51 protein-coding genes and 1 riboswitch (2 of these 52 running past the window's edge) are annotated in these 57,671 nt (G+C 38.8%); of the genes, 22 read left to right on the top strand and 29 right to left on the bottom strand.

Annotated elements, in window-relative coordinates; genetic code table 11:
* The 8 genes from AC3B5B_RS03705 to AC3B5B_RS03670 form a co-directional block, all read right to left on the bottom strand.
* On the bottom strand, positions 1-742 hold the 5' portion of the coding sequence (locus tag AC3B5B_RS03705) for a sugar-binding transcriptional regulator (RefSeq protein ID WP_489769340.1). Its footprint begins 206 nt before the window's first position; 742 of the gene's 948 nt are visible here — the first part of the coding sequence; the start codon lies at positions 740-742; its stop codon lies off the left edge, out of view.
* Positions 743-751: 9 nt separating this feature from the next.
* Positions 752-1,939 carry a phosphopentomutase gene (locus tag AC3B5B_RS03700; protein ID WP_489769339.1) on the bottom strand — a complete coding sequence of 396 codons (1,188 nt, stop codon included), beginning with the start codon at positions 1,937-1,939 and terminating at the stop codon, positions 752-754.
* 11 nt (positions 1,940-1,950) lie between these two features.
* Entirely contained in the window at positions 1,951-2,625 is a 675-nt protein-coding gene (deoC, locus tag AC3B5B_RS03695; protein WP_489756924.1) for a deoxyribose-phosphate aldolase, read from the bottom strand.
* Positions 2,626-2,805: 180 nt separating this feature from the next.
* Positions 2,806-4,530 (bottom strand): thiol reductant ABC exporter subunit CydC, encoded by a 1,725-nt coding sequence (gene cydC, locus AC3B5B_RS03690; protein ID WP_489769338.1) that lies wholly within the window; start codon positions 4,528-4,530, stop codon positions 2,806-2,808.
* The gene (cydD, locus tag AC3B5B_RS03685; RefSeq protein ID WP_489769337.1) at positions 4,530-6,260 is read right to left on the bottom strand and encodes a thiol reductant ABC exporter subunit CydD; all 1,731 of its coding nucleotides are present in this window, start codon (positions 6,258-6,260) and stop codon (positions 4,530-4,532) included. The genes cydC and cydD overlap by 1 nt, the downstream gene beginning before the upstream one ends.
* Before the next feature lie 3 nt (positions 6,261-6,263).
* Positions 6,264-7,274 (bottom strand): cytochrome d ubiquinol oxidase subunit II, encoded by a 1,011-nt coding sequence (cydB, locus tag AC3B5B_RS03680; protein ID WP_489769336.1) that lies wholly within the window; start codon positions 7,272-7,274, stop codon positions 6,264-6,266.
* Complete coding sequence (locus AC3B5B_RS03675; RefSeq protein WP_489756928.1) at positions 7,274-8,737, bottom strand: cytochrome ubiquinol oxidase subunit I; 1,464 nt, start codon at positions 8,735-8,737, stop codon at positions 7,274-7,276. Before AC3B5B_RS03675 ends, cydB begins: the two co-directional genes overlap by 1 nt.
* A 327-nt stretch (positions 8,738-9,064) precedes the next feature.
* Positions 9,065-9,907, bottom strand: coding sequence for a hypothetical protein (locus AC3B5B_RS03670; protein ID WP_489769335.1), 843 nt, complete (start codon positions 9,905-9,907; stop codon positions 9,065-9,067).
* 275 nt (positions 9,908-10,182) lie between these two features.
* Between AC3B5B_RS03670 and AC3B5B_RS03665 the strand changes: the two genes are divergently transcribed.
* Positions 10,183-10,950: a pyrroline-5-carboxylate reductase family protein gene (locus AC3B5B_RS03665; RefSeq protein WP_489769334.1), complete on the top strand. Its 768-nt coding sequence runs from the start codon at positions 10,183-10,185 to the stop codon at positions 10,948-10,950.
* Between the two features lie 82 nt (positions 10,951-11,032).
* Here AC3B5B_RS03665 and AC3B5B_RS03660 read toward each other — a convergent pair whose 3' ends face one another.
* The 4 genes from AC3B5B_RS03660 to AC3B5B_RS03645 all read right to left on the bottom strand — a co-directional run bounded on the left by AC3B5B_RS03660 (position 11,033) and on the right by AC3B5B_RS03645 (position 16,535).
* Entirely contained in the window at positions 11,033-13,381 is a 2,349-nt protein-coding gene (locus AC3B5B_RS03660) for an ABC transporter ATP-binding protein/permease (RefSeq protein WP_489756931.1), read from the bottom strand.
* 196 nt (positions 13,382-13,577) lie between these two features.
* Positions 13,578-14,441 (bottom strand): NAD(P)-dependent oxidoreductase, encoded by an 864-nt coding sequence (locus AC3B5B_RS03655; protein ID WP_489756932.1) that lies wholly within the window; start codon positions 14,439-14,441, stop codon positions 13,578-13,580.
* 23 nt (positions 14,442-14,464) lie between these two features.
* Entirely contained in the window at positions 14,465-15,649 is a 1,185-nt protein-coding gene (locus AC3B5B_RS03650; protein ID WP_489769333.1) for an MFS transporter, read from the bottom strand.
* Positions 15,650-15,836: 187 nt separating this feature from the next.
* Complete coding sequence (locus tag AC3B5B_RS03645) at positions 15,837-16,535, bottom strand: Bax inhibitor-1/YccA family protein (protein ID WP_489756934.1); 699 nt, start codon at positions 16,533-16,535, stop codon at positions 15,837-15,839.
* A gap of 161 nt (positions 16,536-16,696) precedes the next feature.
* Here AC3B5B_RS03645 and AC3B5B_RS03640 point away from each other — a divergent pair, with 161 nt between their 5' ends.
* Complete coding sequence (locus AC3B5B_RS03640; protein WP_489769332.1) at positions 16,697-17,233, top strand: biotin transporter BioY; 537 nt, start codon at positions 16,697-16,699, stop codon at positions 17,231-17,233.
* Between the two features lie 129 nt (positions 17,234-17,362).
* Here the strand turns inward: AC3B5B_RS03640 and AC3B5B_RS03635 are convergent, their stop codons facing one another.
* Positions 17,363-18,805, bottom strand: a complete 1,443-nt coding sequence (locus tag AC3B5B_RS03635; protein WP_489756936.1) for an amino acid permease — start codon at positions 18,803-18,805, stop codon at positions 17,363-17,365.
* Positions 18,806-18,887: 82 nt separating this feature from the next.
* Positions 18,888-19,069, bottom strand: a riboswitch (Lysine riboswitch).
* A 280-nt stretch (positions 19,070-19,349) separates the two neighbouring features.
* Here AC3B5B_RS03635 and AC3B5B_RS03630 point away from each other — a divergent pair.
* On the top strand, positions 19,350-19,943 hold the full coding sequence (locus AC3B5B_RS03630; RefSeq protein ID WP_489756937.1) for an ECF transporter S component: 594 nt from the start codon (positions 19,350-19,352) through the stop codon (positions 19,941-19,943).
* 123 nt (positions 19,944-20,066) lie between these two features.
* Complete coding sequence (locus tag AC3B5B_RS03625) at positions 20,067-22,037, top strand: cation:proton antiporter (RefSeq protein WP_489769331.1); 1,971 nt, start codon at positions 20,067-20,069, stop codon at positions 22,035-22,037.
* A 110-nt stretch (positions 22,038-22,147) separates the two neighbouring features.
* Here AC3B5B_RS03625 and AC3B5B_RS03620 read toward each other — a convergent pair whose 3' ends face one another.
* On the bottom strand, positions 22,148-22,801 hold the full coding sequence (locus AC3B5B_RS03620; RefSeq protein ID WP_489769330.1) for an NAD(P)H-binding protein: 654 nt from the start codon (positions 22,799-22,801) through the stop codon (positions 22,148-22,150).
* Between the two features lie 137 nt (positions 22,802-22,938).
* Here AC3B5B_RS03620 and AC3B5B_RS03615 point away from each other — a divergent pair, with 137 nt between their 5' ends.
* Positions 22,939-23,319, top strand: a complete 381-nt coding sequence (locus tag AC3B5B_RS03615) for a VOC family protein (RefSeq protein ID WP_489769329.1) — start codon at positions 22,939-22,941, stop codon at positions 23,317-23,319.
* 52 nt (positions 23,320-23,371) lie between these two features.
* Here the strand turns inward: AC3B5B_RS03615 and AC3B5B_RS03610 are convergent, their stop codons facing one another.
* Entirely contained in the window at positions 23,372-25,135 is a 1,764-nt protein-coding gene (locus AC3B5B_RS03610) for a thiamine pyrophosphate-dependent enzyme (protein WP_489769328.1), read from the bottom strand.
* Positions 25,136-25,235: 100 nt separating this feature from the next.
* Complete coding sequence (locus AC3B5B_RS03605; RefSeq protein ID WP_489769327.1) at positions 25,236-25,913, bottom strand: type 1 glutamine amidotransferase; 678 nt, start codon at positions 25,911-25,913, stop codon at positions 25,236-25,238.
* Between the two features lie 75 nt (positions 25,914-25,988).
* Between AC3B5B_RS03605 and AC3B5B_RS03600 the strand changes: the two genes are divergently transcribed.
* On the top strand, positions 25,989-27,320 hold the full coding sequence (locus tag AC3B5B_RS03600) for a C1 family peptidase (RefSeq protein WP_489769326.1): 1,332 nt from the start codon (positions 25,989-25,991) through the stop codon (positions 27,318-27,320).
* Positions 27,321-27,437: 117 nt separating this feature from the next.
* Positions 27,438-28,412 (top strand): S66 family peptidase, encoded by a 975-nt coding sequence (locus AC3B5B_RS03595; RefSeq protein ID WP_489769325.1) that lies wholly within the window; start codon positions 27,438-27,440, stop codon positions 28,410-28,412.
* Here the strand turns inward: AC3B5B_RS03595 and AC3B5B_RS03590 are convergent.
* Positions 28,394-28,909, bottom strand: coding sequence for a GNAT family N-acetyltransferase (locus AC3B5B_RS03590; protein ID WP_489756945.1), 516 nt, complete (start codon positions 28,907-28,909; stop codon positions 28,394-28,396). The two genes, AC3B5B_RS03595 and AC3B5B_RS03590, sit on opposite strands and share 19 nt — an antisense overlap.
* Before the next feature lie 186 nt (positions 28,910-29,095).
* Between AC3B5B_RS03590 and rsmG the strand changes: the two genes are divergently transcribed.
* From rsmG to AC3B5B_RS03555, 7 genes are read left to right on the top strand one after another with little or no spacing between them, the layout of a single operon-like run.
* The gene (gene rsmG / locus AC3B5B_RS03585) at positions 29,096-29,812 is read left to right on the top strand and encodes a 16S rRNA (guanine(527)-N(7))-methyltransferase RsmG (RefSeq protein ID WP_489756946.1); all 717 of its coding nucleotides are present in this window, start codon (positions 29,096-29,098) and stop codon (positions 29,810-29,812) included.
* A 30-nt stretch (positions 29,813-29,842) separates the two neighbouring features.
* Complete coding sequence (gene noc / locus AC3B5B_RS03580; protein ID WP_489769324.1) at positions 29,843-30,673, top strand: nucleoid occlusion protein; 831 nt, start codon at positions 29,843-29,845, stop codon at positions 30,671-30,673.
* Positions 30,666-31,433, top strand: coding sequence for a ParA family protein (locus AC3B5B_RS03575; protein WP_489756948.1), 768 nt, complete (start codon positions 30,666-30,668; stop codon positions 31,431-31,433). Before noc ends, AC3B5B_RS03575 begins: the two co-directional genes overlap by 8 nt.
* Complete coding sequence (locus AC3B5B_RS03570; protein ID WP_489756949.1) at positions 31,423-32,277, top strand: ParB/RepB/Spo0J family partition protein; 855 nt, start codon at positions 31,423-31,425, stop codon at positions 32,275-32,277. Before AC3B5B_RS03575 ends, AC3B5B_RS03570 begins: the two co-directional genes overlap by 11 nt.
* Positions 32,278-32,287: 10 nt before the next feature.
* Positions 32,288-32,539 (top strand): DUF951 domain-containing protein, encoded by a 252-nt coding sequence (locus tag AC3B5B_RS03565; protein WP_489756950.1) that lies wholly within the window; start codon positions 32,288-32,290, stop codon positions 32,537-32,539.
* A 15-nt stretch (positions 32,540-32,554) separates the two neighbouring features.
* Positions 32,555-33,655 carry a redox-regulated ATPase YchF gene (gene ychF / locus AC3B5B_RS03560; protein ID WP_489756951.1) on the top strand — a complete coding sequence of 367 codons (1,101 nt, stop codon included), beginning with the start codon at positions 32,555-32,557 and terminating at the stop codon, positions 33,653-33,655.
* Between the two features lie 8 nt (positions 33,656-33,663).
* On the top strand, positions 33,664-34,431 hold the full coding sequence (locus AC3B5B_RS03555; protein WP_489769323.1) for a DUF1129 family protein: 768 nt from the start codon (positions 33,664-33,666) through the stop codon (positions 34,429-34,431).
* Between the two features lie 387 nt (positions 34,432-34,818).
* On the opposite strand, the gene AC3B5B_RS03550 is transcribed toward AC3B5B_RS03555, so the two are convergent.
* Positions 34,819-36,015 (bottom strand): YhgE/Pip domain-containing protein, encoded by a 1,197-nt coding sequence (locus AC3B5B_RS03550; RefSeq protein WP_489769322.1) that lies wholly within the window; start codon positions 36,013-36,015, stop codon positions 34,819-34,821.
* A gap of 135 nt (positions 36,016-36,150) precedes the next feature.
* On the opposite strand from AC3B5B_RS03550, the gene AC3B5B_RS03545 reads away from it, so the two are divergent.
* Positions 36,151-36,678, top strand: coding sequence for a TetR/AcrR family transcriptional regulator (locus AC3B5B_RS03545; protein WP_489769321.1), 528 nt, complete (start codon positions 36,151-36,153; stop codon positions 36,676-36,678).
* 219 nt (positions 36,679-36,897) lie between these two features.
* Here AC3B5B_RS03545 and AC3B5B_RS03540 read toward each other — a convergent pair whose 3' ends face one another.
* On the bottom strand, positions 36,898-37,587 hold the full coding sequence (locus tag AC3B5B_RS03540; protein WP_489756955.1) for a GTP pyrophosphokinase: 690 nt from the start codon (positions 37,585-37,587) through the stop codon (positions 36,898-36,900).
* Positions 37,588-37,735: 148 nt separating this feature from the next.
* On the opposite strand from AC3B5B_RS03540, the gene AC3B5B_RS03535 reads away from it, so the two are divergent.
* From AC3B5B_RS03535 to AC3B5B_RS03525, 3 genes are all read left to right on the top strand, one after another.
* Positions 37,736-38,299: a TetR/AcrR family transcriptional regulator gene (locus AC3B5B_RS03535; protein WP_489756956.1), complete on the top strand. Its 564-nt coding sequence runs from the start codon at positions 37,736-37,738 to the stop codon at positions 38,297-38,299.
* A gap of 34 nt (positions 38,300-38,333) precedes the next feature.
* Complete coding sequence (locus AC3B5B_RS03530) at positions 38,334-40,733, top strand: YhgE/Pip family protein (RefSeq protein WP_489769320.1); 2,400 nt, start codon at positions 38,334-38,336, stop codon at positions 40,731-40,733.
* 285 nt (positions 40,734-41,018) lie between these two features.
* Positions 41,019-41,963: a 3-hydroxyacyl-CoA dehydrogenase family protein gene (locus AC3B5B_RS03525; protein ID WP_489756958.1), complete on the top strand. Its 945-nt coding sequence runs from the start codon at positions 41,019-41,021 to the stop codon at positions 41,961-41,963.
* Positions 41,964-42,095: 132 nt separating this feature from the next.
* On the opposite strand, the gene AC3B5B_RS03520 is transcribed toward AC3B5B_RS03525, so the two are convergent.
* Entirely contained in the window at positions 42,096-42,416 is a 321-nt protein-coding gene (locus AC3B5B_RS03520) for a DMT family transporter (protein ID WP_489756959.1), read from the bottom strand.
* 339 nt (positions 42,417-42,755) lie between these two features.
* Here AC3B5B_RS03520 and AC3B5B_RS03515 point away from each other — a divergent pair, with 339 nt between their 5' ends.
* The 3 genes from AC3B5B_RS03515 (at position 42,756) to AC3B5B_RS03505 (ending at position 48,173) form a co-directional block, all read left to right on the top strand.
* On the top strand, positions 42,756-43,787 hold the full coding sequence (locus AC3B5B_RS03515; protein ID WP_489769319.1) for a PTS sugar transporter subunit IIC: 1,032 nt from the start codon (positions 42,756-42,758) through the stop codon (positions 43,785-43,787).
* A gap of 123 nt (positions 43,788-43,910) precedes the next feature.
* Positions 43,911-45,032 carry an exonuclease SbcCD subunit D gene (locus tag AC3B5B_RS03510; protein ID WP_489769318.1) on the top strand — a complete coding sequence of 374 codons (1,122 nt, stop codon included), beginning with the start codon at positions 43,911-43,913 and terminating at the stop codon, positions 45,030-45,032.
* Between the two features lie 3 nt (positions 45,033-45,035).
* Positions 45,036-48,173 (top strand): AAA family ATPase, encoded by a 3,138-nt coding sequence (locus tag AC3B5B_RS03505; protein ID WP_489769317.1) that lies wholly within the window; start codon positions 45,036-45,038, stop codon positions 48,171-48,173.
* Positions 48,174-48,337: 164 nt separating this feature from the next.
* Here the strand turns inward: AC3B5B_RS03505 and AC3B5B_RS03500 are convergent, their stop codons facing one another.
* From AC3B5B_RS03500 to AC3B5B_RS03460, 9 genes are all read right to left on the bottom strand, one after another.
* Complete coding sequence (locus tag AC3B5B_RS03500) at positions 48,338-49,207, bottom strand: aldo/keto reductase (RefSeq protein ID WP_489756963.1); 870 nt, start codon at positions 49,205-49,207, stop codon at positions 48,338-48,340.
* A 58-nt stretch (positions 49,208-49,265) separates the two neighbouring features.
* Positions 49,266-50,816, bottom strand: coding sequence for an APC family permease (locus AC3B5B_RS03495; RefSeq protein ID WP_489757699.1), 1,551 nt, complete (start codon positions 50,814-50,816; stop codon positions 49,266-49,268).
* A gap of 203 nt (positions 50,817-51,019) precedes the next feature.
* Entirely contained in the window at positions 51,020-51,445 is a 426-nt protein-coding gene (locus AC3B5B_RS03490; RefSeq protein ID WP_489756964.1) for an Hsp20/alpha crystallin family protein, read from the bottom strand.
* Between the two features lie 91 nt (positions 51,446-51,536).
* Positions 51,537-52,196, bottom strand: coding sequence for an ABC transporter permease (locus tag AC3B5B_RS03485; RefSeq protein WP_489756965.1), 660 nt, complete (start codon positions 52,194-52,196; stop codon positions 51,537-51,539).
* Complete coding sequence (locus tag AC3B5B_RS03480; RefSeq protein ID WP_489769316.1) at positions 52,197-53,132, bottom strand: osmoprotectant ABC transporter substrate-binding protein; 936 nt, start codon at positions 53,130-53,132, stop codon at positions 52,197-52,199.
* A gap of 12 nt (positions 53,133-53,144) precedes the next feature.
* Positions 53,145-53,777 carry an ABC transporter permease gene (locus AC3B5B_RS03475; protein ID WP_489756967.1) on the bottom strand — a complete coding sequence of 211 codons (633 nt, stop codon included), beginning with the start codon at positions 53,775-53,777 and terminating at the stop codon, positions 53,145-53,147.
* Positions 53,770-54,975 carry a betaine/proline/choline family ABC transporter ATP-binding protein gene (locus tag AC3B5B_RS03470; protein WP_489756968.1) on the bottom strand — a complete coding sequence of 402 codons (1,206 nt, stop codon included), beginning with the start codon at positions 54,973-54,975 and terminating at the stop codon, positions 53,770-53,772. The genes AC3B5B_RS03475 and AC3B5B_RS03470 overlap by 8 nt, the downstream gene beginning before the upstream one ends.
* A 238-nt stretch (positions 54,976-55,213) precedes the next feature.
* Positions 55,214-55,951, bottom strand: coding sequence for a DUF475 domain-containing protein (locus AC3B5B_RS03465; protein ID WP_489756969.1), 738 nt, complete (start codon positions 55,949-55,951; stop codon positions 55,214-55,216).
* A 175-nt stretch (positions 55,952-56,126) separates the two neighbouring features.
* Positions 56,127-56,588, bottom strand: a complete 462-nt coding sequence (locus tag AC3B5B_RS03460) for a MerR family transcriptional regulator (RefSeq protein WP_489756970.1) — start codon at positions 56,586-56,588, stop codon at positions 56,127-56,129.
* A 265-nt stretch (positions 56,589-56,853) separates the two neighbouring features.
* Here AC3B5B_RS03460 and AC3B5B_RS03455 point away from each other — a divergent pair, with 265 nt between their 5' ends.
* A protein-coding gene (locus tag AC3B5B_RS03455) for an MDR family MFS transporter (RefSeq protein ID WP_489757700.1) crosses the window boundary here: on the top strand, positions 56,854-57,671 show its 5' portion. 640 nt of this gene lie beyond the right edge of the window; 818 of the gene's 1,458 nt are visible here — the first part of the coding sequence; it begins with the start codon at positions 56,854-56,856; its stop codon lies beyond the right edge, outside the window.

Here is a 57,671-nt window from a genome sequence, read left to right as displayed (position 1 = left end):
CAATAAAACGGGAAACAATATCACCCACAGCTTTAGTTTGAATTTCTGTCTTTTGGGCTTGAGTTAAATAGCCTAAATTAAAGAGCAATGAATTACTGCTTGCGGTCCCAACACTAAACAGCGCAATATTAGCTTGTTGCCCTAGATCGAGGATTTGTTTAATAAAGCGATCTTGTTCCACTAATTCTTTGGTTGTTTTGCTATCAAAAATAGTGGGTAGGGGCAGGTATTGAGCCCGGGTTTGAAACGCTTGCGCTAGCTCATTAATACTCTCATAGGCATAAGTTTTCTCATGGCTAAAACTAAAGCCACCTTTTAATTGCACCGTTTTGACACCGGGAGTCGTTTGTTCGGCTAAATTGGTGGTGACGGCGTGCACCGTTTTGCCCCAACCAATGCCGATGATGTCATTGGGTTTGACTAAATTGGTTAAAAAGTTAGCTGCATAAGCACCAACGCTATCAAGGTTCGATGCTTGCCCGGCATAATGTGACGGGACAATTTCAATTTGAGCACGATATTTTTGCGATAAAATATCGCCTAAATCCGAATAATTAATAAAGGGATTTTCAATTTGAATTTTTACTAAACCAGATTCGCGCGCTAATTGCAATAAACGCGAAATTGTTGGACGTGACAGCTGCATTTTATTGGCAATGGTTGTTTGACTGAGATTCTCTTCGTAATAAAGCTGTGCCACAATTAAAGCTTGTTTTAACTTAGTTTCACCGTTATTTGTCATAGTTAGCCTTTATTGAAGTTGGTTTAAGAAGCTCGTACCTTTATCGTTGGTGGTAATGTTGAAGTTTTCAGCAACCGTCGCACCAAAATCGCTAAAGGTTGTCCGAGTACCTAAACTAGCTGGATTTTTCATACTTGGTGAGTAAACGAGTAGGGGTACTAATTCACGTGTATGATCGGTACCTTTATAAGTTGGGTCATTGCCGTGATCAGCAGTAATGATTAAAAGATCATCATCATGCATTTGCTCTAAAACATGACCTAATCTGTGGTCAAAGTCCATCAAAGCATCACCATCACCTTGCGCGTTACGCCGGTGGCCATACATCGCATCAAAGTCAACGAGGTTGGTAAAGCAGAAGCCGGTAAAGTCTTGTTGCATAACCTTGTCTAAATGATCCATACCGTCCATGTTACTTTCGTTATGATAACCTTCACCAATCCCGTCGCCACTGAAAATATCGTTAATTTTGCCAATGCCGATAGTTGTTACATTATTATCTTGCAAATAATTTAAGGTGGTTTTAGCTGATGGCTTCAAGGTAAAGTCATGCCGATTAGCAGTCCGTGTAAAGTGATCTTTGTCAGGTCCAACGTAAGGCCGCGCAATGATTCGACCAACAGTATATTCAGGACCGTTAACTAAACTACGTGCATATTCACAAATCCGATATAATTCATCAACAGGAATTACATCTTCATGAGCGGCAATTTGTAAAACGGAATCACCAGAAGTATAGATGATTAAATCACCAGTCTTCATTTGTTGTTCGCCTAATTCAGCAATAATTTTGGTACCAGATTCTGGTCGGTTACCAATAATTTTCCGACCGGAAAATTCAGCAATTTTATTCAATAAGTCATCTGGAAAACCATTCGGGAAGAAAGATAATTCTGTCATAACTGGTAATTGCATCATTTCCCAATGACCATCCATACTGTCTTTACCCACAGAAACTTCTTGCATATTACCGTAGTAACCAATTGGTTGCTCAGCTTTAGGTACACCCAAGATTGCTTCTTGACGTTGGTTAGAAAGGCCAAGCTTTTGTAAGTTAGGTAATTTCAATTCACCTTTGAAGTATTCACCGATGTGACCTAAGGTGTCTGAGCCAACGTCATCGAAGTTGGCGGCATCATGCGCTTCACCAGTACCAATGGAATCTAAAACAATACCAAAAATTCTCTTATAAGCCATTTTGTTCTCCTTTACTTTTTAGCGCCTTCTAAAATCTTAACAGTTGCACTAACACCTAAGCGACTAGCACCGGCTTCGATCATGCCCATAGCTTCTTCATAACTGTGGATGCCACCAGAAGCCTTCACGCCTAAACGATCGCCCACAGTTTCGCGCATTAATTTCACATCTGCTTCTTTAGCACCAGCAGAACTAAAACCAGTTGAAGTCTTAACAAAATCAGCTTGCGCTTGTTCTGATAATTGTGAAGCTTTGACGACTTGTTCGTCATTTAAGAATGATGTTTCGATGATGACTTTCAATAATTTGTTTTCAGCATGAACTGCTTCTGCAACGCTTTGAATATCCGTTTTGACAGCGTCGTAATTGCCGCCCACCAATTCACCAACATTGATGACCATGTCTAATTCATCAGCGCCATCTGCCATGGCTTGCTTTGCTTCAAAAACTTTAGTAGCTGTGCTGGTAGCGCCCAATGGGAAACCAACAACCACGCAAGTATTAATATCAGTATCAGCTAATTGTTCATGTACTAGTTTGGCCCAGTAAGCATTCACACAAACAGAAGCTGTTTGGTAATGTTTAGCTTCCTCGCAAGTCTTTAAAATGTCTTCTTTAGTAGCGTTTGGATTCAACAGTGTGTGATCCAAGTATTTAGCTAACTCCGCTTGATTAAGTTCTTTCATTGATTGAAACCCCTTTCTCTAATTCCAATTTAAATTATATAGTGTATTTGACAAATGTAAAGCTGTTTTTTGAAATTATGTTCAAATGACCATGTGTTTTAAGCAAAAAAAAGACTAATTCTGGTTACATATCAGAATTAGTCCTGCGTATAAAATTTTAGCTTGCTGTAATTTTTAAAGTTAGAAGCCACGATCCATGCGATAAAGTTCTTGGAAATGGTGGTTATTAGCGGCTAAATCTTTGGGATTACCTTGCATTTTAATTTGACCTTGGTCTAAAAAGACCACTTGGTCAACGTGATTAATGCCTTGTAAATGGTGGGTAACCCAAATGATGGTTTTGTCTTTTAAAACTTCAAAAATAGTCTTTAATAAATCATTTTCGGTAATGGGATCTAAACCAACCGTTGGTTCATCAAGTAGCACAATTGGCGCATCTTGCAATAAAATGCGGGCTAGCGTGATGCGTTGTTGTTCACCACCGGAAAAGCGTGCGCCCGCTTCGCGTACGGATGTTTCGTAGCCTTGGGGTAATTGCTCAATTAAATTAGTTAATTGAACAGCATCTAAGGCGGCTTTCACCTCAGCATCCGATTTTGTTTCGTTACCAAGGCGCACATTATTTAAAATAGACGTATTAAATAAAAATGGTTGTTGGTTGAGAAAAGAGAACAATTGTTTTTGTTCGTCTTGAAGGGCTCGCACATTGATTCCGTTTAAAGTAACTTGACCCTTTTGGGGAGTTAAGTCCCCGTTGATTAATTGTAGTAGGGTCGTTTTACCGGTACCACTAGGCCCAATTAAAGCCACCTTTTGTCCCCGCTGAATGGTTTGATTGAAGTCTGTCAAAAGGATCGGAGAATCTGCATCATATTCAAATTGCAAATTTTCTAATTTTAAAGTTTGAAAATCTGTCGCAGCTAATTTTTGTTGCGGTGGTAATTGTTGCAGGATGGGATGAAGATTATTGAGACGTTTAATCGAATCTTTATAAACCGGATATTCTTCAAATCCCTGACTAATTGGCACAATGGCCTCACCAATTGGAGCAACTGCCAAGACAAAGGCTGCCGTGTAGTTAGCTCGCATTTGCGTATTAGTGAAGTGCAAATTGGTGAAAATAATCATGGCTAGAAAAATTAGTACTAGAATGACTTGCAGATAGAAATCCCGTTGCCAACGAAAATGTTTACTCTTTAATTTGGAACTGTTTAATTGCGCAATAGTCTGGGTAGTTGTTTGTTGAAAGTCTTGTTTGCGTCCAGATAAAATCCAATCATTAGCCCCCAAAATATTATCGGTTAACTGAGTATATAACTGATCAGTTAACGCTTTTTGGTGACTACGACGTGCGGCTTCAATTGCGGTTGAAGCTAAAGGTACAACCAAAATTTCGAGTAACAATAAAATGGCGGTGATAATGGCAAACCATAAGTCAAAATAGCCAATACCAATGGTGACAAAAATAGCTAAAAGGATCCCCACAACAGTGGGAAAAACCGTTCGCAGATACAGGTTTTGTAAATGATCAATATCTTCGGATAATAAGCCCAGCAGATTACCACTGCGATATTTTTCATTAAAGAAAGCCGCATCTTTTTCCACTGTTTTATACAGGCGAGTTCGCAAATCGGAGGTGACTTTTAAAACCCAATTATGACTTTTTAAACGTTCGAGATATTTAAAAGTCGGGCGGCCGATTCCAAAAGCACGTGTTAACAAAATGGCCGGATAGATCATTAAAATATTGTACGGATGAGTGGCCGAGCGATCAATGGTATAACCAGAGGCAAACATTAAGGCGCCACCACAGAAAATTGTCAGAAAGCCTAAGAATAAGGCTGTAGCTAAAAGAAATTTATATTGTTTCAGGTAAGGTTTAACCCAAGTATCGTGCTTCCACATTATAGATCACCTCGCATTTGGAAAGTTAGATCAGCAAAGGGGCCACTCGTTTCTTGTTGTAGTTGTTCAATTGGTCCTTGTTCCACAATTTGGCCGTGATCTAAGACAATGACATAGTCCATTTGTTGGAGCCAATGCAAACGATGCGTAGCAAAAATAACTAAGTGTTGGTCAAATAAAGGCAACATGGTTTGCTTGAGACGATATTCCGTTTCAATATCTAAATGGGCCGTTGGTTCATCTAACAGAATAATGCGGCGCTGTTGGGCCAAAAAGGCCCGTGCTAACATGATTCTTTGGGCTTGACCGCCGGAAATGCCCCGGCCGCCTTCACCAACAGGAGTATTTAATCTCTGCGGTAAACTCGCAATAAAGTCGGTTAAACCGGCCTGCTGGGATGCTAGTTGAACCTGTTCATCAGTGGCCTCAGGTTGATAAAAGCGAATATTGTTGGCAATTGTGTCACTAAATAGGTACGGCTTTTGCGGTAAATAGGTGATTTGTTTTTGCCAATTAGTTTGGGACAAATGTGGTAAAGCTTGATCATTAAGCTGGATTTGTCCGTTATTCGGAGTGAGAAAACCACCTAAAGTATCTAAGAGGGTGGTTTTGCCAGCGCCAGATTTGCCGATAATGGCGATTTTTTGATAACCATGGAGGTTTAAATTAATGTCGTGGAGATTAACCAACTGGTTTTGGGTATCATATTGAAAGTTTAGATGGGACACTTTTAACGTGCTTTGTTCATTCCAAGTAAAGTTAGTTACGAGCTGTTGATCGCTGACCACGGGTTGATCTAATAATTCAGTGGCTGCAGTGAAGGCATTAGCCCCATCTAAGGTGGCATGATAATCATTGGAGAAATTTCGTAATGGTAAGAAGTACTCCGGTGCTAACACTAAGGTTACCAGGGCAGGGTATAACGGAATTGAGCCCTTGATTAAAGCTAAACCTAAAAAGACGGCTAATAAAGCAATGGAGAGCGTGGTAAACCAATCTAGAGCAAAAGTCGATAAAATAGCAATGCGCAAAGTGCTCATTGTTTTTTTACGATAATTTTCACTAACGGTTTGGATATTATGCGCATAATCTTTACTTAAACCGAGCATTTTCAGGGTAGTCAAGCCGCGTAAAGCATCCAAAAAATGATTCGACAGCACCACATATTCATTATATTGCGCGTCAGCCTTGTCTTGAGCCGCGTAGCCTAAAATAATCATAAATAAAATAATGACAGGAAAAACTAACAGCAAAATAATTCCGGATGTCCGGTTTTGGAAAAAGATATAAATTAAGATAATCCATGGAATAATCATCATGTCCATAAACTTGGTCAAAATCAAATTAAAATAATTATTAACTTTATCCATTCCGTCGAGTGTTTCGGTGACTAAGTTGCCCGAACCGGCTGTGGAAATAAAGTCGGGCCCCGTTTGATAAATTTTGTCTAAAATATCTTGGCGTAAGTTTTCGGTTGTCTGAGTGGCAAAGTGATCTAGCAGAATATTCTTCAGCCAGACCAGCAAGTGGCGAATTAAAAAGGCAATTACAAATCCGATTGTGGGCTTGAGTAATGCGTGTAAGTGCAATTGCCGCCAAGAAAAAACTAAGGCCTGCGTGAGAAAGCTAGCTTGTAATAAAATCATAAATGCTTGCAAGACGGTTAGTCCTGCAAGCATTACGAATAGTGATTTAACTTTGGGTAATTTGAATAAACGTTTATCAATCATAAATTAATTGGTCGCTTTCCCAGATGGTACCCGTTTTTTAAAGATATAGTAAGACCAAGTAAAGTAGATTAAAACAATCGGCAGTAAAATGCAGACTACAATAGTCATAATCGTTAAAGCTGCGGGTGAAGAGGAAGCATTTTTAATTAAAATGCTATTGGCAGGGTTAGTCGCAATCATGACCCGTGGGAATAAACCGTTAAAGATTAAGATCACTACAAAGGCTAAGGATAAGCCACTGCCAAGTAAACTCCAGACTTCATGATCTTTGTACGTTCCCCAAGTCCCGATGATAGACATCAAAACGATGAGTAAGGTAATTAAAGTACTAGAAACAGGTTTATTAGTGAAGAAGTCTGTTTGGAAAATTACTAGTAAGGCAAAGACAACTTCACCAACGAACAAAATAGGATAGAGATAGCGATTAAGATTACGTGCCCGTTCTCTTAAAATGCCCGTTGTGGTTAGTCGTGTATAGTTTAAGCCGTGAATTAAAGACATCAAGACGCCTGCAATTCCACCAACTAATGATAACCAGTTAATAATATCAAAGAAACCAGCGTGCATATCGCCTTGCGCATTGATTGGCACACCTTGAATCATGCTGAAGAAAATAATACATAACATTAAAGGTGCGACTAAGCTACCAAAGACAAAGACGTTATACCAAAGGTGCCGCCCACGCTTGGTTTCGGCATGTTCCGCAAATTCAAAGGAAACACCCCGTAGAATTAATCCGACTAAGACTAATAAGAACATGATGTAATAGCCAGAGAACAAACTCGCATACCACATTGGAAATGAAGCAAACATGGCGCCACCGGCTGTAACCAGCCAAGTTTCATTGACTACCCAGTGGGGGCCAATAATGCGCAACACAGTTTGTTTTTCCTCATCAGTGCGCGCGATAATACCAGAAGCCATGCCCACACCAAAATCAAAACCTTCTAAAAAGAAAAAGCCAACAAAGAGCACACAGATTAAAATAAACCAAATAAATTGTAAGGCAGTCATTAGTCAAAGGCCTCCTTTGCAAAAGGATCCGCAGTTACAGTGTCTTGTTGTGTAGCACTAGGTCCATCAATTGCACTTAAACCATGATGCAATGTTTGCCGTGAGTAATAAATCATAACTCCACCCAAGACGGTAAACAAAACAAGATAAATAATATTACTAAATAATAACTCACCAGCTGTTGTTGATGGTGAAACAGCATCTGCAATAGTGTACAATCCATAAACAATCCATGGATAGCGACCTAATTCAGTAATTAACCAACCACAAGTATTGGCGATGAATGGACACCACATTACGAAACCTAAGATATATAAGAACCAACGTTGATTTTCAATCATGTCATGCTTTTTACGCATCAAGAACAAGCCAACGATGGAAACTAAAGCAAACAAAGCGCCAAAGCCAGCCATGACCCGGAAACTCCAGAAAATAGCGGTCGTTGGAATATAGAAGTTTTTAATATTGCGAATACTCTTACTCTTATTATGAGCAAATTTTTGTTTTAATTCTTTGTTAATCGTGTTCATACCTTTAACTGAGCCTTCAGGCTTATGATAAGCTAATAAACTCAACATATAAGGTACGGAGATTTCGTGATTAACTTTATGATCTTTAGTATCAAAAGTAGCGACGATCTTCCAAGAAGCTGGGGAACTAGTATCTTTATATTCGCCTTCTGTAGCAGCAAATTTCATTGGTTGGTCTTGAATAATTTGTTGGGTTTGATAATCACCAGCAACCATGACGCCAATAGAAGCCACTAAACTGAACCATAAACCGAAATGTAAGGACTTTTTGAAGAAAGCACGATCCTTTTGCTTCCGAATTAAGCCCCAAGCACTCATTCCCACGATAACTAAAGCGGCAGTAGCAAAAGCACCTAAAATAACGTGGGGGAACACCCGCCACAATTGAGGATTACCAACAATACTACCAAAATCGGTCATTTGGGCATGATGCGTTTTACCGTTGATAGTAAAACCGGTAGGATGTTGCATAAAACTGTTAGCAGTTAAAATCCAAATAGCTGATAACATGGTACCAATGGAAGTCAACCAAATAAATAAGGCGTGAATTCCGGGTTTGAAACGATCCCAAGTAAACATCCAAACGCCAAGAAAAGTCGATTCCAAGAAAAAGGCCAATAAAGCTTCAATCGCCAGAGGAGCACCGAAAATATCGCCCATGAAGCGAGAATAGTTGGACCAATTCATTCCAAACTGGAATTCTTGGATTAACCCAGTCACAATGCCGACCGCAAAACTTAGCAAAAATATTTTGCCCCAGAATTGGGCCATTTTTTTATAAATTTCCTGCTTCTTAATTGCATAAATGGTTTCCATAATTGAAACTAAAAAGCCCATTCCAATTGAAAACGGTACAAAAAAGAAGTGGAAAATCGTTGTTATCGCAAATTGTAATCTTGCTAATGATAACAATGACAAACTCAAAGTTAACATGAATTTCACACTCCTTAAATTATGTAAAATTAATTACATTAATCCATAACTTACCAACTATTACTTTACCACAAAACGAACAAGAAAAACGCTTTTTTGGCTAAAAATGCTTTTTAAAATATCGTTTAAATAAAAATTAAAGCAGTCTTTTTTTAATTTTTTAAAACAAAAAAGAAACGACAACTTAGTTGTCGTTTCTTGGAGGAGTAAGGATGTGAATACAATTTATATGTTGTAGCAACCTATCGGTTATCTACACTAATAATATTATTCATTAATTATGATGAAAATGTGAAGAAAAAGTGGTAAAAGTTAGTTTTTTGAAAATTAGGGTTTGTTTTTGGTTTTAAAGCGACGATGTTTATTAGTTGGAGCTGGTGGAACGGAGTTTTGAGCCGGTTGATAATAGTTATTAGCATAATTATTATCAAATGACGGATTAGGTTGTTGTGGTGCTGGATTGGGGTTTTGTGCCATAGGATTAGCTTGATTGGGTGCAAAATTTTGCTGTGGTTGATTGAATTGATTATTATTCATTTCAGGATTATTCATCGGTTGCGGTTGGTTAGGATTTTGATAGTTGTTCGGTGCCATTGGTGGCTGTTGAAAGTTAGGATTAGAATTTGGTTGATAATTATTGGGAGCTTGATAGTTATTATTGACCGGTTGTTGGTAATTATTCGGCATTTGCTGCTGATTGTTGACAAAATTAGTTTGGTCCGTGTAACCGTTATTTGTAGGATTTTGATAATTGTTATTATTGTTATCGTAAGAACTATTGCTATAAGCATTACCGTATTCATCAACGGCTGGCGTAAAGAAGAAGCGAACGATCAGATTGGCAATGACCATGACCGTCCCAATGCCAATACCGACCCAAGACCAAATCATAATCCCAGGAAAACTTAAAGCATTAAAAATGCCCATCACGCCACCTAAAATGAGAATAATAAAGCTGGTAATGGCTGGTACAATGCTGGTACTAGCATTGCAAACAATGTAAATAATTCCAGCAATTAAATATGATAAGGCTACTAGGACACTAGCGGTACTACCTAAGTCAGCGTAACCCATCAATGCTTGAATAAAACTATCAAATTTAAATTGAATCACAATTACAATGGCTAAGATAATGGTAATAATCCCGGTAATTAGCCTTGCTATTTTCATAAGAAAAAAACCTCCAGCATAATTTAAACATTGAATAAGAGTTAGAACTAATAAGAATTTTATCTAAATTAGAACAAAGTCAATATAGAATAGTTCAAAATTTTATTGCCTTTTTTAAAACTAATACAAATACTCTAAGTTTTTTGTTTGAATTAGATCAACTTATTGTACCTGTTTAGTTTAGCTAATTGCATTTTACCGCAAACTGTGGTTTGAAACCAATAATTTATTAATAAACTGTTCTGTTGTACAATGAAAAAAATTGAGGTGATTAAATGAAAATTGGACTTGTAGGTGCTGGCCGAATTGGCAGTGCGATGATTAAAGGATTATTGAAAGCGGGCATTAGTCCCCAACAGATTGTCGTTAAGGGTGGACGGCACCAAACGGCAGCCAAGTTAATTGCGCAGTATCAGTTGGGAGCGGCGCAAAGTGTATCGGAATTGTTGGATTGTGAAGTTATTTTATTAGCGATTCCAGCACCAGCGGTGCCAGCAGTGATTCAAGAGTTAAGTCAAGATTATGAGGGAATGATTGTTTCAGTTTCTGGTGGTGATTTAACACAAATTAATCAATCATTAACTGGGGCAGCTGGTTTTGCCAAGGCAGTACCTAATACGGCAGTGGAAATTGCCCAGGGAATAATTGCTGTGAGCTTTCAAAAACAAGAAACGGCGGCTCATCAAGAACTGGTGACCAATTTATTTAACAAACTAGGTCAAGTGTACGTAGTTCCTGAACAGCAGTTGAGTATTTATGGTACGATTGCCGGTTGTACACCAGCGTTAATGGCGGTAATGATGGATGCTTTAAGTGATGCTGGAGTGTATTACGGCATGAAACGTGAAGATAGTCATCAAATTATCTTACAGATGTTGCAAGGCACAGTCCAATTAGTGCAAAATCAGCAACTAGACTTTGAAGCTTTAAAGGATTACTCAGCTACTCCTGGTGGTTCCACGATTCGCGGAGTGGCCGCTTTAGAAGAAAACGGCTTTCGCGGAGCTTTGATTAAAGCGATTAAGGCTTGCGAAGAAGGTTAGTGTTTGAACAAATCTTATATTTATAAAAAAAGAGGTTGGATTTTAAATTTCCAACCTCTTTTTTACATACAATTAATAACTATTATTCTGATCTTAAGGCCGTGGCCGCATCTTTTTTGGAAGCCATGCGGGCCGGAATATGACCACCTAAGACAGTTAAGATGGTGCTGACAATAATTAAGACAATCGCATGGAGCGGATTTAATTTAGCAACGTGACTTAAACCAGTCATATTTTCTAAAATAACGTTGGCAGGGAAAGTTAAGAGCCAAGCAATGATGACGCCTAAAATTCCGGAACCAATGCCTAAAATAGTAGTTTCAGCATCAAAAACGCGCGTAATATCTTTCTTGCGAGCTCCTAAAGCTCTTAAAACTCCAATTTCTTTGGTTCGTTCAATAACGGAAGTATAAGTGATAATGGCAATCATAATCATGGAAGTAACTAAGGAAATGGCTGCAAATCCGATTAACACGTAAGTGATAGCGTCCATTAAACCACCGGTAATGCTGGTGATGTTGCCCGCTAAGTCTACATACATAACTTGATTAGCTTTACTCTTATGCTTATTATATTTGTCTAAATAAGCGGTGATTTTGTTTTTCTCTTTAAAGTTATTGGGATAAATTTGAATCGAATTAGGCGTATCGGTAGCTCCCAGGGCAGTCAGAGTTAAAGCACCTTCCATACCTTTTAATGGTGTACCGGTGATCACATTATTCTTACTCTGCTTTTGAGCTAGCGCAATGTGCGAATTCTTATTGATGTTAATGACTTCTTTAGTCAAACGGTCAGAATAGGCAATCCCACTCGATAATAAACCGTCAGAATTTTTAGAAGTAGTTCGTAAAATACCGACAATCTTCAAGTTAATAGTGTCATGAGCCGTGGCCATTTGGCTGTAATCTTTACTAGGGACAAAATTGCCAGTTGGTAATTGCTGGTAAAAATTGTTATTCGCAATGACTTGAATGTTAGTATTCAATAATTGTTGTGGTTGAATGTGCTGTTGATCTTTGAATGAAAAACCAAGATTTTTCAACGCATCTAAGTTCAGATTATTTTTCTTATCAGTAATCAGAACAATTTCGTGATTATTGGTAGGGTATTTACCAGCTAAAACACGATAATTTTTCTTGAGGAAACTTTGCTGATTATTGCGGTCAACGGGGTAAACACTGCCACCAATACCTAAGTTAGAAGTAACCATGCTTTGCGCATTGCTAGATTCGGAACTGCTGATATTAGTTGTGGCAAAAGATACCGGCCGGTATTGGCCGTGCACTTTGCGGATTAAATTTAAGCCGGTCGTATAGGTATAAGCAATATTTTTACTGTCAGACTTTTTGATCTTGCGAATATAATTTAAATATTTGGGCGTGATTTTATTCAAATGTTGGGCAGAAGTTAACTGATTAGCTTGTGCTTTCAGCTGTTTGCCTGAAGCAAACTTTTGACTACCAGTGCTACCAGAACTGTCACTTTTTTGCATTTGCTTTTGATCCGCTGTAACTTGAGAAATGGTAATTGGAAATTGCGATAAAGTTTCCGATTGGGTGGCGTCGATTTGTTTTTGAAAACCATTCGATAAAGCTAACACGACACCAATACTAATAATACCGATACTGGATGCCAAAATAGTAAGGAAAGTGCGACCTTTTTTAGTTTTGATATTGGTAAATGATAGTTTTAACGCCGTCCAAAAACTCATCTTAGTACGTACGGGATTAAAGTGTGGTTGTTCATCCGGTTCTTGATAAGGATTAGAATCGTTTTGAATTTGACCATCGGAAAATTCAATAATGCGATCAGAATATTGGTGTGCCAAATCGGGATTATGCGTCACCATAATGACTAATCGTTCTTTGGATAAGTCTTGAATTAACTGCATAATTTCGTTACTGGTCTTAGTATCTAAGGCCCCCGTTGGTTCATCAGCTAATAAAATCTGGGGATCATTCGCCAGGGCCCGCGCAATGGCAACACGTTGTAATTGTCCACCAGATAATTGACTGGGCTTTTTAGATAGATGTTCTTTTAAGCCGACACGTTCCAATGCTTGTTGGGCTTTTTGTTTCTTTTCAGCGTTCGAAACGCCACTCAAAGTCATTCCTAAACTGACGTTATCTAAAATACTTAAATGACTGATGATGTTGTAATTCTGAAAAATAAAACCGACGGTATTATTACGATAAGCATCCCAATCATCTTCTTTAAAAGTTTTGGTTGACTTACCGTCAATAATTAAGTCACCAGAATCGTAATGATCAAGGCCACCGATAATGTTTAGCATCGTGGTTTTACCGGAACCGGAAGGTCCGAGGATTGAAACAAATTCTTTAGAACGAAAGGCAACAGAGACATCATCTAATGCTTTGGTGGTCGTATCGCCGACTGTGAAGTACTTTTTAATATGTTGCAGTTTCAGCATGGTTCTCTCCTAATTTAAAAGATTCATTAATTATGAGCTCATTTTAACGCTTTTTGAAAATGAAAACTATCATGTTTTTAATTAAAAAGAAATAATCAAAAAAACTTTCAATTCACCAGCAAGTAAATTACTCGTGAATTGAAAGTTAATCTAGATTTTTAGTTGAAAGTAATTATTCAGTTATTGGATGAAGTGTTTAATCCCACCAAAGCTTGATTAAGCCTTGAGTACCTAAATCACCATCGTGCTTTTGGTCAACTAGTTGTTCGTATAGTTCTTTGGCTTGTTTAGTGGCAGGCAAGTTCAAGTGCATTTCGTCAGCAGTGTCTAACGCAATCCGCAAATCTTTTAAGAAATGTTTACTGAAAAAGCCTGGAGTATAATCGCCTTTTAATACCCGAGGACCATAGTTTTCTAGACTCCAATTAGCTGCACTACCACCACTGACTGTTTTGAGCACGTCTTGTAAATCCAAGCCCGCGGCTTTAGCGTAAACAAACATTTCAGTCATACCAGTCATGGTACCGGCAATCATAATTTGGTTAGCCATCTTGGTATTTTGCCCGGCTCCTGCCGGACCAAACAGGTTAACTTGACCGCTAAAATCAGGGAATAAAGCCTTAATTTGGTCATAGACTTCGCGGCGGCCACCAACCATCACGGTTAAAGTCCCGTTCTTGGCACCAATATCGCCACCAGAAACGGGGGCGTCTAAAACTTTGGCGCCCAATTTTTCGCCGCTGGCTGCCAGTTTTTGTGCTAACTGCGGTTTTGAAGTTGTTAAATCAATTAAGAATTTATCATGGACATCAGCACTAAAAATGCCGTTATCGCCGTAATAAACCTGCTCAACATCTTGAGGAAAACCGACCATAGTCAAAATAACGTCGCTTTGTTCAACGACTTTTTGGGGATTATCTTCCCAAGTAGCGCCCTGTTGTACGAGATTGTCAGTTTTAGATTTTGTACGATTGTACACCCAAAGTTGATGTCCCGCTTTTAAAAGATTCACAGCAACTGCATTTCCCATTACGCCTGTACCGATCAAACCAATTTTCATTTCTATGACCTCCAAACGAAAAACTACGAATTAGTAACTTGTGTGGTGCGTTTCTGCAAGTTAGTACCAACTAGTACTATGATAATTATAACGCTTAGAGCGATCATGGATTCAAAAGTTCCAATTAAATGATTAGGATTGAATAGTGGTGCCGTGTATTTGAAGAACCAGACAGAAAACGAAAAGCCTAAACTAGTTAAAGCAGAGAACGAACCCATGACAATGGGATAAACTTTAGCTGTGGCTAAATTAGATAACAAAAAAGGCACAGTAATCAAAGTAACTGAAGCACAAGTTCCAATTAGAAAAGCGCCTAATGCACTACTCCAAAACGCATGGGAGAAAATAAATAATGCTGCCCCAATGGCTGCAGAACCAAAGCCGGCTGCCAATAAATAATTACCAAAAACCTTGCGGTAAAGACTAATAAATAACCCCGCCACAATAGAAGCTGCGCGGACAAACAAGAGGGCTTGACCGGAAGTGCTAGGACCACCAATGTGATAAGTGTGTAGGTAAATGGCCATTTTATTGGACATTACAGCGGCTAAGACTTCCACAAACGTAGAAATGACTACTAAACCAATAATTAAGCCCCAATGATTTTTCGCAGCATAAGTTTCATTAACAGCTTGATCTTCACTAGGCTTAACGTTCGGAATAAAGATTAAAGCTAAAATCAATGCGATAACCGTGATGAAGTAAATGTAATAGTTATGAACCCAGCTAATGTTGGCTAAATAGCCGCCAATCACGATCCAGACCATAGCAAAACCATCTTCTAACGCGACATTGAAGCCAAATTGAGTTGACCGTCGTTCACCTTGGTAATTGGCTGCAGATAAACTAGGCAAAACAGTTGTAATCGCGCCACTACCTAAGCCGACAATCAAAGCAAAAAAGATTAGTTGGTTGACACTTTGGTGAATGAAGATAGGTAGTAAGCCACCAGCGGCTAATAAAGCTAGGCCAATAGCGGCTGCATATTTGTAAGTGATTTTGGTTAAAATAAAACCAAAAATAAAAGAGGCCAGCATGGATGCTACATCACCGATAGACGCAATGGATTCAACTTGAGTCGCATCAGCGTTGGGAAAAGCTTGTTGAATTTTGACGATGGACGGGGCCATGATGGAATCCAAGCGCGTCACCGTGGTGAGAGCAATAATACCGACTAAAGTAGAAATTTGTACTTTACGAGTATTCAAAAAATGTTCCTCCTGAAAATAATTTGTTGCTGTTCAATTATGATCTAGTTAAATCTCAAAGCTGTTGGAGCTGGGTAGTTAAGTATTAAGTAGGTACTGGGCGAGATTTTGGATTGAATTTTCACCGCAACATAAAAAAAGCTACTCTCTTTTAATGAGAGTAGCCAGAAATTTGCTCATGAAGTTCTTAATTATTGTCATTACCAAAAATAGCTAACAGATTCATTAGTAAATTGATAAAATCTAAGACTAAATTCACGGAAGCGACTAAAGCTAAGGCGCCTAAGTTTTGGCCTTGACTATTGGCATAAATCCGTTTGAGGTCTTGGGAATCAAAGGCAATATAGCCCATGAAAATAACAATCGTTAAGATATTAATGACTAAAGCAATCATTGGACTCTTAAAAAGAAAGACATCTAATAAGGAAACCACTAAGATAGCAACTAAGCCAATTAATAAAGTCCGACTCCAAGACGATAAATCGGTTTTGGTGAAATAACCATAACCGGCCATTACGAAAAAGACAACGGAAGTCAAAATTAAAGCTTGGGCAATACTTTTAGCGGAATAACTAAAAAATAATGGTACTCCTAAAAATGAAAAAACAAATAAAAAGGCGAGGTAACAGACAAACGTCATTAAATAAGAACTTTGCGCAAAACGTTGACACATGGTTAATAAAATCATGGACAAACCCACAATGATAATGGTTGATAATAACCAATGTTGTGCGCCCCACATGATGATGGGCATGGTGAAAGCTTGATTTTTAGCAAGAGCAAAAGCTGCCATTAACCAAAAAACAATGCCTAAACCAGTATATAGATAAACTAAGGAAGTAAAACGGCTTAAACCAGTTGCTTGGGATTCTTCATAAGTTTGCATAAATAACCTCCATTATTAATTGATTAAAACATACTGGATACTTAAGATAAAGTCAAATGCTTATGACGCCAGGTGATTGGTAGATGTTAATTTAATCTGGTAGCTGGTAAACTAAACGCAGATTGAATTAAATAAATTGTAATTGTTGAAGGAGAGAAATCGTGAAGTATTCGTTAAAAGCTTTAGTTTCCACAGCGCTGATGACGACAATTATTATCGTTTTGGGATTATTTCCGGGAATTCCGTTGGGTTTTATCCCGGTGACTATTGTATTGCAAAATTTAGGCGTGATGCTAGCAGGGGAATTGTTAGGCCCTAAAGCAGGCACAGCGGCCGTAGGATTATTCTTATTATTAGTGGCGCTAGGTTTTCCTTTTTTATCAGGCGGACGTGGTGGAATAATTAGTTTCATTGGCCCAACGGGGGGTTACTTAGTGGCTTGGTTTTTTGTGCCATTACTGGTCGGCAGTACTTTAAAGCGCACGTTCTTTTCTGCTAAATGGTGGACGGAATTTTTGGTGGTCTGGTTGCTGGGCGTTGTTGGCGTTAATTTAGTTGGCGCTAGCTGGTTAGCAATTCAAAGTCATTTAGCCTGGAGTAAAGCAGTAGTTTCGAGTTTGGCGTTTATTCCGGGAGATACACTCAAAGCGATCGTAGCAGTTTTTTGTGCCCGTAGATTACGGCCATTGTTGCATTAACGGAAAAATCTAGTAATTAATTTGTTAACAAAAAGAGACTGGTCTTTAGCAACGAGTTACTGATCGAATTGTCAAGAATGTCATCAGTAAGCTGCTATGGCCAGTCTATTAAATTATTATTAGTAATAATTATTTTTCACTTGAAACGTCAATCTCCTCTAGCGGGATAATCTTAGTGTGGTGTTTCCATTTGTAACCAAAATATAAGATTAGAACTAATGGAATGCCAATATAAGTAATTCCAATTTGCTGCCAATCCCAATGTACAAAGGCATCAATATTTTGTCCACCGATGACTAGGATACACAAAATTAAAGCAATAATTGGTCCTAAAGGAAATAACTTAGCGTGGTATTTGAGTTCACTTAAATCATGACCTTGTAGCACAAAGGCTCTCCGGAAACGATAATGACTTAAGGCAATGCCAACCCAAGCGATGAAGCCGGTTAAGCCAGAAGCGGCCACTAACCACATATAAATCTTTTGCCCAAAGATGCTGGTTGCGAAAGTTAATAAAGAAATTAACATAGTAGCGCTTAAAGCCAGTAAAGGAATACCATGTTTGGTTGTTTTACCAAACGCTTTAGGAGCGTAATTTTCGTGTGCTAAGGCATATAACATTCTTGTCGAAGCATAAGCACCAGAATTAGCTGAGGAAAGTACGGCTGTTAAAACAATGGCATTCATTAAGCTGGCGGCAAAAGCTAGTCCAGCACGTTTAAAGACTAGGGTAAATGGCGAAACAGCAATATTACCATTAGCCGCACTCAATAAATTCTTGCTGGTGTAAGGAATTAAAGCAGCAATCACAAAGATAGATAAAATGTAAAATAATAAAATCCGCCAAAAGACTTCTTTAATGGCCTTCGGTACTGCATGTTCTGGATCTTCTGATTCCCCCGCGGTTACACCAACTAATTCAGTTCCTTGGAAGGAAAAGCCGGCAATTAAGAAGACATTTAAGATGGCTGGAAAGCCGCCAACAAAGGGGGCCTTTTTATAAGTAAAGTTCTTTAAACCAGCAGCCGGATGATACATAATTCCTAAAATCATGGCAAAGCCAATGATTAAGAAGACGATAACTGTCACCACTTTAATTAAAGATAGCCAATATTCGGTTTCACCGAAGGTAGAAACGGTTAAGGCATTAATTAAAAAGATCACGACTAAAATGAGTAAACTCCAGATCCAACCGGGAGTATGGGGCAGCCAGTATTGAATCAATAAGGCAGCTGTTGAGATATCAATCGCAACAGTAATGGCCCAGTTGAACCAGTAATTCCACCCCATCGCAAAGCCTAGTGCGGGGTCAACATATTTAGCATTATAGGTAGCAAAAGAACCCGAAACGGGCAAATGAGTGGCTAACTCACCTAAACTAGTCATTAAAAAGTAAACCATGATCCCCATGGCCAGATAGGCGATTAAGCCGCCCCCCGGGCCAGCTTTAGAAATTGTCGAACCTGAGGTCATGAATAAACCAGTTCCAATACAACCGCCTAAAGCGATCATGGAAACATGGCGGTTTTTAAGATTACGCTGTACGTGATCTTGTGAACCTTTTTCTGCCATAAAAAAATCCTCCTAAGTGAGAAGGACTCTAAAAACGATTAAAGCCTCTTTACGAAAATCGTAAAGAGGCTACTAGTATAAAATCGTAGATAGCGCCCCGCAATTGTTATTAATTGCGACAGTCTCAGACTTATTCAATCTGAACCCAACAGTGAATAAATGAAGTTAAACACCATTTCGGCTAAAAGTCCTTTCACGTTCAGGCTTAGATTCTTCATAATCGGCTGAACGTTACTCTTAAATTTAGCAACCTCTTCTTTGATTGTTTGCTTTATAATTTTAGCGCAAATTGTTGGAAAGTCAAGCCAACTTAAAGCAAGTAGTGGTAATTGGTGAAAAGTCAATTAATCCAAAATGGTTCGGTTAAAAAGAACTCATTTAAATAAGCTTTAACCAACTAATTTAACAATTGGTATAGTTTTGGCAGCTGCTAAGCTTTAATTGCTCGCAAGTCTAGCTAGTTTTTTGAAAAATGGTATACTTATTATTGATTTTAATCTAGTAACCAAGAATTGATTTTGATGATTGGGGTAGGGAGAAAACATTGCGTAAAAGTAAAGCTTATAAAATTGCCATTCGGGCGATTTTGATTGCCATTATTTTGATTCAATCAATGACGCCATTTTTAGGTTATATTCCTTTAGGGGTACTTAATGTTACAATTATTCATATCACAGTTATTGTGGCAGCAATTGTGTTAGGCCCCAACGATGGAGCTTTGATTGGTTTTATTTGGGGATTAGGTTCATTAATACGTGCTTATGCAGCGCCGTCTAGTATTTTGGACACGATTGTGTTTACCAATCCGGTGATCTCGGTCTTGCCACGGATTTTAGTTGGCTACTTTGCTGGTTGGGTTTACCGCTGGTTATCTAATAAGCTGAAAAGTAAAACGCCAGCAATGGTGGTCGCTGCTGCTATTGGAGCATTAACCAATACATTATTAGTTTTAGGTTTAATGCGGATTCTTTATGCTTCAGCGATGGCGGCATCTTATAAAGTGCCGGTTAAAGGATTAAATTGGGCAATCATGGGAGTCGTTGGCAGTAATGGGGTGCCAGAATTATTGGCGGCGGTGATCATTGTACCGATTATTTCCTTAGCTATTTTTAAAGCTAATAAGTTTTTAGAGCGCTAATCCAGCAAGTATCGGGGTTATAAAGAACAATTAATGTATTGCTAATAAGATTATTGTTCCCATTTTCTTCAGTCAACCAATAATTAACTCACAGCTGCCTATTCAACAATAAGGGGGAAATTTGTGTCATTATTTTTTACATGCTTGTTGTTAATTAGTGCAACTATTGCAGCTAATATCATTTATTCACTTTATCCAAAAATTCCGTTAGCTTTTTATCAAATTGCCACGGGTTTTGCTTTGTCTTGGCTACCGGAATTTACACACTTTAATTTAAAACCCGGAATTTTCTTTTTGATTATTATTGCACCACTCATGTTTAATGATGGTCAGAATACAGACTTTCATAGTTTAAAAAGTAATTTTCGTAATGTGTTGTCATTAGCGATTGTACTAGCCATTTTAACGATTGTTGTGGGCGGCTTTTTCATTCACTGGCTGTGGGATGCTTTACCATTAAGTTTGGCTTTAGCTTTAACAGCTATTGTGGCGCCTACCGATGCAGTGGCGGTTTCTTCCATTACTGCCGATATTGAAGTGCCAGAATCTTTAATGCAGAATTTAGAAAATGAATCGTTATTTAACGATGCCTCGGGTTTAGTGGCTTTAAATTTGGCGCTCGCAGCGTTTGTTACCGGAAAATTTAGTATTTGGCATAGCGTTGGGACTTTTTTGACGACTTTTGTCGGTGGAGTTATTGTGGGCATTTTGTTAGGATTAGTACTCGTTAGTATCCAAATTGTTTTTCAACGCCGTTTATTTGATGCGACTGCGATTACAGTTCCCTTTAATGTCTTGGCACCATTTATTGTTTATTTAGTGGCCGAAGAATTTCATCTGTCAGGTATTTTAGCCGCCGTTGCTGCGGGGGTAGTGTTTGGTATTTATAAACGTCAGCTACGCTTGACCTCATCATCGAATCAAGTGGTTTTATCATCAACTTGGGATATTATATCTAATTTATTAAATGGGTTTGTCTTTGTCTTATTGGGAATTAGTTTGCCCCGCAATTTGCTGGCCATCGTCGATTATAATAATTTACATTTTTCCACATTGTTGTTATTGGCAAGTGGTTTGTATTTGTTGATGTTAGCCTTGCGGTTTTTATGGGTGTACTGGCGCTGGATCAAATTACCGGATACAGGTCAAAGCTTAGCAAAAACCAGTCTGATCATTGCTTTGAGTGGAATTCACGGCACAATTACTTTAGCAATGGCATTTTCGTTACCCATTATGCAACATGGTAAGTTGATTCCCTTTCGAACAGATCTGATTTTTGTGGCCGAAATTATTATCTTATTGAGTCTAGTTGTGCCTACTTTGTTGTTACCAAGACTCTTACCGGCCAAGGTCAGTCCATTTACGATTAACGAATTTACTGACCAACTAGTAAAATTGGTCAACTACGCGATTCAGGAGTTACGTGAAAATAATGACCAAAATCCACTAGCACTCAGCCATGTCATTACATTATTGAATAGCCAAAAATTAGATAATGCCCGAGCTAACCCTAAGCAAGTACGAAATTTATTAGAAAAAACCGAAAGTATTGAATTTACAGCAATCGATCACTTTGTGCAAAATAATGAAGATATCGATTCTAAGATTGTTTGGCAATACAATCGCCAACAGATATTGCAAATGCGCAAAATTATTACCAATCCATTAATTCAGTTGAAGATGTGGTGTAAGCTAGTGGTTTTGCGCTGGCGGATTCGGCGGTTAAGAAGAAAACGAGCAGTGCAGTTGTCTAAAAAAGACCGTAAAGCGTTGGCTTATAATAAGGAGCAGTTGCGTAAATTGGAGAATGTCGGTTATCAGGCTGTCAGTCAATATTTAAAGCAATTACGTGATCCAGAAAATATTGCCGAAGTTAATTTAGTGCAACATTATTATGCTTATCGGCATCAGCGCTTCAGTAACAATGAAACGGATGAAACCCAAGAACGTGATTTGATTATTATTGCTTTTCAATATGAATATGAATTTGTGCAACAAGAACTCCGCAAGCATCAGTTAGCTCCGGAGCTAGTTACGGCTTTAAACGAAAAAATTTCCACAGACCAATTTGTCTATATGATGTCTGATAATTAAATAACAAGTTGACTGCTAATCGCGGCTAATTTTGAAGCACAATTAAAAACGGTTCATCGCCAGTTAAACAAGTGATGAACCGTTTTTTTAATTAGTAATAGATGCTTAATTTAATAAACCGGGCGGTCTGCACCTTGAGTGTCCGGATCAGCGATACCAATACTTTCGTAACTATATTGCTTTGGATCGGCAATTATTTTTAAAATTGCGTCCGCAATACTTTGACGTGAGCCTGAAACACCTAAATAAGGTTGCGCTTGAGTCGTAATTTGATACTTGATTGCTGGGCGGTCGTTTAACCAAGGTAAACGCAATGTTGTGTAATTTAAACCAGATTCTTTGAGGATTTGGTCGCTCTGTCTAGCAGATGGTAAACCGCGTCCAATATATTCAGCGTTCCAGCGGCCAAATTCACCGCCAACTTCGTGATATAATCCCAGCACATTGGCAAACAGTACCCGGTTAACCCCCTGCTGTTTCATAGCAGTAACTACGTTTTGGGTGATGCGATTTTTTGAATCGTGATCAACGACGGCTACAAAGACTAAATCTTGGTTTATCACGGCTTGGTTTACTGCCACTTCATCTAATAAATCGCCTTCGATTAAAGTTACCCGGGAATTATTTTGGTAGCGGTCTAGACGCTGTTTGTTTCTTAAAAATAAAGTCAAATGAATATTTTGAAATTGTTGTTCGGACAGAATTCGTTCTTCAACAATCCGTGCGATCTGCCCGTTGGCTGCCATAATTAAAATATTAGTCATTTGCTAAAACCTTCTTTATTACAAATTTTAGTGGCAGTGTACACCTTGGAGTCGACTCTAAGACAAGATTAATTCAGTCTGTTTTTTAGAAAAAGATTATAATCAAGTTGAAAAATATAATATTGGAGGATTGCAAAATGGCTTATTTTAAGGGTATTTCACATGTTGGTATCACTACGCAAGATTTTGACCAGAGTGTTGACTTGTATGAAAAATTAGGTTTTCAGTTAATTAATCAAGAAGACAATCAAGGCAGTAAAGTCGGTTTCTTGCAACTAAATGACTTGCTGATTGAATTATATGAAGCACCGATTAATCCTGTGAATGGTGCAATTAATCACCTGGCATTAGATACCGATGACATTCAAGCAGCCTATGATTATGTGCACCAATTGGGTTTTGAATTTATTGATGACCAGGTGATGCATTTACCATTTTGGGAACATGGAATTAGTTATTTTAATTTTTACGGTCCGAACCATGAAATTATTGAAGTTTGTCAGAGAAATCAAAAATAAACAAAAAATGCAGTTTACAAATGTTTTGTAAACTGCATTTTTAATAGAAATATTATTCAACTTCAGAAAATTGTTTGATCAAAGTCTGCAGTGAAGGCTGACTTGTTGCTGAGACATCGTAAAGTTTACGATAATGATCAATTGTAGGTTGATCAAATAGATCTTCATTGACGGGAACAAAACTGGTATCAATTGGATCAATATTTTGAATCTTTGCATCTAACACAATAGGTAAATGATTACCTTGCTTTTGTAATTCATCAATTTGTTGCATGGTTTGCTGTAATTCACTTAAGTTTTGCACAGTAAAACCGTGAGCACCCATGGCTGTGGCCACTTGTCCCCAATCAGCCCCTAATAAGTTGATACCATACATGGATTGTTGATTTTGAATTTTTTCATGTTCGATATAACCAAAGGAATTATTTTCCAAAACGACATTGATGACTGGTAATTGATATTTGACCTCGGTTAATAAATCAGGCATGACCATTGCAAAGCCACCGTCGCCAGAAATACTCCAAACTTGTTGGTTAGGGTAATTCAATTGGGCGGCTAAGCCTGCGGGTAAGCCAAAGCCCATGGTCCCATACCAGGGGGACATGGTAAATGATTGGTCTTGATTAAATGGTAATTGGCGAATAGACCATTCTGTATTATTACCAACATCTAAACCATAAACGGCATTGTTCGTACTGTGTTCTTTAATGGCTTGAATCACACCTTCAGCTCGCAAGCCGTCTTTGTCATCTTGGGCGCACTGCAGTAACCATTGATCCCAATTAGCTTTGTTTTGCTTAGCTGCTTTGACAAACGGAGTTTCAGGTCGTTGATAGCCACTAGCTAATAACGCTTTGAAAAATTCGGCACTATCAGCTAAAACGGTCACGCTGGCATCGTATTGTTTGCCCAAATCGGCTAAATTATTATTCACTTGAATAAATTTGACAGAATCGGGTAAAAAGCGCGCAAACGGATAATTGGAACCAACAAAGATAACTAAATCGCTCGCGTTAGTAACTTCAAAGCCAGGTTTGGTCCCTAATCGACCCCGTGAACCCATGAAGTTGGGATGGTCAGTTGGAATAACGCCAGTTGCAGGAACGGTGGTTAAGACGGGTAAGTTTAATTGTTCCACGACTTGTACTGCCAGTTCTCTTGTTCCCTTGGTGCCTTGACCTAGCCACAAAACGGGCCGTTGCGCTTCTTTTAAAGCTGTAATAACCTGTTGGATCTCCGTTGCAGTTGGCTTTAATAAATTAGCCGGTTTGTGGGCAATGGCAGCTGTTTGGAAACCTTGAAAATCAATTTCTTGGCCTGATAAATCATCCGGTAAAATGACAACGGAAACTGATTTAGTAGCATAAGCATGACGAATAGCTTCGTCTACTAAGTAAGGAATCTGTTCAGCTGTAGTAGCTTGCTTATGAAATTCTGCTACGTCGGCAAAGATGGGATCTTCATTCATTTCTTGGAAAAAGTTCGTATTCATAATGCCAGTGGCTGATTGACCGACGAGTGCTAAAACGGGGACATGATCCATCTTGGCATCATATAAGCCATTCAACAGGTGGACACCACCGGGACCAGCAGAAGCAAAACTAACGCCAATTTTACCAGTCAACTTAGCATCAGCGGTGGCTGCTAAAGCACCAATCTCTTCATGACGGACTTGAATGTACTTGAGCTGTTCACGTTCTTGATATAAACCTTCTACGGCATTATTGATTGAGTCAGCCGGAATACCATATAAATGATCAATGTTCCATTTGACTAAGACTTGAGCCAAAGCACGACCTGCAGTCATCTTGGTCATAAAATCACTCCTTAATTTGCGATTATTTAATTTTTAACAAGAAAAATCATGTTTTATGGTTTCATATATAGATTATTATACGGTCTTGAGGCGGTGACTGTTAATTATTTAGCTCAGCCGGTGCATGATGCTGCTGATAATTAGTGATGATTAATTGTACTAAACCTTGGGCAACGTTAGTATTTTTGAGTAAGGGACCGTGCGCATAGCTACCAATTGTATTTTTATAAATCATGCCTTCGACACCATCATCTGGATTATTGCCGTAACCTTCAATCATTTTGCCAAACGGTTTTAACTGCTTGGAATCATCAAAGAAAGTTTGCCCACTGTGATTTTCAAATGCATGAACTTCACCAAATTTGGTGGTGAAATGCGTATCACCAATCATTCGTTTTTGAGGATTAAAAACGGTGTGAAAGGGGAGAATGTCCAAACATTGAATGGTTTGCCCGCCACTCGTTTGATAATAGGAGCCCAAGAATTGATAGCCGCCACAAATTCCGAGCATGGGGCGATTGTCTTCAATGTAGTCGGTAATGGTTTGTTTGTGGCGTAAAATATCGTGCGCTACCACCGATTGCTCAAAATCTTGCCCACCACCAAAGAACAAAAAATCGTAGTCTAAGGCATTGAAGTCATCATTTAAGCTAATATTGGTTACGGTGCAATCAAAATTTTGCTGCTTTAAAAAATAACGTAAAATTTTGACATCGCCCGAATCACCGTAGGTGTTCATTAAATCTTCATATAAATAAGCAATTTTAACTGGTTGCATTCTTAGAATTTCCTCATTAAACTATTTACTATTAATCTCCAATAGTTTAAACTGTCTGATAAGAAAAGTCTAGGAGTGATCAACTTGCAAGCAATTGACCAACAACAATTACAGCGATTTCATCAAGATTTAAAACAACAACCAGCTGCGGCAATTAAAGGAGCTTTAGTGCAGAATAATGGGTTTAATAAAGCCACCCAAAATCAAGCACAGTTGCGGCAGTTAAACCCAGAATTTAATGTTGAAGTAGCCACTGGTAAAGTCTCGAATCAAAAAAAGTCTGGGCGCTGTTGGCTATTTTCAACGCTCACAACTTTGCGCACGAAGTTTGCGACGAAATATCAAATTAAAGATTTTGAATTATCTCAGAATTACCTGTCTTTTTATGACCGCTTGGAAAAAGCGAATGTTTTTTACCAACAAGTGATTGCAACCGCTGATCGGGAGTTAACGGATCGGTATGTGGCCCAATTATTAGCGGGACCGGATGAAGATGGTGGCCGTTGGAATTACGGATATAATTTGGTTCAAAAATACGGGGTGGTACCCAAATATGTGATGCCAGAAACTTATAATTCAGAACATACGCAGGAATTTTCCCAAGTTTTGAATACTAAATTGCGTAAAGACGCGGAAAAATTGCGCTCTTTAGTGCAACAACAAGCATCAGAGGAACAAGTACAACAAAGTATTAAAGCCATGCTCAGTGAAGTTTACCGTATTTGTGTGCTATGTTTTGGCCAGCCACCAGTTAACTTTGATTTAGAATTAAAAACGGATACTGGTAAATTAATTCAAGCAACGAACATTACACCACAACAATTTGCACAAGAATATTGTGCTTATCCATTTAACGACTATGTTTCTTTACTCAATGCGCCACAAGCTAGCAAACCATACGGTCGGACGTATCATCTCAAAGACGATACGAATATGGTGGGCACTAAGCAACAAAAAGATTTAAATTTGCCAATCGAACGTTTAAAGCAAATTGCCATTCAGCAATTACAAGCAGGAGATACAGTGTGGTTTGGCAATGATGTTAGTGCACAGTCTAATCGTCAGCAAGGACTATTAGCTGGTGATTTGTATCAGTATCAAGAATTATTGGCGATGGATTTAACGATGACAAAAGAACAACGCTTAGAAACTCGGCAAGCTCAAATGTCTCACGCCATGGTTTTGACTGGTGTTGATTTAGACGAACAGGGCCACGCACGCAAGTGGAAAGTGGAAAATTCTTGGGGCGAACAAGTCGGTACGAAAGGCTATTTTGTCATGGATGATCAATGGTTTAGTGACTATGTATACGAAATTATTGTTCAAAAAGCATTCTTGACTCCTGTGGAACAACAACAGTGGCAACAAGATCCAATTTTGGTTCCTGCTTGGGATCCATTGGCTTAACCCAGAAAATTTTAACAGTTAAATATTAAGATAATAAGAGATTAGATAAGGCAAAGGCCAATTATTTCTAATCTCTTATTTAATATTCATGTTTAATCATAAAAGAAAGTGAAAAATATGAAAATAGGAATGTTTTCAGCTTCAACACCCATTAGTGCACTCGCACCTCAGCGCTACTTACGAGCGGTTAATTTCTTGAAACAACAAGGTGTTTCGGTAGTGGCAGGGTCATTAACCGGACAAAGCGAGTTTTATCGTTCGGGCTCAATTCGGCAGCGTGCACAGGAAATTAACGAATTAATCTATCGGGAGGATATCCCTATTTTAATGGCTGCCATTGGTGGCAATAATACTAATTCAGTTTTACCCTATGTGGATTTTTCTTATTTAAACCGGCATCCCAAGACGATTATCGGTTATTCGGATACGACAGCCTTACTTTTAGCTGTGCAAGCGCAGGCTCCCAATTGTCGGGTGATTTATGGTCCGGCAGTGGTGGCTTCCTTTGGTGAATGGCCACCGTATGTGGATTTGATGTGGCAAGATTTATTAGCTGTTTTACAGGCTAGTACAACGGTAACTTTACACCAACGTCCATATTGGAGTGAGGAAGCTATTAATTGGGAGAAGTGGCAACACCCTAAAAAGCGCCATGCTAATCACTGGCATTATACAGTAACTCCTTATTTAACAGGTCGCGTGATGGGCGGCAATTTAAATACCATGGCGGGGATTTTTGGTACGAAATATTTTCCACGGCTGCAAACAGGTGACATTTTACTACTGGAAGATGCACAAAAAGATGCGGCGACGGTGGAACGTAGTTTTGCGCATCTAAAAATAGCGGGAGTCTTTGACCGAATTGGCGTTATTATTTTGGGAAAGCACGCCTTGTTTGACGATCAACAAAGTCACCAGCGCCCCATTGATATTTTACAAGAGGTCCTTAATAATCCTGACTTACCAATTATTTATGATTATGATAGTTGTCACACAGTGCCAATGTTGCCTACTGTTTTGGGAGCACAAATTCAGATTGATGCAGTTTCTAAAACAGTACAGTTTGATGTAACTCACAAATTTAATTCATAAACCCACCGCAAAGCATGTTGGTTATCTAGCAATTCAATCGTTCCCCGTTTTTGAAAACCAGTTTGTTCAATTAAATGTTGCATGCGTAGATTTTGCGGATGCGTATCAATGCGTAAATTTTGGTAACCCTGTTGATAAGCTTGCGTGATTAAATTAGACATGAGATAACGGCCCAGCTGTTGGCCGCTAAACTGTGGATTAACGGTAAAGCGGTGAATAACAGCATAAGGCTCATGACTGTGATAGTTGTTATTGGCTAAAGTTTGATAATTAGGATCAGGGCCATTAATTAGCGCTGCAGTACCAACAACTTGTTGTTGTAAACATAACGACCAACTGGCGTGTTGAGTGATATCCTGCTGGATTTGACGAATATTAGGATGGCCATCTTGCCACTGGTTGATGTGATCTTTTGCGAGAAGTTGTTGCGCGGCGGTAATGAGGGTTTGAATTTGCTGTAAATCATTATTTTGGGTTAAACGTAAAAAAGGTAACATAAAAGTCCTGCTTTCTATAAAACTTTGATTCCAGACAGCTGCGGAAAAAGAGCTAATTCTTGGGGTTAATTTTACTATAATGTTTGTTAAAAAAACATGTATAATAGTAGACAGTTATTGCGTTTACTAGCTAATTAAGATAGGATAATTGTGAAACATAAGCTATGTTTCACGTGAGGAGTTTACATGAGTCCGCAAGAATTTCAACAAGCCTTAAGTAAGGAAGGGGTTAATTTGTCATCCCAACAATTGACCCAATTTCAGCTATACCTAGATTTATTAATTCAGACCAATAAAGTGGTTAATTTAACGAGTATTACCGATCCCGCTGAAATTTATGTTAAGCATTTTTATGATTCGGCAGTAGCTCTCTTGGTGCAACCACAGTTACAACAAGCTGTGAGTTTAGCCGATATTGGTTCTGGCGCTGGTTTTCCAGGCTTAGTTTTAAAAATTATTAATCCTCAGTTGCAGTTAACGATTGTCGATTCGTTGCAAAAACGGATTAATTTTTTGGAGCAAGTCGTGCAAACTCTCCGGTTAGATAATGTCCAGTTGATTCATGCGCGTGCAGAAGAATTTGGCCGCCAAAAAGATTATCGTGAACACTTTGATTTTGTGACGGCGCGCGCGGTGGCTAAGTTACCCGCATTATTAGAATTGTGTTTGCCAGTGGTGAAGTTAGAGGGGACTTTTATTGCTTTAAAGTCTCAACAAGCACAAAATGAACTTGATCAAGCACAAAATGCTTTACAGGTTTTAGGTGGTCAAGTTACTAAATTACAACAATGGCAATTGCCGGAGCAAGCGGGGTTACGCGAATTAATTTTAATCAAAAAAATCCATAAGACACCAGCTAAATATCCCCGCAAGCCCGGAACGCCCACGAAACAACCGTTATAAGAGTTTTTGTCATAGTAGGAGGAGTACGGAGTGTCATTTTGGGAACACTTTAAAGAGAAAAATGGCCCTACCAAAACGGACCAAGTTCAAGAAATTCCGTTAGCACAAGTGATTGTTAATCGCTATCAGCCACGGCAAAAATTTGATAATGAGAAAATTTTAGAGTTAGCGCAGTCTATTGCTACTAATGGTTTATTGCAACCAATTATTGTGCGGTTAACAGCTGATCAAAAGTATGAGTTAATTGCTGGTGAACGGCGCTTTCGCGCTATTAGTCAGCTACAATGGTCCAAAATTCCGGCCATTGTACGCGATTATGATGACCAACAGTCGGCTTCATTAGCTTTAATTGAAAATTTGCAACGACAAGATCTCAATCCGATTGAGGAAGCCCAAGCTTATCAAAATTTGATGCAAATGAATCATTTGACGCAAAAGGATTTGGCGAAACATTTGGGTAAGAGTCAATCTTATATCGCTAATAAAATTCGCTTATTAAACTTAACCCCCACCGTGCAAACGGCTTTAGCCCAGGGGCAAATCTCTCAACGTCACGGCCGTGCCTTATTACAAGTACCGGTTGCGCATCAAAGTCAGTTATTAGCGCAGATTCAAGCTAAACACCTAACGGTGCAACAAACGGAGCGTTTAATTCAAAAAGAGCAACAACCAGCGCCTGCTAAGCAGCATAAAAAAATTCGGGCCTTAACTTCGAAAAGTTCACAATTAGCCATTAATACTGTGCGCGATTCAGTGAAATTGGCGCGAAAAAATGGAGCACAATTTGTTTACCAAGAAACAGAAACTGACCAAGAATATCAAATGATTATCACAATTAAAAAGGAGAACAAGCATGGTTAAAGTAATTTCACTCGCCAATCAAAAAGGTGGCGTTGGTAAAACAACGACGACCATTAACTTGGGTGCTTGTTTATCTGAACTAGGACAGCGAGTATTAGTCATTGATATTGACCCGCAAGGCAATGCCACTAGTGGTTTAGGTATTAAGAAAGTTGATGTGGCACAAGATATTTACGATGTCATTATTAATGAAATGCCCTTGAAAGATACAATTATGCATACGCAGCGCAAAAACTTGGACATTGTGCCCGCTACTATTCAATTAGCGGGGGCCGAAATGGAACTAACTTCAATGATGGCCCGTGAAACCCGCCTCAAGGAGGCCGTTGGTTCGATTGCTACTGATTATGATTACGTATTGATTGATTGTCCACCTTCCTTGGGGCAACTGTCTATCAATGCTTTTACTGCTAGCAATTCAATTATTATTCCAGTACAAAGCGAATACTATGCTTTGGAAGGATTGAGTCAATTGTTAAATACGATTCGCTTAGTGCAAAAACATTTTAATCCCGATTTAGCCATTGAAGGTGTGCTGTTAACAATGTTTGACGCGCGAACTAATCTTGGGACCCAAGTGGTAACGGAAGTACAAAGTTATTTTGGAGATCACGTTTATAAAACGATTATTCCACGGAATACTCGTTTAGCCGAAGCTCCTAGTTATGGTTTGCCGATTATTGATTTTGATCGTAAGTCACGGGGAGCGGAGGTCTATTTGCAATTAGCCAAGGAGGTTATGAACAACGATGCCCGATAAAAAGAGAAGCGGCTTAGGTCGCGGAATTGATGCCATCTTTTCGGATTTTGAAAATAATGAAATTAGTTCTGAAAATGTTGTTGAGATTTCCTTAGAAGCCATTCGTCCCAATCCGTATCAACCACGTAAAAGCTTTGATCAAGAAGCTTTAAATGAATTGGCGCAATCAATCAAAGAAAATGGCGTGTTTCAACCGATTGTGGTGCGTAAAAGTGTTAATGGCTACCAGATTGTAGTGGGGGAACGCCGTTTTCGCGCTAGTAAAATAGCTCAACGGCAAACAATTCCCGCCATTGTTCGGCAATTAGACGAAAGCCAAATGATGGAAATTGGCGTTTTGGAAAATCTCCAGCGTGAAGATTTAAATCCGATTGAAGAGGCACAGGCTTATCAAACTTTAATTGAAAAATTGCATTTAACGCAGGAACAAGTGTCGGAACGTCTGGGCAAAAGTCGTCCTTATATTGCAAATTATTTACGCCTACTCAGTTTGCCTAACCAAACGAAACAATACTTAATTAATGGTCAATTGACGATGGCGCAGGCCCGGACTTTATTGACTTTTAAAGATCCACAAAAAATTGATCAAGTAGCGAAGATGGCCGTCCAACAAAGCTTAACTGTGCGACAATTAGAAGCAATGGCTAATCAACCTGTGAAAACCAAAAAGAAAATAACCAAATCTCCCTTCATTCGGGCCACTGAAGAGCAGTTGGTTGATAAGTTTGGCACTAGTGTGAAGGTGACCGATGGCAAAAATGGCAAAGGTAAAATTCAAATTGATTTTTCTTCGACGAAAGATTTAAATCGAATTTTAGATTTATTAGACATTTCTGTTGATTAAGGGGGCCAATATGTATCAGCTAGGTGATATTGTTTTAATGAAAAAACCGCATGCTTGTAGCTATAATCGCTGGGAGGTTGTGCGCTTAGGTGCCGATATTAAGATCCGGTGTTTAGGCTGCGGCCACCAAGTGATGATGCCTCGGGCGGAATTTAATAAAAAATTCAAAAAAATTATTACCAAAGAGCACGAAGTTAAAACCGCTCAAGAAGAATTTTATATCGCAACTGCAAAACTAAAAATACCTAATCAATTAAATTAATAAGGAGTTTAGATCATGGCTTTAACAGCAGGAATCGTTGGTTTACCTAATGTTGGTAAATCAACTTTATTTAATGCAATTACCAAAGCAGGAGCAGAAATGGCTAATTATCCCTTTGCCACTATTGATCCCAATGTCGGGATGGTTGAGGTGCCAGATGCGCGTTTAAAGCGGATTGATGAATTAATTCCCGCTAAGAAAATTGTTCATACCACATTTGAATTTACGGATATCGCCGGGATTGTTAAGGGTGCTAGCCAAGGTGAAGGTTTGGGTAATAAGTTTTTAGAAAATATTCGCCAAGTGGATGCAATTGTGCACGTGGTGCGGGCCTTTGCTGATGATAATATCACTCATGTCAATGGTAAAATTGATCCCTTAGACGATATTGAAACGATTAATTTGGAATTAAGTATTGCGGATTTAGACAGTGTTAATAAACGCTTAGCTAAAGTGGAAAAAGTAGCACGCACCAAAGATAAAGCGGCAGTGGCAGAATTAGCCGTTTTACAAAAAATTCAACCAGTCTTGGAAGCAGGCGGTGCCGTGCGGAGTATTGATTTCAGTGAGGAAGAGCAGCCAATCGTTAAGGGGTTATTTTTATTAACCGCCAAGCCAGTTTTATATGTAGCTAATATTGCTGAAGATGACATGGCCGATCCTACTCAATCACCATATTATCAACAAGTTGCAGACTATGCCGCAAAGGAAAATGCAGAAGTGATTGGTATTTCAGCCAAAACGGAAGAAGAAATTGCGGAATTAGATGATGATGAACGCCAAGTCTTTTTGGAAGCTGAAGGTGTAGAAGAATCCGGGTTAGATCGGTTGATTCGTGCTAGTTATCATTTACTAGGTTTAGCGACGTTCTTTACGGCTGGTGGTCCAGAAACCAGAGCTTGGACGTTTAAGCAAGGAATGAAGGCTCCCCAAGTGGCTGGAGTAATCCATTCAGATTTTGAACGGGGCTTTATTAAAGCTGAGACGGTTTCGTATGCCGATTTAGACAAATATGGTAGTATGCAAGCGGTCAAAGAAGCTGGACGTTTACGGCTTGAAGGTAAAGATTATGTAGTTCAAGATGGCGATATAATTGAATTCCGGTTTAATGTTTAGGAGTAGCTATGGATCCCAGAGATAAAAATAAACAAGCACAACAACACCAACAAGAACAACAGCAGCAACGTACTCAAAAACGAGAACATCAATTAGAAGTTGAAGAGCAAATTAAAGATGCCACGCCCGAACAATTACGTCAAAAACTAAGTAATAAAAATGAAGATTACTTATTTCGGTTGCAAAAAGGGCTGACACAGCAAGGAAAAACGTCACAACAAGCCCAAACATTGGTTGATGGTTTGCTACAAGAAGTCCTTGATAATCAAATTAAGGGGATTCCGGCGCGCCAACTTTATGGTTCCGTAACGACGAAAATCGATTCGTTGATTCATAAAAAGGCGCCGAAGGCTACAGCTTCCAATACACCGACTTGGCAAATGGCGGTGGATAATTCCTTGTTATTTGTAGCGATTTTTGCCATTATGTATGGAGTGATGAGCTTATTCATTAAGCATCCTAGTCGGCAAAACCAAAGTGGAATTTTATCTATTTTAGTGATTGCGATTGTTTGGGGCGTTTTATTCGGTTGGTTGAATAAACGCATGTTAGCAGAGGATCACAAACGCGAACCTTTCTGGAAAACCATTTTGATTATCATTATTGGTTTGTTGATCATGTTCTTTGTCTGGATGTTAACGGTGCTTGTCCCACCAGTCCTCAATCCGATTTTACCAGCTTGGGCTGAAATAGTAATTGCCATCGTAGCTTATGCAGCTCGCTGGGGCTTTCGGAAGTATTATCATATTACGTTTAGTTCGTTTACCGGACGGTAGAAATTTTAATTTTTGGAAATAATAGAGATTGAAGTGAAAGTGGCTGTTTTAAGCTTTTACATTCAATCTTTTTCTTTTGGAGAAAATTGTCCTAAAAACGGCTGGTATACTCGAGAAAAGTTTTGGTAATTGCTGGCAAACCTAATTAAAAATTGCCGTTGTAATGAAAGAAATTAATTAATGTTATTGTCCCAACATCCTGGTTTTATTTACAGATGCCTAGCTGGGTTCCATTATTGTTTGTTACAGGTTATCTAGAGTAGTTACTTTTGCTTTAATTTTAGTGGTTATTTTCGGTATTAAGCTCATATTAATATACAAAAAAGAGCAGGACAAAAAGTTGCTTACTTTCGTTCTGCTCTTTTTACTGACTGAAAATAGTTGATTCTAAGCAGTGACGGTCTTATCTTTTTGTCCTAGACTAGCTAAGAACATTACAATTAAGCTGATAATGCCAATCACAACCATGATGCTCATCATACTACCAGTTGTGGTACCATTGGGTAGATAGAAAATATTGGTTAAAGCTTCCATTGGGAATTTAATTGGGGTCCAACTAAAGATAAAGTCTCTTTGGAATGCGGTCAAGGCTTCCTTAGGATAAGCAGCAACAGCTATTGATAACATCCAAACGGCCATCGCGATTAATTGACCGCCCATCCCCAACCAATCAAAGAGGGCACTGAGTAAATAGAAAAAGACTAAGACTGAAGTAAAGAGTATTCCGAGATAAGATCCAGTATTTGGAATTGGTACGGAGAAGGCACTGCTAATTCCGTAAATAACAAAAGTTACGATAGCAGCTAATAAAATACCAGCGACAGCTTGCTGTCCTACTAATCTAGTGGTTAAACGCTTGGTCTTAGTTTGAGCTTTCAAATAGCGCCATAGCATCATGTTACCCATCATGGCTCCAATCCAGATAAAGACCGTGGTCATCATTGGCATCATGCCACTCATTGATTTATCAGGTACTTTATTGATATTCTTAACTTGGGTCACCATTAAATTATTGAGTGCGGAGTAAGCTTGTGGTGACAATTTAACGGATTTTTGAGCAAGTTGTAGGTTGATTTGTTTACTCATTCCTGCGTTTAATTTATTAATTAAGACCGGGAGACCAGTAGTTAAAGCAGAACTGGCTGAGACGTTCGAACCTTGGCTAACAATGATTTTAACTTTAATCGGCTGTGGCGCAGTTGGCTCAGGCTTGTTGGTCATGTTGGCGATAGCCACTTGCTGTACGTAAGTGCCAATTTGTTTTTGTTTTTGTGAGAAATCCTTTGGAAAAACAATAATTCCGTAAGCCTTGTGTTCGTTAATTGCCTTTTTGGCAGTTGAAACAGAATTTTTTTTAATAAATTTGATTTTGGCATCTTTTTTGGTGCCAGCATCATGTAATTTATCAGCGATTTTCTGGGACTGGGGACCTTTGTTCAGATCAACCACTGCCACGGGTAATTTTTTAACAGCTACGTTATTGCGGACACCGATTTGAATACCACCTAAAAAGGTTACCATTAAGGTGGCAGCAATTATCGCAATCCAAAAGCCTTTAGCTTTTAAGAAATTGAAAAATTTCATACTTGTGAAAACTCCTTTGCTTGTGTGATTGTTCCATTTTAGCCACATTAATATTAAAAATCATTAGTTAATTTTTCTGAAAATGTTCGTTTTGCGACATTTTTAAGCAAAGTGCTCACTATTTGAGGAGAAAATATGGATTTACGTAAAAAAAAGACAATAAAAGCTATTGTAGAGGCCTTTATAGAATTGGTTAATAAAAACGGCTATCACAAATTAACGATTAATCAATTAGCCCAAAAAGCAATGATTAATCGCAATACGTTTTATAACCATTTTGAAGATAAAGAAGATTTAGTAGAAAAATTAAGTCAGAGATTTATTGTGGATTCTAAGGATGTGTTAGACAACGCGATCACAAACCAAAGTGCTGAGCACATTCATTATTTTTTTGAACATCGTGAGTTGATTCAAGCACTATTTAATAGTAAATTTTATTCACAACATCAAGATTTTGAGAGTCAATTGGCGCAATCTTTTAAAGAATTATTACACCAAAAGTATCAATGGTCGCCGGATTCATTACAGTCGTCGTTGGTTAGTATTAATGCTATTTCTGTGATTAAGTATATTGTCTCGACTGAGATCGAAATTACGGCTGAACAAATTAATCAAGCTCGTCAGGCAATGTTTTCGGTAATTAATCAAGGCGCCGATAAATAATTGGAATATTCAAAGAGCGTTGTTCAACTTCTGCTTGGAAGTTGAACAACGCTCTTTTGCTGAAGCTAAATGGGAAAAATGACCTTCAACGATTTCATCAGGAACATTTTCAGGCCAGTAGACTTGGCTTCAAGCAATTTGCATAGTCACATAACTTTCATAAATTCGGCTGATGATAACCTTATGATTAATGATCATGATAAAAATATATGGTAGGAACTATTTATCTAAATCTTTAGCAATTTGTTGCATTCCGACTTCAATATCGTTGATCCGCTGGGAGTATTCGCCGAGCTTATCAGTATAGGTATCAGCTTTAGCGGTACTAGTTAGGTTTTTATAATGTAATTTATGTTCGAGGCTAGCCCACATGTTCATGCCGCTAGTGCGTAACTGCACTTCTACGGGAATATCTTTGTGCGTTTGATTGGCTAAAAAGACCGGGACACTAACAACTAAGTGCAACCCACGGTAACCGTTAGGTTTAGGGTGATTTAAGTAATCTTTGCTTTTGATTAATTTGACGTCGTCTTGATTAATTAAGGCTTCTTTAACGCGCAAAATATCATCCAGATAATTGGTAATAACACGAATGCCAGCAATATCGAGCATGTTTTTATTGATACTTTCAATTGAATAAGGGAGCTGTTTGCGTTCTAGTTTATCAAATAAACTGGCGGGACTTTTGATTCGCTCTTCAATGAGATTAATCGGATTGTGATGGTGCGTGATGGAATACTCATCATCTAAGTTTTCTAACTTCGTGCCGATCTCTTTAATGGCAGAACGGCGTAACATATATAGGTTAATTAGTTGAGTGAGATCAATGTCGTGATCTTTCATGAGGACGGAACTAATCTGCATTTCAATTTGGTCAATACTTAAAAAATTATTACGTTCTAGAATCATAAGAGAACCTCCAATGTTCATTATTATAAAACTTTTTGTTTGGTAGAACTATTTTGAAAGTTTGAAGATTTTGTGCTTGAAAGCCGAAAAAATTTATATTAAAATTACACATTGTAATATTGTTTTTACAAATATAAGGAGATGGAAAATGGTTAATCGACGTGTAACTAAGGAGCAGATTGTTCAAGTTGCGCAGCAAATCGTTTTTGATGATGGCATTCGTTCGCTATCATTTCCACTCATCGCCCAAAAATTGGATATTCGTTCGCAAACTTTGTACAATTACTTTAAAAATCTGCAAGATTTAATCAATCAGATTGGTGCGGACTTTATGGACAATTTGTATCAATTATTTATGGATAATTTGCTTGGTCTGTCCGGCAAAGCGGCGTTTCAAAAGTATGGGGAAGTGGCCCATCATTATTTTGAAAGTCAGGGTAAACTGGTGGAACTAGTTTATGAAGTCCATCGCTTTAGTCATGATAGCCTGTTTTATCAAAAGACAGCCCGTAATTGGCAAATCTTGGATAAATTGGTCACGGGGGTGCATTTGAAGCATATGCATGCGAAAAATTTTGTCCAAACTTTTATTAGTGCGGTACTCGGCTTTACCGCTATTGAAATGATGGGCTTCTTACCATCTGAGCAAAAGCAACGCCAACAGTCATTTCAAGAACTACTGGCTTTGCAGCTCAATGAAATTATTGAATAACTAAGAGAAATTAATAAGGAGTAGTTTGTTATTTATGATTAAAAAAGAATGGAAATTTATTGGCAAACATCATATGATTTGGATTTCATTGATTGCCATTGCATTAATTCCCTTTTTGTATTCCATTTTCTTCTTGCGTTCAGTTTGGGATCCGTATGGTGAAACGCAACATCTTCCTGTCGCCGTGGTTAACGAAGATAAGCCAGTGCACTATGAGGGGAAAAAGTTAGCGGTAGGACAGCAAACGGTTAAAAAATTGAAAAAAAATCACCAGTTAGGCTGGCGCTTTGTCTCCGCTAAACAAGCAAAAAAGGGTCTGAAAGATCAAAAATATTTTACAGTGGTGACGATTCCGAAGGATTTTTCTAAAAATGCGGCAACTGCTTTAGACAAACATCCTAAGAAAATGAAGTTACAATACCAAACTAATGATTCCTTGAATTATATTGGCAGTGTGATTAGTCAGATGGGAGTTACTAAGTTAAATTCGCAAGTTCGATCTGCGGTCACTCAAGCTTATGCGCAGGCCATGTTTGCTGGTTTAAATGTGATTACCCATGGCATGCAACAGGCAGCGAGTGGTGCTAGTCAACTCAACGTTGGTACGGTCACATTGAGTGATGGTTTGAATCAATATACGGCGGCAGTATCCCAGGTTAATGACGGTGTGCAAACTTTGAGTTTAAATGTTGCGCCATTAACGAACGGGATTGCGCAATTAAAACAACAAGTGCAACCTCTAGCAAGCAGTGTCAGCCAATTAAGTAACGGTGCCAATCAATTAAGTTCCGGCTTGGCCCAGTTACAAAATGCTGTGAGCGCGAGCGCTTCTGGCAGTCAACAAGCACAATTACAACAAGTTGTTGCGGCTTTACCTCAAATCAATTCTGGTTTGCAACAATTAAATCAAACCTTACAACAAACAAATACTGGTGCCTTAGGTAATTTTCAAAATAATCTAGCAGGAATTGGTAGCCAAACACAAACGATTGGTAGTAATTTACAACAAGCTAGTCAAACGTTGGCCAGTTTGAATACAAATGCCGGTAGTGGAGTTGATGTGGCAACCAGTTCCCAAGCAATTATTGGCCAAATCAATCAAGAATTAGCTAATCAAGGAACGCCACTGACGGCTGATCAACAAGCGATTGTTAGTCAAGCGGTACAATCTGGTTTAGCTCAAGGAACTGATAGTAGTGCTTCCAGTGACTTGCAACCAGCTTTACAAAGTGTAGCTGGTAATTTGCAAGCAGCCAGTGCCGCTACACAAGGCATTGGAGCTAACTTACAAGCAGTGCAACAAGCACAACCGCAATTACAACAAATTCAAGGTCAATTAGGTCAACTACAAGGTAGTGTCCAACAATTAGCGCAAGCTTCTAACTTAGCCTTACCAGGTGCCAGCCAGGCAATCAACCAATTGAACTCGGGTGTGCAAGGTATTCAAAGTGCTTTAAATGGTACGGGTACACAAGCAGGTTTAACTTCGGGTGCTAATCAATTAGCTAGTGGTTTGTCACAACTTAATCAATCTGTACCGACATTAACTAACGGGATTGATCAATTAGATGCTGGTAGTCAGCAATTGGGTTCAGGTGTGCAACAGCTGGCTAGTGCCACCGGCCAACTGGCATCCAGTGGTGAGCCGTTAACCGCGGGTGCGCAACAATTACTCAGTGGTAGTGGTCAATTAGGTCAAGCCTTGAATCAAGGTTCACAGACGTTAAGTCAAATTAAACCAACTACTAAAAATGCCCAGATGATGGCTGCGCCGACTAAGGTTAAACAGCATCATTACAGCCGCGTATCTAATTATGGTCATGCGCTAGCACCGTATGTATTGTCAGTGGCATTATATGTTGGTTCTATCGTCTTTAACTTTATTTATCCGATTCGTCGTGTTTCTGAGACAGGAAAACCTTCTTGGCAATGGTTCTTAAGTAAAATTAGTGTGGGAGCAGTGATTGCTGTCGCAATGGGCGTGTTAAATGCAGGCTTGATGTTAGTCGGTGGACTGCAACCAGATAATTTAGGCGAGTACTTTACGATTGCCATTTTATTCTCGCTGACGTCGATGTTCCTAATTATGTTTTTGGCGATGTTATTAGATAATCCAGGACGCTTTTTAGCAATGGTCTTGTTGATGCTTCAATTAGGCGGTTCTGGTGGAACTTTCCCTATGCCAATTACGAGTCATTTTTATAATGTAATTCATCCTTACTTGCCAATGACTTATTCAATTAATGGTTTTCGGGAAGCTTTGACTTCGGGATTAGGTTACAATACCTTTGTGCAAGCAGTGATTGTCTTAGTATCAATTATCGTGATCAGTTTGGCTTTGTTATATTTAAGTATGGATTTCTTACAACGAAAGCATCTTGCTGGTAAATCTGAACTAGATGGTAATCAAGATTTACAAGCAGTGGAAAAGTAAGCTGAAATTTTTCATTGATAGTAACAATTTAGAACTAAAAGCACTCAGAAAAAATATAAACTGCTGACCCCTAGAGCAGTGTGATGTTCGTATCATTTGATACGAACATTTTTTTGTCGCGTCTTGTTTGAACAGCTGAAGGTTCGTAAGGTTACTCTCCACTCGGCTTCAGAAAGTCACACCAAGTTACACTTGTAATCGTTACCGAACCAGACTATGATGAAGCTAGGGGAAGATATGGGTTAAATTGATTATTTGACGTTTAATTAATTAGGAGGCTAATTGATGAAGTCAAATCTAATAAACAACTGCTGTATCGTTGGTTCCAACAAATTGGGTTGTTCTTTAGCAATTCAATTGGCTGGGTCCGGTTACCAGGTTAATTTAATCGTACCGCAAGCTGATTTAGATACATGCCACCAAAAGATTCAACAACAATTAACGGATTTGGTGCAACAAAAATTATTACAAACAACTTTGACAGAAGTTTGGAATTATATTCATCTAGTAATTCAAGCTGCCACCGCTTTTCAAGATGCAGATATTGTATTTGTTACCAATCATATGACGATGCTCGCGGAACAGCATTTTTGGCAGGAAGTTGAACCCTTGGTCAGTCAAAACGCCATCTTGGCTGACTGTAATACTTACTTGTGTCCGACGGATATTCAAAAGCAATTACAATACCCCAAACGTTTTGTGGGACTATGTTTTGGCTATCCAGTTTATTTAATCCCGCTAGTAGAAATTATGTCTGGGCAATTGACCGCTCAAGCGGTCGTCGAACACTTAATGGATTGGTTTATTTCGTTAAATAAAAAACCGGTGCATTTAACTGCTGAGGGGGCAGGCTTTATTAGTGAGCGCTTAGAAATGGCAGTGCTGAGAGAGGCTACTTCGTTGATTGATCACGGCGTAGTGGATGCCCAAACGATTGATACGATTTTTAAATATGGTTTAGCCCGTTATTGGCAAACTGCGGGTCCACTAACACAAGCTGATGTAATTGGTTTAGATGTGTTGGAGCGTTTGAGCAGTTATCTTTATTCTAATTTGTCCAGTGCTAAACAGACGGACTGGGTTTTGCAAAATAAAGTTATGACGGACCAACTAGGCGTTAAATCTAAGCAAGGTTTTTACGCGTGGGATCAAAAAACTATTTCCAAAATGCAAGAACAGTCCTATCAAGTTTTGCTGCATCAATGTAAATTTGATCAAAAACAAGCTTAAAAAAGCAAGTCCCAATTACGGTTGAATGGCTGGTAATTGGGGCTTTTTGATTCTATTACTAAGAAAACGTTTCACGTGAAACGTTTGAGAACAACCATAGTTGTCCAAGAAAAAATTTACTAGAAAGTTAGGTCAATGGTGATTGAATAAATTAACTAAGATGACGCCCATGAGGATCAACAGTAAACCTAAAACACTCATCCAATTTAATTTTTCATGCCATAATAAGACGCCAATGATGGTGGTGGCAATAATCCCCACGCCTGACCATAACGCATAAGCAATACTTAGGTTGATACTGCGTAATGATAATGACAGACAGTAGAAACAAATTCCGTAAGAGATTAAGGCCCCACCAGTAGGAAATAATTGGGTAAAACCATTTGAGGCTTTCAGTAGTGAAGTACCGATGATTTCACCAATGACGGCAATGAGCAAGTATAAATAACTCATAAAGTTTCTCCTTCATAATTAATAATCATTACTTTAAAGAGGTTATCCGCGGAAAGCAAGCAATATAAAATTAAAAAAAGTTCTTGCTTTTTAATCAAAAATTAAGTATGTTTAATTAAAATTCAATTTGAGGTGAACATGATGCGTTTAAGTATTAACCGACAGTTGAATATTCATTTTTACCGGTACTTTCGATCGTTGATCTGAGTACCAGTATTCTTTGTTATACGACTACACAGATCAAAACATCATCTTTTGAACTGTGTAGTGCTGGAGTAAGAAGTCAAAAGCCTGCATGGTCAAACATGTAGGCTTTTTTAGTGTGATGGAGGAATCAAAATGGCAAATGTTAAAAAAATTTGTTGGGAAACAATTAATGGTTTATCGACGGGAATTGTATTAGCCTTGGTCCCCGGAGTCTTAGTCAGTTTATTGGTGAAATGGCTAACACCCATCTGGCCACAAATTCAAATTTTAAACTTTTTAACGGGAGTTGCGACCAGCTTATTACCAGTGATGGGCGGAATTTGTGTGGGGATGACTGCAAAATTAACACCCATTCAAACTGGTGCCGTCGCTATTGCGGCTATGTGTGGCGCCGGAAATGTAAAATTAAGTCATCAACAGTTAGTGGTCCAAGGTAGTGGTGATGTGATTAATATAGCGATAACGATTATGCTTGCTGAGGCGGTGATCTTATATTTAGGCCAAAAATTAAAAGCTTATACCATTTTATTGGTCCCTTTAATCGTCATTGTCATTGCTGGAGGAATTGGCTTAGTGACGTTGCCTTACGTCCAACAAGTAACGGCCTTCATTGGCTTCGGGGTTAAACAATTAATGGCTTTTCAACCAATTGTAATGGGAACTTTAGTGGGAATGACTTTTGCTTTATTGATTTTGTCCCCCATTTCTTCAGTGGGAATCGCTTCGGCCATTGGAATTAGTGGTGTAGCTGCTGGTTGCGCTAATTTGGGGATTACGGCGGCTAGTTTTGCCTTAGCAATTTATGGCTGGCAGGTTAATTCCATTGGCACGTCGTTGGCCCATTTTTTAGGCTCACCCAAAATGCAGATGCCTAACTTAATGGCCAAGCCGAAGTTATTAATTCCGGTATTGATTAATTCTGGTCTCCTAGGAGCTGTAGGCGCCATCTTTAAAGTGACTGGAACGACACAAAGTGCAGGATTTGGTTTTTCTGGTTTGATTGGTCCAGCTAAGTCCTTAGAAACAATGGGCGCTACCAGTTCTAACTGGATTATTGTTTTAAGTTTATTTCTGTTCTTACCCATTGTCCTGGGATTAATTAGTAATCGAATTTTTAATCATCGACTTTTTAATAGTCACGATTTTCAATTATCCTTTACGTAAAAAAGTTTGCTAAGGGAATTTTCAAAACGGTCCTATTGTAAATTAATGGCGGTAGTTAATGGAACCGAACTTTTTTTGTTGTACATAAATTTCAGTGTACAATGAATTAAAAGAGGTTAAAATATGCGTTTTTTACACACGGCCGATTGGCATTTAGGACGAAAATTACACGGCTTTAGTTTACAAGCGGAGCAAGAGTTTGCTTTTCAGCAAATTGAACAAATTGCTTTGCAACAACATGTTGATGGAATAATTATTGCAGGCGATTTATATGATCGAACTTTACCATCTGAACAAGCAGTAGCGCTCTTTAATCAGCAATTAAAGCAACTTAATTTAGTTGATCATTTGCCGATTTATGCGATTGCGGGCAACCACGACAGTGCTACGCGGCTAGCAACCGGTAGTTCATGGTACCAAAATACTAATTTGTATTTGGCGACCCAATTGGCACAGGCGTTTGAACCGATTGAATTAGCGGATACGCAGATTTTTTTATTGCCGTATTTTGAACCGTTCGCCGTCCGCCAATATTTTGCGAACGCTCAGATTAAGACCTTACAGCAAGCGATTGTGCCAGTGTTGCAAAAAATTAAGCAGTTGTTTCATCCGCAAAAAAAGCATATTTTAGTGGCACATTTTTTTGTGGCGGGGAGTTTACAAACCAATTCCGAAACGCCATTAAAAATTGGGGGCTTGGCCGCGGTACCAGAAAACTTGTTAGCAGATTTTGATTATGTTGCCTTAGGGCACTTACATGGTAAGGATGCTTTAAGATTGCCGAATGCTCGTTATAGTGGTTCACCAATTAAATTTTCATTGTCCGAAGCCCAGCAAACTAAGGGAGTTTGGCTAGTGGATACCGAACCTTTTCACTTAACCTTTATGCCCTTAAAACCCTTGCATGATGTCCACCAACTAACGCAGGATTTTCAAACTTTAATCACGCCAACTTATTATCAGCAGTTAAATTTAGATGATTATTTTGGCTTTATCTTAACTGATCAGCAAATCATTCCCAATGTATTATCTCGTTTACGAAAAATTTATCCGAAAATTTTGAGCGTGCAACGGGCAACAGCCATTCAACTGCCGCAGACGACCTTAAAAAAGCGGCCGGATTTACATCAAGATCCGATGCAATTATTAACCAAGTTTTATCAACAAACCACACAAAGAACTTTAACAACTGAGCAATTAAAGTGGGCTACTGCAGCTTTAAAAACGGCTCAAAAAGAGGTGTAAGCTTTGCGGCCATTAAAATTAGTAATGCAAAATTTTGGACCTTATGTCCACGAAACGGTGGATTTTACGACCTTTGCACATTCGGGCTTGTTTTTAATTACCGGTCCGACGGGGAGTGGTAAAACCACTATTTTTGAAGCTTTGACTTTTGCTTTATATGGAGCAACAACCACCGATGCGCGGACACCGGAGAGTTTTCGTTCGGATTTTGCATCTGCCAGTGAACCCACCCAAGTGCAATTAAACTTTGTACATCAACAACGTGAGTATCAAATTACTCGCTGTCCTAAGCAGGTTCTACCCAAAAAGCGCGGGGTGGGACAAAAAGTTTACGAAAGCACCGGGCGGTTAGCAATTTTTGAACAGGGCCAACAAATCGCGGAATTGACCAAAATCAAAGACATTAATTTAAAATTACTCGATGTTTTACAGCTGTCCCGCCAACAATTTGTGCAGATTGTGTTATTGCCACAAGGAGACTTTCAACGCTTTTTGATGGCTTCTAGTAATGATAAAGAAACAGTTTTACGCAAAATTTTTCGGACACAGTTGTATCAAAAATGGACGCAAGTCTTGAATGAACAATTGAAAGATTATAAAAAAACACAGACTAATTTGCAGCAAGAATTGAAGCTGTTATTGGATAAAGTTCACTGGGCGGTCAAACCAACTACTAGTGATGTAGATAGTAAAATATCCCAGTTAATGACACAACAAGACCATGACGAGCAACAATTGGCACAGCAAAAAAGCGCCCAAACCAAGCTACAGCAACAAGTACAACAACAGCAGCAGTTATTAACACATGCTCAAACATTGAATCAGCAAATTCAATTGTTGCAGCAAAAAAAGGCTGAGCAGCATAAATTAAAGCAAGAGCAACCAAAATTTACGCAAATGCAACAAACAATTACGCAATTGCAGTGGGTGCAACAGCAACAGCCTTTATTACAAATGATCCACCAGCAACAAGAGCGCCAACAATCTTCGCAACAGCAATTACAACAAGTCCAGCAAGAAGTGTGCCAACAGCAGCAAATTTATCAACAACAAACGCAACAATTGCGTGAATTACAACAACAACAAGCCCAACAAGACCGCCAGCAGCAGGAATTGGAACTCTTACAACAGCAACAGCCGATTTTGACTAAGTTGCAAGCAACACTGCAACAAATTCAGCAATTGCAGCCCCGAATACAAACCTTGCAAGAACAATTGCAGCAGCAACAGTTAGCGGTCGAACAAACACAATCGCAGTATGAGCAAGTTCAAACCCAACTACAAAGTCCGCCACAAGACTTCAGCCAAATCGCTACGGACCGGCAAAAATTGCAAACCATGCAGACCATGCAAACTCAGGTCGCACGATTAAGTACATTGCAACAAAAACAAGTACAATTGCAGGCGGATCAAAAGCTTCAGCAACAAGCATTGCAACAAGAGCAACAAAATGTGCGCCACTGGCAGCAACAATCCGCACAGCAAGAGCGCCAACGTCAACACCAACAAATTCAAACTTTGGCCGCACAATTACAAACTAACCAACCCTGCCCTGTTTGTGGTAGTCGCAAGCATCCCAAACCGCCGGTGATTACGCAAGCTACTGTTAGTTTACAGCAGTGGCAAGCGACGAATACGCAATTACAGCAACACCAACAACAGTTAGTTCGCTTGCAAACTATTGTAGAAGAGCAAACGCAGCAATTACAAAACCAACAGTTAGATTACCAACAATCTCAGCAACAATTACAAAAATTATGGCAAAGTATCAATCTGACATGGGATTCAGCTGTGACGCTGGAGCAATTACAGTCGCAGTTAACGCAACAAATTACTCAGCACCAACAATTAATTAATCAACGCACTGCTAGTTGGATTCACTGGCAACAGCAAACCCAAGAGTTGCCACAATTACGCCAAGCTTGGCAAACAGAACTTGCTCAAAAACAAGTTGCACAGCAACAGTTACAAGAGCAGACTACAAAACTCCAAGTTTTGCAGAGTCAACAGCAGAATTTACAAGCGCAATTGACGATCAAATGGTCTCATAAGGCTGAACTAGAGCAACGTATGGCAGAGTTAGAACAGCAAATTAACCAATTTAATGATCAAAAAACGTTGCTAGAACACCAACAAGCTACGACCAAGCAACAACTAGTTACCGCGCAAGCACAAGCACAAGTTTTAACCCAACAAGTCCAACAATTAACGGCAGAATTGACTCAGCAAACTGCTGATTGGCAGCAACGCCTCCGAGCTCACTTTACGCAAGATGCGCAACAACAATGGCAGCAATTATTATCGCAATTGGACCAATTGCCGGCTTTACAAACACAACTGACGCAGTATCAGCAACAATTACAGCAGGTGAATAATCAAATTGATATTTACCAAAATTTAGTCGGCCAACAAGAAATGATTGATTTACAGGAGCTGCAAGCACAATTGGATCAGCTACAAGCTCAATTAGTGCAACAAACACAATCTTGCGACCAATTGCAGCAACAAGTTCTATTCAATGAACAACTCCTGCAACAGATCCAAACTAGTGCGCAAAAGTTGCAAGCCATTCAGCAAAAACTAGAGCAATTAACCTTATTAGTGACAACAATGTCGGGCAACAATGAAGTCAAGTTAAGCTTAGAACGTTTTGTTTTGCAGGCCCAACTAGCCGAAATTTTGGAAGTCGCGAATCAACATTTACAGCAGTTAAGTTCGGGGCGTTATTACATGTTGTTGCACCAACAAAAAGGTGTTTATCAGAAAAATACCGGTTTAGAAATTGATGTTTATGATGATCACGTCGGCCAAGTACGGAGTGTTCATACGTTGTCGGGAGGAGAAAGTTTCTTAGCAGCTTTGAGTTTAGCCTTAGCATTGGGGGAAGTGATTCAGCAACAGGCTGGTGGTATTAGTATTGAAACGCTGTTTATTGACGAAGGTTTCGGGTCTTTAGACCAAGCTACTTTAACGACGGCGCTCACGGCCTTGGAACAATTGGAAAGTCAAGATCGGCTGATCGGAATTATCAGTCATGTCGATTTATTGCGGGAACAAATTCCTAATCAAATTCGTATTCAGACTACGGGTCAGGGCCAAAGTAAGATTCGCCTGATTACTAATGAAATGACTGCTGAATAAAATATTAGTTCGCTATGTATATCAAAAAAAGACTGGAGCAATCAGCCGAACAATGATCCACGTTAATTGCGTACTAGCATTGTAGCTAGTGGTTTTTAAGGATCAATGACTAGAACCAGTCTTTTTTGATTTGTAATTCTTTGTTAATCAGCTGTCGGAGCTAATTAGGAAGGTCGATTATTTTGATCGTAGTCTTTATAGAACTTGACATTTTCTGGAGCACGCCGATCTTTTCTGGGCGCATTCGGCGCATCTAGTTTTTGAATTTGCTGCATTTGTTCAGGTGTTAATGCAAAATTCCATAAATCTAAATTTTGTTGCATGCGGTCAGGATGAATTGACTTCGGGATAATGACAATGCCTAATTGAATCAAGTAGCGCAAAGCAACTTGCGCCGCTGTTTTGTGATGCTGTTGTCCAATTTGGACCAAGGTGGGATTATGGAATAAATCATTTTGACCTTGAGCCAAAGGTCCCCACGCCATCAGTTGGGTTTGGTATTGATCTAAATATTTTTGGGCAGTACGTTGTTGATAGAAAACGTGCGTTTCTAATTGATTCACTGCTGGTTGAACATCATTAAATTCTGCTAAATCAACAAAACGATCAGGTAAAAAGTTGGAAACACCAATCGCCCGAATTTGCCCAGCTTGATATAACTCTTCTAAAGCACGATAAGCACCATAGTAGTCATTAAATGGTTGGTGGAGTAACACTAAATCTAAATAATCAGTTTGGAGTTTGTGCATTGATTCTTGGAGAGAATCTTTAGTTTGTTGATAACCGTAATTTGAAACCCAAACTTTAGTAGTTAAGAAAATATCTTGCCGATTGACGGAACTCTCAGCAATTGCTTGACCGACAGCTTCTTCATTATAGTAAGCTTGCGCGGTATCAATTAAGCGATAACCAGTATCTAAAGCTGTTTGTACGGCAGTTTGGCACTGCTTTAAATCAGCAATTTTGAAGACGCCAAAACCTTCTTGAGGCATTTGCACACCATTATTCAACGTAATATTTGGAACTTGCTTCATGATCTAACCTCCTAGGATAAATTGACTGTAGCACCTTCGAGTAACACGAAGTCAAGGATTAAGAGTGCGATTTTTGGTTGGCCGTTTGAGCTTTTTTTAAGAAGGTGGATGGCCAAGCACTTTTCAAACCCCAGAAGTAAAATAATAGACTGCCGATAATAATGACACCAAAGTCCCAAGGATATTTGATCCAATTCAAACCGTGAAATTCATGGCTACCTAGTAAAGAGCTAAGTGTCATAAATAGTAAATAACATAACAACCAGGCGGCACCTTTGAGATTAGCGCTGGTTTGTTGCCAATGATTTTTGGCCTCATAGTAAAAATAAATTGGTAGACCCAGGCAAATGACTAAAATAACTTCAATGGTAGTGGGCCACATGCCCCAATAAATCGCTAAAGAAGTTAGCACAAAGGCAAGCGGTGCTAACCAGGATAAATGTTTTAATTTGACAGGACGGTGAAACTGCGGGGCTAATTTACGCAAGGAAACGACAGTGACTGGTCCTGTAAGATAGGCGATTAATGTGGAAGTGCAAATGACCGTTGCCAGCGTGGACCAGGAACGAAAAACACTCACCATGATCATGCTCAAAACGGCATCAATAATCATGGCCGTGCGCGGAGTGTGGTATTTGGCATTCATTTTGCCAATGAAAGTCGGCAAGTGTTCACTGTCGACCATAGCCGCTAAAGCGCGCGAACTGGAGGCAGCAAACGAAACTCCCGTACCAAAGGGCGAAACAAAAGCATCTAAGTATAAAAGAATTGACAGCCAGGAAAGTCCGATTAAGATGGCTAAATCCGCAAAGGGTGAATTAAAATTCAAACCTTGCCAGCCATGACTTAACATTTTGGGTGTTAATGTGGTAATAAAGGTACTCTGTAAGAGAATGTATAATACAGCACTGATACTGAGTGAGATGGTAATGCCCCGGCCTACGTTTTTTTTCGGATTAGTAATTTCGTTACCCATATTAATCACGGTTTGAAAAGCATCAAAGGAAAAAATAATCCCGGAAACAGAAGTGGCCGCAAAAATGGGCGCACTACCATAAGGCATAAAAGTGTGCCAACTATGGCCGTAATTAGCCGGATGAAAACTACTGATGGTTAATAGAATGATAGTTAATAGGGGAACAACGACTTTAAAGATAGAAATGAAGCTGGTAAAACGCGTTAATAAATCAATAGACCAGTAATTGATCAGTGTAAACACGATGATGAATACAAAAACGACTAGTAAGCCGGAATTGGTAATTACTCCATGATTTAATAAATGGTGGGTAAATTGAGCCCAAGACCACGGCCACGAACTCATATATTGCACGGCCGCTACTGCTTCAATCGGAATTAGAGTAATTAAAGAGATCCAGTTGGCCCAGGCAGCAATAAAGCCGAGTAAGGAACCATGACTATATTGGGCGAATTTACTCATGCCCCCAGATTCGGGAAACATGGTCCCTAATTCGACATAATTATAAGCAATTGCGCCAATAATGACTGCTCCGATTACCCAAGCTAAAATGGCCGCCGGACCGGCAATTTTGGCGGCTTCCCACGAACCAAAGAGCCAACCGGAACCAATTAATGATCCCAGTGCCAGCATGACTAAGTGAAATAAATTAATTTTCTTTTTCATTTCATTCTCCCAAGAGTACTAATACTTAATTAATTTACCACTTTTTGATAAGCAACATAAAAAAATTTTTGAAAACGAGCAATCAAGTCTAAAGCTGGTTGTGCTAATGATTATAAAAAAATCCCCTGCAATTGTTATCGACAATTACAGAGGACGTTGTGAAGTATTAATTATTGAATGTCAATTTTGGTATCGTTACTAGAATTTGGTTGAGCTTTAGGTAAATGAATTTGTAAAACACCGTTGGTATATTGCGCACTGACCTGATTACGCTCCACATTAGGTAAGCGATATTGGCGGCTAAAGCGACCGTAGGAGCGCTCATTCATGATCATCTGACCTTGGTCATTGCTGGCGTCAGAGAAAGAATCACGCTTTGCAGATACGGTCAAGATATCACGGTCGTAATTAATGCTAATATCCTTCTTATCTAAATCGGGTAAATCAATGGCAACATCATAGGCTTGGCTTGATTCAGAAACATCAGTCTTCATATTAGAGTTAGTAAAACTCGGTGTCATATTGTTAAACCAACGATCCATATTGTTGAACATATCAAACATATCGCCACGACGATTCGTTAAATTATTATTCATAACTGATTACTTCCTTTCAATTTATAACCACATTGTAGCCTCCAACGTTATAAATTTCAACTAATTAGCACTATTAATTAGATAGTGCTAATTAACCTTCTAAACCAGCGGGTTTTAACCATTTTTCTAATAAGTTGAGAAGGGTATCGGAAATAATTGACATTAAGGCAGTCGGTAAAGCCCCAGCTAAAATCAAGGCACCACCATTGGTGGCGTTGGTACCCCGAATAATAATGTCGCCTAAACCACCGGCACCAACAAATGCCCCGATTGCTGTAATCCCGATCGCTAAGACCAGAGCGTTGCGAATGCCGGCCATAATAATTGATAATGATAGGGGCAAACGGACCATATACAAGATTTGCCAATTGGTCATCCCCATGCCTCTACCAGAATCAATGATATTAGCATCAACATTGCGCATACCAGTGTAAGTGTTCTTGATAATTGGCAATAAAGAATATAAGAACACAGTCACAATGACCGTATTGACGCCTAACCCCATGCCAATCATGATAATCGACAAGAGGGCTAAAGACGGAATGGTTTGAATTACATTGGCAATACTGATCACGAAGTTACCAAGCTTATGATTACGAGCAATTAAAATGCCCACAGGAATACCAATGATGGCCGCGAACAAAACGCCATAAATCGAAATTAAAAAATGCCGACAGAATTGTTGCAAGATATACATGCCGTTGTGCTGATAATAATAAATTAATTGTTGCCAAATATTTAAATGTGACATCTACTTATCACCTCGGAAATAATGATTTTCCTGTAAGAATTTGTGGGCGACAACTTGGGGTTCTAGCAATTGATCATCAACTTGATAGTTGAGCTTACGCATGGTATGGACGTTAATCTTGCCATCTAAGCGGTGTAAAATGGGTTTTAAATCAGGATGTTCTTTTAATAAAGAATTGTTCACGAGCATAGAACACTTATATGGTGGGAAAAACTTTTTATCATCTTGTAGTTGCTTTAAGTGATAGCTGTCTACGCGTCCGTCAGTAGAGTAACCTAAAACGACATCCATCTTGTTAGAGGCTAATGCCGAATAAACTAACCCAATCTGCATGGGATAGGCTTTCGCAAACTCAAAACCATAATAACGAGTAAAATCTTTATAACCATCGCCCTTACGATTTAACCAGTTAGCATCTACACCAATCGTGGAACTATTGGCCACTTTACCTAAATCGGACACCTTGTTTAAACCATACTTTTTAGCAGTTTTTTGTGTGACCATAAAGGCAAATTTGTTTTCAAAACCGTAAGTAGGAAATAAGGTTTGATTATAGCGGCGTTTAACCGTTTGACTAACAATTCGGGTTGCTTTAGCTGCACTTTTAGTTGGCGGTAGATTTAGCGTCGTGGTTAATTCGGTACCACTATAAGATACAGCTTGAATGTCAGCATCTTTACGAATTAAAGCTTGGTGCATAAGCGGTGCCGAACCGAGGTTATTGACGATTTCGGTATGATAATTGGTTTCATGAGCTACTAATTCGCTGATAATGTTAGCAATAACTTGTGATTCAGTTGTATTTAAAGAAGCAATTCGTACCGTATCACTATTGCCTTGTGCGGAACTGAGACCGGGTAGGCTGCAACCACTAGCGGTGACAGTTGTTAATAATAAAACTAAGGCCAGTAAACAGTGGCGTAGTTTCTTTTTCATAGTTCAACCCCCTTAGTTAATTTTACTGGAAACTGGTGTTAGCTTTTGTTCTAATTTGCCTAATAGATAGTCGGTGAGAATGGCTAAGATAATGACTGGAATGGTGCCTCCTAAAATTAAGGCTGGTTGGAACAAGTTCAAACCATTAAAAATGAAGTCGCCTAAACCACCAGCACCAATGTAAGAAGCTAAGGTGGACCACGCAATGACATAGATAGCGGATAAACGAATCCCCGACATAATTACGGGCATCGCCAAAGGAACCTCGACTTTAATAATTGATTGCCAATTAGTCATGCCAATGCCCTTGGCGGAGTCAATAATATTAGGATCGACCCCTTTAATACCAATATAAGTGTTACGCAAAATCGGCATTAAACTATAAATGAATAAAGCAATAATTGCGGGTAATTGCCCAATGCCAAACACTGGGATCATTAAGGCTAATAAAGCTAAGGCCGGAATAGTTTGCAGCATACTAGCAATATTCATGACAATATTGGCCGTTTTGGGAAAACGAGATAATACAATGCCCAAGGGAACAGCGACCAAAATGCCCAAGCCTAGAGAAATAGCTGAAATATAAATTTGTTCCCAAGTTTTAACTAATAATTCAGAACCATGCTGTGCTAAAAAACTACTCATTATTTTGCTCAGCTCCTTTAGATGGCGTGTGATTATTATCCTGGCTTTCAGCGAGCGGATCGCTATCCCCCCAGATGGTGTTGTAAACCAAATTAACTAAAGCTGAACGGGTAACAATCCCGACTAAAACGCCATTATGATCAACTACAGGTACATAACTAGAACCCCGTTTTAAAATTCGATCCACTGTATCACGCAAGTAGGCTTCAGGACGTACAGTATAGATATTCGTATCTAAAATATCACTGACTCCTGCGGCCTTATGGTAACGATGTTCCAAGCGCTCAATGCGAATCAAACCTTTGAGGTGTTTGTCATCATCGGTTACTAATAAGGTATCAACATGCCGTTGTTTCATTAAAACCAAAGCTTCTTTTAAGGAAGCACCCAAGTTGATTTGTACCGGCTCCGTCAACATGATTTCTTTAACTTGCACCATATCATGCTTGGCTTCAGCTAACCGATCTTCACCAATTAAGTTTTCCACGAAATCATTAGCGGGGTGTCGTAAGATTTGATCAGGGGTATCATCTTGGACCACTTGACCATCATGCATAATGACAATATGGGTGGCTAATTTTAAAGCTTCATCCATATCGTGAGTGACAAAGACAAAGGTTTTGCCCGTATCGCGTTGCAATTTTTGAACTAAATCTTGTAAATTATCCCGCGTAATAGGATCTAATGCCCCAAATGGTTCGTCCATTAAGATCAAATCTTGATCAGCTGCGAGGGCGCGAACCACACCAATTCTTTGTTGTTGGCCACCGGATAATTCGGAAGGGTAGCGGTCTAAATATTCTTCCGGTAATTCGGCCAACTGAATTAATTCTTTGGCCCGTTTGTCTAGTTTGTCTTTGGGCCATTTTAATAGTTTTGGAACTAAAATAATATTATCTTTAATCGTCATATGGGGCATGAGCCCATTATTTTGAATCACATACCCAATTTTGCGGCGCAAATCGACTGCGTTAAAGCTGTTGACACTTTTTCCCTTAATTAAAACATCACCAGAAGTAATGCTATTCATGCGATTAATCATTCGCATTAAAGTGGTCTTGCCCGAACCAGAAGTACCGATAAAACAGCAAAATTCTCCTTGAGCAATTTTGATATTAGCGTTACTAACCGCGGGCGTTTTTCCTTTATAGATTTTAGTGACATTTTTAAACTCCACCATTGGTGTATTATCTGTCATGCAGTTGATACTCCTCTCTGTGTTTGTCAGGATTAATAGTCGCTGACATTAAAAATAGCTACGACAAAAGTACAATTAATTAAAATCACGCCAGTGTTATAAGCGTCAAGTTAAATCCAATTAATTGTTGTCTTGATACCATTAGGTAATAGAATCGATCTTGGCAAAAATACTTGTATTTTAAGGAGAGATCTTACTACCATAATAACGAAGCGCTAGAATGAAATCAAAAAACAGACTATTTTTTAGTCTGTTTTTTACGGATAAAATGGATCACAAAAGTAACAATAAAAGCAACGGCTAAAGCCAGCGTAAACATGGAATTCGGAATTTCAATGTTAATGGCGGGAATCGTCAAAAATAATTTCACGGCAATTAATAAAATTAAAATATAAGCCATGGGTTCCAATTCGGGGATTTTGTTCATTAAACTCATAATTACTTCGGCCACTCCCCGCATGGCAATAATTCCGATCACACTACCAATTAAAATAATGACGGGATTATTGGATACCGCGATGAGGGTTAACACGGAGTCCAAGGAAAACATAATATCGGTAAATTCAACCGAAATAATCACTTGCCATAACGGAGATAAGCCTTTGATTTTAAACATTTTAATCTGCTTTTTTTCGCCGGAAAATTTTTCCCAGAAAAAATGAACTGACATATATACTAGATAAATTGCACCTAGGATTTTAATCCACCAAAAGTCAATTAAATAAGTGCCAATGCCAATTACTAAGAAGCGAAAAATAAAAGCTCCCCAAATACCGTAAAACAGGGCATCGGCCTGTTCTTTTTTAGTTTTTAAGGTATGTGCTTGGGCGGCGAGAACGATCGAATTATCAACAGACAAAAGACACTCCATAATAATTAACGAAATAATCAATAACCAGTCATTCGGTGACTGAATGACTTTCTCCCAATTGTGTAACTCAAAAAACGGCCGGTACAAATTAATAATGAAATTCACAGAATTCTCCTTTAGAATAGTAACGTCAAAAAAATGCATTCAGCTCATATTAACTGCTGCTTTCGGTTATAAAGCCAATTAACCAGCTACTAGCAATTTAGTTTATTGTAACAAATCTACTACTGAAAAGAAAAAGCCAGTGCGGCTGTGCAGCCTGGCATAAGAGTTATTTTGACTAAAATGTTTGATTGAGCAGCTCCGGTTTTTGAATAGTAAATTTTGTTTGTTGATGATTATCAATGCAATAGACGTGTTGACTATGATCTTCGGCTAGCGGACCAAAATCTAAAATAATATTATCATTTTGGATAGAGATATTTTGAATACTATCTAATAAAATGTGCTGGACAGAGCGGGCAATTGACAGGTTGTCTCTCATCTTGTCAACGGCAGCGTGCAGGGTATAACCATCGTCTAAAAAATTTTTAATCATGCGGGCGTGAATTACTTGTTGGTAGGGTAACTTCACTGCGCCGTTTTCAGTTTTGACGGTTTTGAGATAGCCATTTTTAATCCAGTAGCGAATCTGCGTATCAGTAACTTGACAGGCACGGGCAGTGTCGCGAATGCTGAGATACAGATTGTCTGGTCGAATAATATTATGAAACCATTGTGCGTAATCATTAATTTGAGCCATTTTTCACCTAGTTCTTGTCTAAAATAAAATCTGAGCATCAAGAAAATTTGTGTAGCAAAACTAAACGTCTTCTTATTATAAAGTTCTTCTGTTAATTTGTAAATTTGTTAACATGAATATCAAATAATTGACAAAGAGTAGGAGATAGTTTATATTGTACAGTATTGCTTTGCTATCGGGATTTAAGAAGTTCTTAAATCGGTTCTACATGTTTAATGAATAATTTTATTGGAAAGAAGGATTTTACTTGGCAGAAAGTAACACAATGAATAAGTTCAGCAAATTAATGCTGATTATTGTTCTACTAGTTGGAACATTTTGTACTGTGTTAAATCAGACTTTATTATCGACAGCATTACCAAAGTTGATGTCCACATTTAATGTTTCGACAGCAACGGTTCAGTGGTTAACGACTGGCTTCTTGATGGTGAACGGAATTATGATTCCATTGTCTGCTTATTTAGCAACGACTGTTAATACTAAATGGTTATATATCTCAGCGATGGTTATTTTCTTATTTGGGACAGTTTTAGCTTTTATTGCTCCTAGTTTTGGCATTTTGTTAGCTGCGCGGTTAATCCAAGCAGTTGGTGTGGGAATTACCATGCCATTATTACAAACAATTATGTTATCGTTGTTCCCGGCAGAATCGCGGGGAGCCGCGCTAGGCTTAGTTGGTATTGTTGTCGGCTTTGCGCCAGCGATTGGACCAACTCTATCCGGTTGGATCGTCGATAACATGAATTGGCGTGATTTATTTGGTTTATTAATTCCATTTGTGGTGGTCGTAGTTATTTTGGCTTTAATCTTTATGAAGCCAGTTATAAAAACCCACAAACAAAAATTGGATTGGTTGTCCTTATTCTTATCCACGGCAGGTTTTGGAGCCTTATTGTACGGCTTCTCCGCCGCAGGAAATGATGGTTGGACTTCTGCTAATGTTTTAAGTACATTAATTATTGGTGTAATTGGTGTTGTTCTCTTTATTTGGCGGCAATTAGTAATTCCCAAGCCGTTCTTGGAATTACGAGTTTTTAAGACAGCAGACTTTACTTTAGCAGCTATTTTGTCCTCCATTGTGAC

This window comes from Bombilactobacillus sp. ESL1187, from assembly GCF_058107155.1.
Note: the sequence above shows the minus strand (reverse complement) of the source record. Positions and strands in the feature narration are given on the sequence as shown.

What these genes read in the sequence shown, in the direction of transcription:
- AC3B5B_RS03520 (WP_489756959.1), bottom strand. Translation starts at nt 42,416, where the DNA reads ATGAGTTATTTATACTTGCTCATTGCCGTCATTGGTGAAATCATCGGT.
- AC3B5B_RS03510 (WP_489769318.1), top strand. Translation starts at nt 43,911, where the DNA reads ATGCGTTTTTTACACACGGCCGATTGGCATTTAGGACGAAAATTACAC.
- AC3B5B_RS03490 (WP_489756964.1), bottom strand. Translation starts at nt 51,445, where the DNA reads ATGAATAATAATTTAACGAATCGTCGTGGCGATATGTTTGATATGTTC.
- AC3B5B_RS03660 (WP_489756931.1), bottom strand. Translation starts at nt 13,381, where the DNA reads ATGCTGAAACTGCAACATATTAAAAAGTACTTCACAGTCGGCGATACG.
- AC3B5B_RS03700 (WP_489769339.1), bottom strand. Translation starts at nt 1,939, where the DNA reads ATGGCTTATAAGAGAATTTTTGGTATTGTTTTAGATTCCATTGGTACT.
- AC3B5B_RS03515 (WP_489769319.1), top strand. Translation starts at nt 42,756, where the DNA reads ATGGCAAATGTTAAAAAAATTTGTTGGGAAACAATTAATGGTTTATCG.
- AC3B5B_RS03610 (WP_489769328.1), bottom strand. Translation starts at nt 25,135, where the DNA reads ATGACCAAGATGACTGCAGGTCGTGCTTTGGCTCAAGTCTTAGTCAAA.
- deoC (WP_489756924.1), bottom strand. Translation starts at nt 2,625, where the DNA reads ATGAAAGAACTTAATCAAGCGGAGTTAGCTAAATACTTGGATCACACA.
- AC3B5B_RS03605 (WP_489769327.1), bottom strand. Translation starts at nt 25,913, where the DNA reads ATGCAACCAGTTAAAATTGCTTATTTATATGAAGATTTAATGAACACC.
- AC3B5B_RS03500 (WP_489756963.1), bottom strand. Translation starts at nt 49,207, where the DNA reads ATGAAGCAAGTTCCAAATATTACGTTGAATAATGGTGTGCAAATGCCT.
- AC3B5B_RS03675 (WP_489756928.1), bottom strand. Translation starts at nt 8,737, where the DNA reads ATGTTAACTTTGAGTTTGTCATTGTTATCATTAGCAAGATTACAATTT.
- AC3B5B_RS03545 (WP_489769321.1), top strand. Translation starts at nt 36,151, where the DNA reads ATGGATTTACGTAAAAAAAAGACAATAAAAGCTATTGTAGAGGCCTTT.
- AC3B5B_RS03645 (WP_489756934.1), bottom strand. Translation starts at nt 16,535, where the DNA reads ATGCAAACTTATGAAGAATCCCAAGCAACTGGTTTAAGCCGTTTTACT.
- AC3B5B_RS03565 (WP_489756950.1), top strand. Translation starts at nt 32,288, where the DNA reads ATGTATCAGCTAGGTGATATTGTTTTAATGAAAAAACCGCATGCTTGT.
- AC3B5B_RS03555 (WP_489769323.1), top strand. Translation starts at nt 33,664, where the DNA reads ATGGATCCCAGAGATAAAAATAAACAAGCACAACAACACCAACAAGAA.
- AC3B5B_RS03575 (WP_489756948.1), top strand. Translation starts at nt 30,666, where the DNA reads ATGGTTAAAGTAATTTCACTCGCCAATCAAAAAGGTGGCGTTGGTAAA.
- AC3B5B_RS03480 (WP_489769316.1), bottom strand. Translation starts at nt 53,132, where the DNA reads ATGAAAAAGAAACTACGCCACTGTTTACTGGCCTTAGTTTTATTATTA.
- ychF (WP_489756951.1), top strand. Translation starts at nt 32,555, where the DNA reads ATGGCTTTAACAGCAGGAATCGTTGGTTTACCTAATGTTGGTAAATCA.
- AC3B5B_RS03670 (WP_489769335.1), bottom strand. Translation starts at nt 9,907, where the DNA reads ATGAAAATAGCAAGGCTAATTACCGGGATTATTACCATTATCTTAGCC.
- AC3B5B_RS03475 (WP_489756967.1), bottom strand. Translation starts at nt 53,777, where the DNA reads ATGAGTAGTTTTTTAGCACAGCATGGTTCTGAATTATTAGTTAAAACT.
- cydD (WP_489769337.1), bottom strand. Translation starts at nt 6,260, where the DNA reads ATGATTGATAAACGTTTATTCAAATTACCCAAAGTTAAATCACTATTC.
- AC3B5B_RS03615 (WP_489769329.1), top strand. Translation starts at nt 22,939, where the DNA reads ATGGCTTATTTTAAGGGTATTTCACATGTTGGTATCACTACGCAAGAT.
- AC3B5B_RS03485 (WP_489756965.1), bottom strand. Translation starts at nt 52,196, where the DNA reads ATGTCACATTTAAATATTTGGCAACAATTAATTTATTATTATCAGCAC.
- AC3B5B_RS03530 (WP_489769320.1), top strand. Translation starts at nt 38,334, where the DNA reads ATGATTAAAAAAGAATGGAAATTTATTGGCAAACATCATATGATTTGG.
- AC3B5B_RS03570 (WP_489756949.1), top strand. Translation starts at nt 31,423, where the DNA reads ATGCCCGATAAAAAGAGAAGCGGCTTAGGTCGCGGAATTGATGCCATC.
- AC3B5B_RS03540 (WP_489756955.1), bottom strand. Translation starts at nt 37,587, where the DNA reads ATGATTCTAGAACGTAATAATTTTTTAAGTATTGACCAAATTGAAATG.
- AC3B5B_RS03635 (WP_489756936.1), bottom strand. Translation starts at nt 18,805, where the DNA reads ATGGCAGAAAAAGGTTCACAAGATCACGTACAGCGTAATCTTAAAAAC.
- cydC (WP_489769338.1), bottom strand. Translation starts at nt 4,530, where the DNA reads ATGTGGAAGCACGATACTTGGGTTAAACCTTACCTGAAACAATATAAA.
- AC3B5B_RS03590 (WP_489756945.1), bottom strand. Translation starts at nt 28,909, where the DNA reads ATGTTACCTTTTTTACGTTTAACCCAAAATAATGATTTACAGCAAATT.
- AC3B5B_RS03495 (WP_489757699.1), bottom strand. Translation starts at nt 50,816, where the DNA reads ATGCTGGCACTGGGATCATTAATTGGTTCCGGTTGGCTCTTTGGTTCG.
- AC3B5B_RS03525 (WP_489756958.1), top strand. Translation starts at nt 41,019, where the DNA reads ATGAAGTCAAATCTAATAAACAACTGCTGTATCGTTGGTTCCAACAAA.
- AC3B5B_RS03470 (WP_489756968.1), bottom strand. Translation starts at nt 54,975, where the DNA reads ATGACAGATAATACACCAATGGTGGAGTTTAAAAATGTCACTAAAATC.
- rsmG (WP_489756946.1), top strand. Translation starts at nt 29,096, where the DNA reads ATGAGTCCGCAAGAATTTCAACAAGCCTTAAGTAAGGAAGGGGTTAAT.
- AC3B5B_RS03620 (WP_489769330.1), bottom strand. Translation starts at nt 22,801, where the DNA reads ATGACTAATATTTTAATTATGGCAGCCAACGGGCAGATCGCACGGATT.
- AC3B5B_RS03595 (WP_489769325.1), top strand. Translation starts at nt 27,438, where the DNA reads ATGAAAATAGGAATGTTTTCAGCTTCAACACCCATTAGTGCACTCGCA.
- AC3B5B_RS03550 (WP_489769322.1), bottom strand. Translation starts at nt 36,015, where the DNA reads ATGAAATTTTTCAATTTCTTAAAAGCTAAAGGCTTTTGGATTGCGATA.
- AC3B5B_RS03460 (WP_489756970.1), bottom strand. Translation starts at nt 56,588, where the DNA reads ATGGCTCAAATTAATGATTACGCACAATGGTTTCATAATATTATTCGA.
- AC3B5B_RS03535 (WP_489756956.1), top strand. Translation starts at nt 37,736, where the DNA reads ATGGTTAATCGACGTGTAACTAAGGAGCAGATTGTTCAAGTTGCGCAG.
- AC3B5B_RS03655 (WP_489756932.1), bottom strand. Translation starts at nt 14,441, where the DNA reads ATGAAAATTGGTTTGATCGGTACAGGCGTAATGGGAAATGCAGTTGCT.
- AC3B5B_RS03665 (WP_489769334.1), top strand. Translation starts at nt 10,183, where the DNA reads ATGAAAATTGGACTTGTAGGTGCTGGCCGAATTGGCAGTGCGATGATT.
- cydB (WP_489769336.1), bottom strand. Translation starts at nt 7,274, where the DNA reads ATGACTGCCTTACAATTTATTTGGTTTATTTTAATCTGTGTGCTCTTT.